This window comes from Streptomyces sp. GbtcB6, assembly GCF_019091475.1.
In the GTDB taxonomy this organism is placed as follows: Bacteria; Actinomycetota; Actinomycetes; order Streptomycetales; family Streptomycetaceae; genus Streptomyces; species Streptomyces hyaluromycini.
In genome coordinates, this window is record NZ_JAGXJL010000055.1 from 1 (window position 1) to 53,359 (window position 53,359).

Annotated in this window: 46 protein-coding genes and 1 pseudogene; 22 read left to right on the top strand and 25 right to left on the bottom strand. The window is 71.5% G+C overall.

Annotated features, from left to right (window positions below):
• The coding region (locus KVT45_RS45800; RefSeq protein WP_217555797.1) for an MFS transporter at positions 1-1,267 on the top strand (1,267 nt) is incomplete at its 5' end.
• Between the two features lie 62 nt (positions 1,268-1,329).
• Here the strand turns inward: KVT45_RS45800 and KVT45_RS45805 are convergent.
• Positions 1,330-2,943 (bottom strand): metallophosphoesterase family protein, encoded by a 1,614-nt coding sequence (locus tag KVT45_RS45805; RefSeq protein WP_217555799.1) that lies wholly within the window; start codon positions 2,941-2,943, stop codon positions 1,330-1,332.
• A 253-nt stretch (positions 2,944-3,196) separates the two neighbouring features.
• Between KVT45_RS45805 and KVT45_RS45810 the strand changes: the two genes are divergently transcribed.
• On the top strand, positions 3,197-4,093 hold the full coding sequence (locus KVT45_RS45810; protein ID WP_217555801.1) for an RNA polymerase sigma-70 factor: 897 nt from the start codon (positions 3,197-3,199) through the stop codon (positions 4,091-4,093).
• Between the two features lie 102 nt (positions 4,094-4,195).
• The gene (locus tag KVT45_RS45815) at positions 4,196-4,942 is read left to right on the top strand and encodes an SDR family oxidoreductase (protein ID WP_217555803.1); all 747 of its coding nucleotides are present in this window, start codon (positions 4,196-4,198) and stop codon (positions 4,940-4,942) included.
• A 54-nt stretch (positions 4,943-4,996) separates the two neighbouring features.
• Here the strand turns inward: KVT45_RS45815 and KVT45_RS45820 are convergent, their stop codons facing one another.
• On the bottom strand, positions 4,997-5,338 hold the full coding sequence (locus KVT45_RS45820; protein WP_217555805.1) for a hypothetical protein: 342 nt from the start codon (positions 5,336-5,338) through the stop codon (positions 4,997-4,999).
• Positions 5,339-5,818: 480 nt separating this feature from the next.
• On the opposite strand from KVT45_RS45820, the gene KVT45_RS45825 reads away from it, so the two are divergent.
• The 3 genes from KVT45_RS45825 (at position 5,819) to KVT45_RS45835 (ending at position 9,374) form a co-directional block, all read left to right on the top strand.
• Positions 5,819-7,609: a CocE/NonD family hydrolase gene (locus KVT45_RS45825; protein ID WP_217555807.1), complete on the top strand. Its 1,791-nt coding sequence runs from the start codon at positions 5,819-5,821 to the stop codon at positions 7,607-7,609.
• A gap of 157 nt (positions 7,610-7,766) precedes the next feature.
• The gene (locus KVT45_RS45830) at positions 7,767-8,591 is read left to right on the top strand and encodes a DUF1684 domain-containing protein (protein WP_217555809.1); all 825 of its coding nucleotides are present in this window, start codon (positions 7,767-7,769) and stop codon (positions 8,589-8,591) included.
• Positions 8,592-8,687: 96 nt separating this feature from the next.
• Entirely contained in the window at positions 8,688-9,374 is a 687-nt protein-coding gene (locus KVT45_RS45835) for a TetR/AcrR family transcriptional regulator (protein WP_217555811.1), read from the top strand.
• 114 nt (positions 9,375-9,488) lie between these two features.
• Here KVT45_RS45835 and paaE read toward each other — a convergent pair whose 3' ends face one another.
• The 8 genes from paaE to KVT45_RS45875 form a co-directional block, all read right to left on the bottom strand.
• Complete coding sequence (gene paaE / locus KVT45_RS45840; RefSeq protein ID WP_217555813.1) at positions 9,489-10,601, bottom strand: 1,2-phenylacetyl-CoA epoxidase subunit PaaE; 1,113 nt, start codon at positions 10,599-10,601, stop codon at positions 9,489-9,491.
• Entirely contained in the window at positions 10,601-11,116 is a 516-nt protein-coding gene (paaD, locus tag KVT45_RS45845; RefSeq protein ID WP_217555815.1) for a 1,2-phenylacetyl-CoA epoxidase subunit PaaD, read from the bottom strand. The genes paaE and paaD overlap by 1 nt, the downstream gene beginning before the upstream one ends.
• Positions 11,110-11,940, bottom strand: coding sequence for a 1,2-phenylacetyl-CoA epoxidase subunit PaaC (paaC, locus tag KVT45_RS45850; RefSeq protein WP_217555817.1), 831 nt, complete (start codon positions 11,938-11,940; stop codon positions 11,110-11,112). Before paaC ends, paaD begins: the two co-directional genes overlap by 7 nt.
• 9 nt (positions 11,941-11,949) lie before the next feature.
• Positions 11,950-12,240: a 1,2-phenylacetyl-CoA epoxidase subunit PaaB gene (gene paaB, locus KVT45_RS45855; RefSeq protein ID WP_089105013.1), complete on the bottom strand. Its 291-nt coding sequence runs from the start codon at positions 12,238-12,240 to the stop codon at positions 11,950-11,952.
• Positions 12,237-13,208 carry a 1,2-phenylacetyl-CoA epoxidase subunit PaaA gene (paaA, locus tag KVT45_RS45860; protein ID WP_217555819.1) on the bottom strand — a complete coding sequence of 324 codons (972 nt, stop codon included), beginning with the start codon at positions 13,206-13,208 and terminating at the stop codon, positions 12,237-12,239. Before paaA ends, paaB begins: the two co-directional genes overlap by 4 nt.
• A gap of 160 nt (positions 13,209-13,368) precedes the next feature.
• Positions 13,369-14,220 (bottom strand): 3-hydroxyacyl-CoA dehydrogenase family protein, encoded by an 852-nt coding sequence (locus KVT45_RS45865; protein WP_217555821.1) that lies wholly within the window; start codon positions 14,218-14,220, stop codon positions 13,369-13,371.
• Entirely contained in the window at positions 14,217-15,026 is an 810-nt protein-coding gene (locus KVT45_RS45870) for an enoyl-CoA hydratase/isomerase family protein (RefSeq protein ID WP_217555822.1), read from the bottom strand. Before KVT45_RS45870 ends, KVT45_RS45865 begins: the two co-directional genes overlap by 4 nt.
• A 2-nt stretch (positions 15,027-15,028) precedes the next feature.
• Positions 15,029-16,249 carry a thiolase family protein gene (locus tag KVT45_RS45875; protein ID WP_217555824.1) on the bottom strand — a complete coding sequence of 407 codons (1,221 nt, stop codon included), beginning with the start codon at positions 16,247-16,249 and terminating at the stop codon, positions 15,029-15,031.
• Between the two features lie 205 nt (positions 16,250-16,454).
• On the opposite strand from KVT45_RS45875, the gene paaI reads away from it, so the two are divergent.
• From paaI to KVT45_RS45890, 3 genes are read left to right on the top strand one after another with little or no spacing between them, the layout of a single operon-like run.
• Positions 16,455-16,886 (top strand): hydroxyphenylacetyl-CoA thioesterase PaaI, encoded by a 432-nt coding sequence (gene paaI / locus KVT45_RS45880; protein WP_217555826.1) that lies wholly within the window; start codon positions 16,455-16,457, stop codon positions 16,884-16,886.
• Positions 16,883-18,229, top strand: a complete 1,347-nt coding sequence (paaK, locus tag KVT45_RS45885; protein WP_217555827.1) for a phenylacetate--CoA ligase PaaK — start codon at positions 16,883-16,885, stop codon at positions 18,227-18,229. Before paaI ends, paaK begins: the two co-directional genes overlap by 4 nt.
• Before the next feature lie 42 nt (positions 18,230-18,271).
• The gene (locus KVT45_RS45890) at positions 18,272-18,757 is read left to right on the top strand and encodes a GNAT family N-acetyltransferase (protein ID WP_217555829.1); all 486 of its coding nucleotides are present in this window, start codon (positions 18,272-18,274) and stop codon (positions 18,755-18,757) included.
• Positions 18,758-19,011: 254 nt separating this feature from the next.
• On the opposite strand, the gene KVT45_RS45895 is transcribed toward KVT45_RS45890, so the two are convergent.
• Entirely contained in the window at positions 19,012-20,076 is a 1,065-nt protein-coding gene (locus KVT45_RS45895; RefSeq protein WP_217555831.1) for a glycoside hydrolase family 5 protein, read from the bottom strand.
• Positions 20,077-20,436: 360 nt separating this feature from the next.
• Here KVT45_RS45895 and KVT45_RS45900 point away from each other — a divergent pair, with 360 nt between their 5' ends.
• Positions 20,437-21,429: a LacI family DNA-binding transcriptional regulator gene (locus KVT45_RS45900; RefSeq protein WP_217555882.1), complete on the top strand. Its 993-nt coding sequence runs from the start codon at positions 20,437-20,439 to the stop codon at positions 21,427-21,429.
• On the opposite strand, the gene KVT45_RS45905 is transcribed toward KVT45_RS45900, so the two are convergent.
• The gene (locus tag KVT45_RS45905) at positions 21,395-22,963 is read right to left on the bottom strand and encodes an FAD-dependent monooxygenase (protein ID WP_217555833.1); all 1,569 of its coding nucleotides are present in this window, start codon (positions 22,961-22,963) and stop codon (positions 21,395-21,397) included. The genes KVT45_RS45900 and KVT45_RS45905 overlap by 35 nt on opposite strands.
• A gap of 124 nt (positions 22,964-23,087) precedes the next feature.
• Between KVT45_RS45905 and KVT45_RS45910 the strand changes: the two genes are divergently transcribed.
• The gene (locus KVT45_RS45910; protein WP_217555835.1) at positions 23,088-24,044 is read left to right on the top strand and encodes a GlxA family transcriptional regulator; all 957 of its coding nucleotides are present in this window, start codon (positions 23,088-23,090) and stop codon (positions 24,042-24,044) included.
• 120 nt (positions 24,045-24,164) lie between these two features.
• On the top strand, positions 24,165-25,160 hold the full coding sequence (gap, locus tag KVT45_RS45915; protein ID WP_217555836.1) for a type I glyceraldehyde-3-phosphate dehydrogenase: 996 nt from the start codon (positions 24,165-24,167) through the stop codon (positions 25,158-25,160).
• Positions 25,161-25,254: 94 nt separating this feature from the next.
• Here gap and KVT45_RS45920 read toward each other — a convergent pair whose 3' ends face one another.
• The 3 genes from KVT45_RS45920 to KVT45_RS45930 form a co-directional block, all read right to left on the bottom strand.
• Positions 25,255-26,859 carry an MFS transporter gene (locus tag KVT45_RS45920; RefSeq protein ID WP_217555838.1) on the bottom strand — a complete coding sequence of 535 codons (1,605 nt, stop codon included), beginning with the start codon at positions 26,857-26,859 and terminating at the stop codon, positions 25,255-25,257.
• Between the two features lie 401 nt (positions 26,860-27,260).
• Positions 27,261-28,505, bottom strand: coding sequence for a ThuA domain-containing protein (locus KVT45_RS45925; protein WP_217555840.1), 1,245 nt, complete (start codon positions 28,503-28,505; stop codon positions 27,261-27,263).
• Positions 28,506-28,642: 137 nt separating this feature from the next.
• The gene (locus KVT45_RS45930) at positions 28,643-29,203 is read right to left on the bottom strand and encodes a helix-turn-helix domain-containing protein (RefSeq protein WP_308311066.1); all 561 of its coding nucleotides are present in this window, start codon (positions 29,201-29,203) and stop codon (positions 28,643-28,645) included.
• A 429-nt stretch (positions 29,204-29,632) separates the two neighbouring features.
• Here KVT45_RS45930 and KVT45_RS45935 point away from each other — a divergent pair, with 429 nt between their 5' ends.
• The 4 genes from KVT45_RS45935 (at position 29,633) to KVT45_RS45950 (ending at position 33,208) form a co-directional block, all read left to right on the top strand.
• On the top strand, positions 29,633-30,607 hold the full coding sequence (locus KVT45_RS45935) for a zinc-dependent alcohol dehydrogenase family protein (RefSeq protein WP_217555844.1): 975 nt from the start codon (positions 29,633-29,635) through the stop codon (positions 30,605-30,607).
• 18 nt (positions 30,608-30,625) lie between these two features.
• Complete coding sequence (locus tag KVT45_RS45940; RefSeq protein ID WP_308311067.1) at positions 30,626-31,243, top strand: NAD(P)-binding domain-containing protein; 618 nt, start codon at positions 30,626-30,628, stop codon at positions 31,241-31,243.
• A 204-nt stretch (positions 31,244-31,447) separates the two neighbouring features.
• Positions 31,448-32,389, top strand: coding sequence for a D-2-hydroxyacid dehydrogenase family protein (locus KVT45_RS45945; RefSeq protein ID WP_217555846.1), 942 nt, complete (start codon positions 31,448-31,450; stop codon positions 32,387-32,389).
• A 93-nt stretch (positions 32,390-32,482) separates the two neighbouring features.
• Positions 32,483-33,208 (top strand): flavin reductase family protein, encoded by a 726-nt coding sequence (locus KVT45_RS45950; protein ID WP_217555847.1) that lies wholly within the window; start codon positions 32,483-32,485, stop codon positions 33,206-33,208.
• Between the two features lie 6 nt (positions 33,209-33,214).
• Here KVT45_RS45950 and KVT45_RS45955 read toward each other — a convergent pair whose 3' ends face one another.
• The 3 genes from KVT45_RS45955 to KVT45_RS45965 all read right to left on the bottom strand — a co-directional run bounded on the left by KVT45_RS45955 (position 33,215) and on the right by KVT45_RS45965 (position 39,159).
• Positions 33,215-34,870, bottom strand: a complete 1,656-nt coding sequence (locus KVT45_RS45955) for a serine/threonine-protein kinase (protein ID WP_217555849.1) — start codon at positions 34,868-34,870, stop codon at positions 33,215-33,217.
• Between the two features lie 43 nt (positions 34,871-34,913).
• On the bottom strand, positions 34,914-36,431 hold the full coding sequence (locus KVT45_RS45960) for a DUF308 domain-containing protein (RefSeq protein ID WP_217555886.1): 1,518 nt from the start codon (positions 36,429-36,431) through the stop codon (positions 34,914-34,916).
• Positions 36,432-36,681: 250 nt separating this feature from the next.
• Positions 36,682-39,159: a SpoIIE family protein phosphatase gene (locus KVT45_RS45965; RefSeq protein ID WP_217555851.1), complete on the bottom strand. Its 2,478-nt coding sequence runs from the start codon at positions 39,157-39,159 to the stop codon at positions 36,682-36,684.
• Between the two features lie 212 nt (positions 39,160-39,371).
• Between KVT45_RS45965 and KVT45_RS45970 the strand changes: the two genes are divergently transcribed.
• Positions 39,372-41,435, top strand: coding sequence for a SpoIIE family protein phosphatase (locus tag KVT45_RS45970; protein ID WP_217555853.1), 2,064 nt, complete (start codon positions 39,372-39,374; stop codon positions 41,433-41,435).
• A gap of 94 nt (positions 41,436-41,529) precedes the next feature.
• On the opposite strand, the gene KVT45_RS45975 is transcribed toward KVT45_RS45970, so the two are convergent.
• The 3 genes and pseudogenes from KVT45_RS45975 to KVT45_RS45985 all read right to left on the bottom strand — a co-directional run bounded on the left by KVT45_RS45975 (position 41,530) and on the right by KVT45_RS45985 (position 44,678).
• Positions 41,530-43,191 carry a hypothetical protein gene (locus tag KVT45_RS45975; RefSeq protein WP_217555855.1) on the bottom strand — a complete coding sequence of 554 codons (1,662 nt, stop codon included), beginning with the start codon at positions 43,189-43,191 and terminating at the stop codon, positions 41,530-41,532.
• 132 nt (positions 43,192-43,323) lie between these two features.
• Positions 43,324-44,010: pseudogene (locus KVT45_RS45980) on the bottom strand (polysaccharide deacetylase family protein); the annotation flags it as partial.
• Positions 44,010-44,678: a glycoside hydrolase family 11 protein gene (locus KVT45_RS45985; RefSeq protein WP_217555863.1), complete on the bottom strand. Its 669-nt coding sequence runs from the start codon at positions 44,676-44,678 to the stop codon at positions 44,010-44,012. The pseudogene KVT45_RS45980 and the gene KVT45_RS45985, both read right to left, overlap by 1 nt.
• Positions 44,679-45,080: 402 nt before the next feature.
• Between KVT45_RS45985 and KVT45_RS45990 the strand changes: the two genes are divergently transcribed.
• Complete coding sequence (locus KVT45_RS45990; protein ID WP_217555864.1) at positions 45,081-46,217, top strand: PP2C family protein-serine/threonine phosphatase; 1,137 nt, start codon at positions 45,081-45,083, stop codon at positions 46,215-46,217.
• Between the two features lie 9 nt (positions 46,218-46,226).
• Here the strand turns inward: KVT45_RS45990 and catC are convergent, their stop codons facing one another.
• Genes catC through KVT45_RS46010 form a run of 4 tightly spaced genes read right to left on the bottom strand, consistent with a single transcriptional unit; the run spans position 46,227 to position 49,501 of the window.
• Positions 46,227-46,511 (bottom strand): muconolactone Delta-isomerase, encoded by a 285-nt coding sequence (gene catC, locus KVT45_RS45995; protein WP_308311068.1) that lies wholly within the window; start codon positions 46,509-46,511, stop codon positions 46,227-46,229.
• Between the two features lie 6 nt (positions 46,512-46,517).
• Positions 46,518-47,375 (bottom strand): catechol 1,2-dioxygenase, encoded by an 858-nt coding sequence (gene catA, locus KVT45_RS46000; RefSeq protein ID WP_217555865.1) that lies wholly within the window; start codon positions 47,373-47,375, stop codon positions 46,518-46,520.
• A 27-nt stretch (positions 47,376-47,402) separates the two neighbouring features.
• Positions 47,403-48,506, bottom strand: a complete 1,104-nt coding sequence (locus KVT45_RS46005; protein ID WP_217555867.1) for a mandelate racemase/muconate lactonizing enzyme family protein — start codon at positions 48,504-48,506, stop codon at positions 47,403-47,405.
• Positions 48,503-49,501 (bottom strand): LysR substrate-binding domain-containing protein, encoded by a 999-nt coding sequence (locus KVT45_RS46010; protein WP_217555869.1) that lies wholly within the window; start codon positions 49,499-49,501, stop codon positions 48,503-48,505. The genes KVT45_RS46005 and KVT45_RS46010 overlap by 4 nt, the downstream gene beginning before the upstream one ends.
• Before the next feature lie 238 nt (positions 49,502-49,739).
• Here KVT45_RS46010 and benA point away from each other — a divergent pair, with 238 nt between their 5' ends.
• The 4 genes from benA to KVT45_RS46030 all read left to right on the top strand — a co-directional run.
• A complete protein-coding gene (benA, locus tag KVT45_RS46015) occupies positions 49,740-51,086 on the top strand; it encodes a benzoate 1,2-dioxygenase large subunit (protein WP_217555871.1) in 1,347 nt (448 codons plus the stop codon).
• Positions 51,083-51,589, top strand: a complete 507-nt coding sequence (gene benB, locus KVT45_RS46020; RefSeq protein WP_217555879.1) for a benzoate 1,2-dioxygenase small subunit — start codon at positions 51,083-51,085, stop codon at positions 51,587-51,589. Before benA ends, benB begins: the two co-directional genes overlap by 4 nt.
• A gap of 10 nt (positions 51,590-51,599) precedes the next feature.
• The gene (gene benC, locus KVT45_RS46025) at positions 51,600-52,643 is read left to right on the top strand and encodes a benzoate 1,2-dioxygenase electron transfer component BenC (protein ID WP_308311069.1); all 1,044 of its coding nucleotides are present in this window, start codon (positions 51,600-51,602) and stop codon (positions 52,641-52,643) included.
• Positions 52,640-53,359, top strand: a 720-nt coding sequence (locus KVT45_RS46030) for a 1,6-dihydroxycyclohexa-2,4-diene-1-carboxylate dehydrogenase (RefSeq protein WP_217555881.1), incomplete at its 3' end; no start/stop codon positions are given. The genes benC and KVT45_RS46030, both read left to right, overlap by 4 nt.

The following is a 53,359-nucleotide window of genomic DNA, read 5'->3' on the forward strand; positions in this document are numbered from 1 at the left end:
GTTCGGGGTGGCGCTGCCGCTGCTCGGCGAGGCCTTCCCGCAGGCGCGGCAACGGGCCGGTGCGATCGGGGCGTTCGGCGCGACCATGGCCGCCGCCACCGCGGTGGGCCCGCTGGTCGGCGGCTACCTCGTCCAGGGACCGGGCTGGCGCCGGGTCTTCCTCGTCAACGTGCCCATCGGGCTGGCGATGCTGGCCGCGGGACGGCTGCGGCTGCGCGAGTCCCGCTCCGCCACCGTCCGCGGCACCGACGCGCCGGGCGCCGTGCTGCTCACCGTGGGCCTGTTCGCGCTGCTGCTGGCCGTCATCCGCGGGAACGACGAGGGGTGGGCCTCGGCGCCGATCCTCGCGCTCTTCGCGGCGGCGGCGATCCTGCTGACGGCACTGCTCGTCCGGGAGTCCCGGGCGGCCGAACCCATGCTGGACCTGCGGCTGTTCACGCGTCCGTCCTTCCTGGGGGTCGCGGTCGCCGTGTTCGCCATGATGGCCACGCTGGTCGCGGCCATGAACTACGCGGCCCTCTACGTCGCCAACACGCTGGGCTACGGCCCCTCGGCCACGGGTCTGCGTTTCCTGCCGCTCACCGTCGCCTCCTTCGTCGCCGCGCCGGTGACCGCCGCCCTCGCCGACCGGATCCCGCCGCGGCTGACCATCAGCGGGAGTCTCGCGCTGACGGCGGCCGGGCTGGCGCTGACCGCCCGGCTGGACGGCGACTCCGGGTGGACCGCGCTGGTCGCCGGGTTCGTCGTCGCCGGCGTCGGCCTCGGCGCGGGGAGCGCCGCCACCTCCAACGCGGCGCTGTCCCTGGCCGAGCCCTCGCGCACCGGCATGGCGACCGCAACGGTGAACACCATGCGCCAGATCGGCCTGGCCACCGGCGTCGCGGTGCTCGGTTCCGTCTTCCAGCGGCGGGTCACCGACGCCATGAGCGACCGGCTCGCCGCCACCGGGCTGCCGCACGACACGGTCGCCACGCTGTCCGAGGCGGTCGGCTCCGGTGCGGGTACCCGTGCCGCGGCCGGGGTCCCCGGGCCGCTGCGGCCGGCCGTCGCCGAGGCGGCCCGGGTGGCCACCGCCTCCGGGCTCGACGACATCCTGCGCATCGGGGCGGTCGCCGCGGGCGTCTGCGCGATGGTCGCGCTTCTGACGATCCGGCGGGAGACGCCGGTGCCGGAGGCCGTCGTCGTGACGGCGCCGGCACGGCCCGGCGGTGCGGCGGACGTGGCAGTCGCCACGGACGGGGTCGAGGGCGTCGTACGCGAGCCCTGAACCGGAACGCGGCGCGGGCCGGGCGGTTGCCGCCCGGCCCGCGTTTCGCGCTGGTCTCGTGATCAGCCGGCGTGGCCGTCGGAGCGCTTGCGGTGCAGGCTGAAGGTCTCGAAGACCGACAGTTCACCGTTGGGCTTGTTCACGTTGTAGTACGTGACGTGCATCCGGGTGGTGTCGCCGGCGTGCCGGCCGGGGTCGACGGTGAAGGCGGCGAAGCCGTAGGGGTGTTCGACGTCCCGGACGCCCACCCACACCGCCTTCTCCTGCACGTAGGTGGAGGTGCGCTTGCCGTTCGACCCGGCGGTGGACGACACGGCGGTGATCACCTTGCCGGTGCCGTCGTTGAAGAACTTCTGGTTCGTGGTGCCCGAGACACCGCCGCCGCCGAGGATCATGTGCACGGTGCCCAGGTTGGCGTCGATGTCGTCGGTGGCCTGCGAGACCGGGTTGGGCGTCAGCGTCTCGCTGCCGTTCACGACGCCGCGCACGGCCAGCGAACGCTCGTAGTTGTGCTCATGGCCGCAGAGCACCAGGTCGACGCCGTACCGGTCGAACAGCGGGCCGTACTTCTCGCGCAGGCCCAGGTCCGCGCCGTTGGCGTCCGAGGAGCTGACCATGACCTGGTGCATGGCGACGACCACCCAGTCGACGTCCTTCGAGGAGCGCGCCGCCTTCAGTTCCTTCTCCAGGAAGGCGAGCTGGCGGCCGCCCGAGTAGCCGCTGATGTAGACGTCGCCGCCGTCCTGGAGGCAGTTGTCGTCGTTCTGCAGCACGATGACCCGCACCGACCCGGCCGTGAACGCGTACCACAGGTTGGCGAGTTCGGCGTCGGTCTCGGTGGAGGGCAGCGAGAAGTACGTCTGGAAGGCGCCGAGGCCGAGCGGGCCGTTGGCCTTCTCGATCTCGTGGTTGCCGGCCGCCGGCATCCAGGGACGGAAGCGCGCCGAACGGGTGTTGTTGGTGAAGAAGTTGTTCCAGGTGCGCACCCGGTCGACGTCGAGGTTGGCGTAGCAGAGGTCGCCGTTGAGCAGGTGGAACAGCGGGGCGACCTGCTCGATGCCGGTGACGATGTCCTTCGTCGCGGGCGTGGAGTTGGCGTCCAGGCCGACGGATCCGTCGGCCGCCCAGGTGACCTGCGGGGCGGACTGGTCGCCGAAGCTGGTGAAGGTGACCGGCCGGCGTCCCTGCGGAGCCGTGCGGAACGTGCCGCTGTCGGGGGTCGCCCCCTCGTGCGTGGCGAGGTACAGGTAGTCCGTGTCCGGGGTGAGCCCCTTGAGCAGGGCGTGGTGGACGTAGACGGTGCGGTTCGAGGTGCCGTCGACGTAGGTGACGGTCTGGGCCTTCTTGCTGGAGCCGAAGCCGTGCTCCAGGGTGCCGTAGCGCACGACGGGCTTGGTCACCGGGCGGTCCGTGATCCAGGACACCGTCATCTGGGTGCGGGGGTCCGCCCCGAAGGTCAGGTGCAGGCCCTGGACGGGGGGCGCGCCGGAGGAGTCCGCGGTGAGGTGGAAGGCCGGAGCGGCGAGCGGTGCGGCCTGTGCCGTACCCGCCCCCAGCAGGCCGGTGGCGGCGGCGCCCGCCCCCGCGGTCCCGAGCAGCCCCAGCGCGTGACGACGGCTGAGTCCCTCCTGGCCCCCCGCCGATCTGTCCTCTGTCGACTCTGTGTGTGTGGTCATGACGCCCTCCCGACGTGCAGCTGAGCAGACAACGACCGCACCCTGACCCAGCCCAACTGCTGCCACATGAACGCCACATGACCACACGGCCGTCACATGTCAGGCATCAGGCCGACAAGACCAACACCTGCCCGTGCCTTTACCGGAATCCGCCCTGCCCTTGGCCTCCGGGGGCCGGCGACACCCCGGCGGCCGTGCGCCGGTCGGGGCAGGGCCGACTTGTAGCATGCTGGTCCGACCCTGGAGGACATCGATGCACGCCGGTGACCACGCCGACTCCCTTGACCGGGCGACGAAGGAGTTCATCGCGGCGCGTCCGCAGCTCTTCGGCATCGCCTACCGCGTGATCGGCAGCGCCGCGGAGGCCGAGGACATCGTCCAGGAGGCGTGGGTGCGGTGGCAGAACACCGACCGTGCCGGTGTCCGGGAGCCGGCCGCCTTCCTGGCCACGGTGACCGCCCGGCTGGCGATCAACTTCACGCAGTCGGCCCGGGTGCGCCGGGAGTCGTACGTCGGCCCCTGGCTGCCCGAGCCCGTCGACACGAGCGCGGATCCGCAGCTGGGCGCGGAGCGCTCGGAGGCGCTCGACATGGCGGTCCTCTTCCTGCTGGAGAAGCTGAACCCGGTGGAGCGGGCCGCGTACGTGCTGCGGGAGGCGTTCGACTACACGTACCGGCGGATCGCGGACATCGTGGAGACGAGTGAGGCCAATGCCCGCCAGCTGGTGAGCCGGGCCCGCAAGCGGCTGGCGGCGGAGCGCCGGGAGCCGGTCGGCTCGGCCGAGCACCGGCGCTTTCTCGAGGTGTTTCTCGCCGCGGCGCAGAACGGCGATCTGCCGGTGCTGGAGGAGGTCCTCACCGAGGACGTGGTCAGCTACGCCGACGGTGGCGGAATCCGCGGGGCGTCGAAGATCCCGGTGTTCGGGCGGCCGCACGTCTCCAAGTACCTTGTCGCCTTCGCCCCGCGCTTCTGGCCGCAGGCTCAGGTGCGCTGGGTCGAGGCCAACGGCAGGCCGGCCGTCCTGGTCTCGGCCTCGGGGACCGCGGTGGCCCTGCTGTCCGCCGACGTGTCGGCGCGCGGCATCGAACGCCTCATGTGGGTGATGAACCCCGCCAAGCTGGCTCCCTACGTGGCGTCGCTGGACGGGTGAGGCTCCCGTTCTCACCTCTTCTCGGGCCGCGTGTCACACGCGAGGAGGCTGCCCGGTCTCTTCGAGTGGAAGCACCAGAGAGATCCCGAGAGGAATTCCGTCATGAAGGTCGTAGTGATCGGTGGCACCGGGCTCATCGGCTCGAAACTGGTTCGCAGGCTCGGCGAGCAGGGGCACGAGGCGGTGGTCGCCTCGCCGAGCACCGGCGTCGACACCCTCACCGGCGAGGGCCTCGCCGAGGTCCTGGAGGGCGCCCCGGTCGTGGTCGACGTGTCCAACTCCCCGTCGTTCGACGACCAGGCCGTCATGGACTTCTTCCGCGCCTCCACGGCGAACCTCCTCAAGGCGGAGGCCGAGGCGGGTGTGCGGCACCATGTGGCGCTGTCCGTGGTGGGTACCGACCGGCTCCAGGGGAGCGGGTACTTCCGGGCCAAGCAGGTCCAGGAAGAGCTGATCAAGGAGTCCGGCATCCCCTACTCCATCGTCCACGCGACGCAGTTCTTCGAGTTCGCGAAGGGGCTCGCCGACGGGGTCACCGAGGGCGACACCGTGCGCCTGCCCGCCGGCCGGATCCAGCCCATCGTCTCCGACGACGTGGCCGCGGCCGTGGGACGCGCCGCGGTCGGCGCCCCGGTGAACGGCGTGGTGGAGGCGGCCGGCCCGGAGGCGTTCGAGCTGGAGGAGTTCATCCGCATGGGACTCGCCGCCCAGAACGACTCCCGCAAGATCGTCACGGACCCGCGGGCGACGTACTGGGGTGCCGAGCTCCAGGAGGACACACTCCTGCCGGGCCCGGACGCACACCTCGGCGAGGTCCGGTTCGCCGACTGGCTCGCCCGGCAGCAGTAGGCCGCGCAGGGGCCCGGCGCGCACGCCGGGCCCCTTCCCTCCGTGCTCCCCTGCCTACGACGCGCCGACCAGCACCACGGTGACGCAGATCGCCATCGCCGCGGTGATCAGGAGCATGGCGGTCAGCGTTCCGCGCAGCCAGTGCCCGAAGCGGGCCTGATGCCGCCGTTCCACCGCGCTGACGCTGGCGGCGATGTGCTCGGTCACCATGTGGGCCACGTAGGTCTGTTCCTGGAGATACCAGCGCTCGATGTCCGACTTCTGCTCCCGCGTCAGCCCCGGTTCGCGTGCGACGAAGTCCGAGACGCGTCGGCGTGCCGCTCGTAGATGGGCCTGCTGGTACAGGAAGTCCTGGATGTCGGTCAGGCCGCGGGCGGCCTCCTCGCTCGTGTCCATGGTGTGCTCCACAGGTGAGGCGGCGGCTGTCCGGCCGGTCGCTGTGGTGCTCGGGCGCGGTGTACGCGCGTCAGCGCCGAAAGGGAGAGCAGCGCGCACGAACGTATCGAGCCGGGACTGGTCGGGGCCGGCGGTCTCGCGAACGCCGTGGCTGGAGCTGGAACTGGAGCTGGAGCTGGAGCTGGAGCAAACGGTGCGAAAGACCAGCGTGGCAAGTTCCGCACGCGGCCGCAAGGGTGTCGGCATGGCGTGATCCCGCGCGCTGCCGCCAGTCGCCTCCACCGGCTGGGCAGGGCCACCTCAAGACGGAGAGATTATCTCCACTTAGGCCTCTGCGGAAGCCTCCGGAGGGCCGCACTTCTCCCCGCTCTGCGGACCTTGACAGCCCCGCGCGCACTTCTCAGACTACCGACCATTCGGTCGATTACTCATGGCCATGGTGCAGCTCAGACGGAGATCCCCCCATCGCAAGGAACCCGTATGACGAAGAGCAAGGCCCGTTGCAGGTTAGGCTCGTCCCGCACCGTCTCGGTGCTGACGGGCAGTTCGGCCGCGCTGCTGCTGGTGGCGGCAGGACAGACGGCGACCGCGACCGCACAGCCCCTCGCGTGGCAGCCGCCCGCGGCCTCGTACGCGGTGAGCCAACCCGTGCACACCACGGTGACCATGGACGACGGTGTGCGGATCGCCGTCGAGATCGTCTACCCGACGGACCCGGACACCGGAGAGCGCGCATCCGGCACGTTCCCGGTGCTGCTGACCCAGAACCCGTACGGCACACAGCGCTCCGACCCGGCGGACAACGGCGCCTACTTCGTCCGGCGGGGCTACGTCTACGTGGCCTCGGCGGTCCGGGGCACGGGGGACTCCGGCGGACAGGTCGACTGGTTCGGTGACCGGCAGGGCGAGGACGGCGCCGCGCTGGTCGACTGGGCGGCCCACACCCTGCCGGGGTCCGACGGCAAGGTGGGTCTGGAGGGCTGCTCCTATCTCGGGGTGAACCAGTGGTTCACGGCGGCGGCCGTGGGCAAGGACTCCCCGCTCAAGGCCATCGCGCCGTTCTGCACCGACTCCGACTTCTACAACGACCTGACGGCCAACGGCGGCATCCCCACCTCCTTCGTGGCCGGCATCGGCCGGGCCGAGCCCCGCGGTCCCGAGGACGATCCGGCCACCGACCCGCAGTCCGTGACCGTCGCCCAGCAGGCCGACGGCGGCTCACGCGCGTACGACGACGCGTACTGGCAGGAACGGAACGTCCAGAAGCTCATGCCGCGGATCGTGCGCAACGGCATTCCGGCGCTCAGCGAGGCCGGGTGGCAGGACCTGTTCCCCGGCGGGAATCTCGGCGCCTACGTGGCCGCCCAGAGCGCCTACTTCGGCCGGCCGTCGACCGCTCCGGTCAGGGCGGGCGAACCCGTCACCGGCCGGTACCAGGCGATCGTCGGCCCCTGGACCCACGGCGAGCACGTCGACGAGGCCGCACTGGAGGCCATCCGGCTGGAGTGGTTCGAGACCTGGCTCAAGGACGCACCGACCGGCATGGCCGACACGTCGACGCCCCTGCACCTCTTCGAGAACGGTGCCGGCTCCTGGACCGACAGCGCCGCCTGGCCGCTGTCACCGCGGGCCCGGACCTACTACCTCGGCAACGGGTCCCTCACGGCGGCCAGGCCGGCCGGGCAGGGGGACGACCGGCTGTCCTGGGCCGCGTCCAGCACCTCGGACGACACGCTGACCTACACCACCGCCCCGCTCACCGAGGCGGCACTGCTCGACGGTCCGGCCGATGTCACCGTCTACGCCGAGGCGACCACGACCGAGACCGAACTGTCGGCGACGCTGAGCATCGTCGCGCCGGACGGAACGGTGACCAAGCAGGCCGACGGCGTGCTGCTGGGCAGCCAGCGGGCCGTGGACACCGAGCAGAGCTGGTACGGCGCGAACGGGACGCTGCTCAAGCCCGGCCACCCCTTCACCCGGGCCTCGCAACGGCCCGTGACCCCCGGCAGGACGACCCGGTACGACATCTCCCTCCTGCCCGGCCTCACGAGGATCCAGGCCGGCTACCGCATCCGCGTCTCCCTCACCAGCGGGCCGCCGGCCGGCTTCCACTACCCGGTCTCCCCCACCCCACGGCAACTGGCCGACCTCGCCGGCGGCGTCTACACGGTCGAGCGTTCGGCGGACGCCGCGTCGTTCGTGAACCTGCCCCTGACGTCCCCCGGCACGGCACACCCGAGCGACAGCTCCTGGGGACCGGCGTCCTGAACGACCGGGCCGCCGCCCTGGTCCCGGTGCCGGGACCAGGGCCGCCGTGTCACATGACTGACAAGAAGCTGTCACACGTGGACCGGAATGCGGGTTCGCCCACCCCCGTTCTGACTGGCACGGCAGTTGAAGAGCCTCGCCCGACGAAAGAGGACGCATGACGACTGAGGCCACCACGACGGATCTCCAGGTCTTCACCGAGAGCTGGCAGGACTGGCACCGCGCCCAGGAGGCCCGGATCTCCGACCCGCACGGGTTCCTGGCCATCACCGGTCTGCACTGGCTCGACGACCGGCCGCAGCGCTTCCCCGACGCTCCCGGCGCCTGGCGCACCGGATCCGAGGGAGTCGTCGTCACCCTGGACGACGGGGAGGAACTGGTCGTCGACGGAACGCCGGTGCGGGGTGAACACCGCTTCGGCGTGCTGCCCGAGCGAGGCGGCGTCGACGCGGTCTGGGGCGACGCCGTCATCGAGGTCGCCAAGCGCGGCGGCAACGACATCGTGCGCCCCCGGCACCCGGACGCCCCGCTGCGCACCGCCTTCACCGGAACACCCGCCTACGCTCCCGACCCGCGCTGGGCCGTGACGGGCCGGTACGTCCCCTTCGACGACCCGCGGCCGACCACCGTGGGCGCCGCGGTGGAGGGCCTCGAGCACGTGTACGACGCCCCGGGCCGGGTCGAGTTCGAGCTGGAGGGGCGGCAGCTGGCCCTGACCGCGTTCCCGGGACGCGGTCCCGGCGGGCTGACGGTGCTGTTCACCGACGCGACCTCCGGGGTCACCACCTACGCCGCCAACCGGGTCCTGACCGTCGGGCCGCCCGCCGCCGACGGCACGGTGGTCCTGGACTTCAACCGGGCCGCGAACCTGCCGTGCGCCTACACGGACCTGGCCACCTGCCCGCTGCCGCCGGCCGAGAACCGGCTGCCGGTGGCCGTCGAGGCCGGTCAGAAGATCCCGCGCGAGCGCGGCGGTTCCTGACCCGGGCGGCCGTACCGATGGGGCGGCGGGCCCCGCTCCCCGCCGCCCGGGCGGCAGCGGCTCGGCACGCATGATCCACGGAGCTACGATGTGCCCATGGCCGAGCGTTCCCCGGAGAGCACGTCGAAGGACGGCGAGCGCCCGCTGCGGCGCGACGCCGCCCGCAACCGGGAACGGATCCTGCTGGCGGCGCGGGAGGTCTTCGGCCGGCGCGGGCTGGGGGTGACCCTGGACGACGTGGCCAAGCACGCCGGAGTCGGCGTCGGCACGATGTATCGCCGCTTCCCCACCAAGGAGGCCCTGGTACGGGCCGTGTTCGAGCAGGACCTCGCGATGCGGCAGGAGTCCGCGGAGCAGGCCCTCGCCCATCCCGATCCCTGGCAGGGGCTCGTCGACTTCCTCATGACGATGGCGGCGGACCTCGCCGAGAACCGCGGTCTGCACGAGGTCATCATGCTGGGGAGCCACAGTTCCGAGCCCATGGAGACGACCCGCGGGGGCATGCTCCCCTACTTGGAGGCGCTGATCCACCGGGCCCAGGACAGCGGGCAGCTGCGGCCGGAGGTGACCGCCTCCGACATCCCCGTCATCCAGCAGATGCTCAGCGCCGCCGCCCAGTTCACCCAGGGCCGCCGGCCCGACATCTGGCGCCGTTACATCGAGATCCTCCTGAACGGCCTGCGACAGCGTCCCGACGACCCTCCGCTGACGACACCCAGCCTGAGCAACGAGCTGGTGGAACAGGTGATGGGCCTGGTGCGGCCCGCACCGGCGCGGGACTAGCCACAGGACGGGGGGCGGGCCTGCCACAGGTCCCGGTGGCTACGCCGGCGCGCGGGCGGTCCAGGGCCGCGACGGGCGTGGCCGGGTTCCGGCGGGGCGGTACGCCGTGGTCGGTCAGCTGTCGTAGTCGACCGTCAACGACTCGGAGACCGGGTAGGACTGACAGGTCAGGACGTAGCCGGCGTCCACCTCGGCGGGTTCCAGGGCGTAGTTGCGGCGCATGTCGGCCTCGCCGTCCGTGATGCGGGCCCGGCAGGTCCCGCACACGCCGCCCTTGCAGGCGAAGGGCAGGTCCGGGCGGATGCGGGCGGCGGAGTCGAGGATGGTGCGCCCGCGCGGGAGCCGTGCGGTGGTGGAGCGGCCGTCCAGGGTGACGGTGACCTCGCTGGCCGGGCCGGTCGCCGCCGCCTCCTCGTGCCGGACGGGCTCGATCGGTTCGTCGGCGAAGAAGAGTTCCTGGTGGATCCGGTGGGCGGGGACGCCCAGTTCGGCGAGCACCTTCTGCGCGTCGAGGACCATGCCGTGCGGGCCGCACAGCCACCAGTGGTCGGCGCCCTCGATGTCGACCAGGCCGTCGATGAGCGCGCCCAGGCGGTCGCCGTCGAGGCGGCCGGAGAGGAGCTCGGCCTCGCGGGGTTCGCGCGAGAGGACGTGGGCGAGGTGGAAGCGGGTGCGGTACTCGTCCTTCAGATCGGCCAGTTCGTCGGCGAACATCACGGTGTCGGTACGGCGGTTGCCGTAGAACAGCGTCACCTTCGAGCGGTCGTCGGCGGCCAGGACCGACTCGGCGATGGACATCATGGGGGTGATGCCCGAGCCGGCCGCGATGAGCACATGGTGGCCGGGCACCGTGAGGTCGGGGGTGAAGGCTCCGGTCGGGGCCATGACCTCGATGGTGTGGCCCGGCCTTACCTCGTGGACCAGCCAGGAGGAGAAGAGTCCGCCGGGCACCTCGCGGACGCCGATGCGGGGCGCGGTGCCGGCCGGCGAGCAGATCGAGTAGGAGCGCCGCTCGTCGCGCCCGTCGACCTCGCGGCGAAGGGTGAGCGACTGGCCGGGGCCGAAGGCGAACTCCTCCGCCAGGGCGGCGGGGATGTCGAAGGTCACCGCCACCGCGTCCTCGCACAGCGGCTGGACGGCGGCGACGCGCAGGGGATGGAAGGCAGGGCGGCGCCGGCGGGCTGTCGTCGCGGGGGCACCGGCGGTCGGTGCCGTCAGCTCTGCCATCAGATCTCCTTGACGTACTCGAACGGCTCCTGGCAGCTGAGGCACCGCCACAGCGCCTTGCAGGAGGTGGCCGCGAACCGGGAGGTCTCCTCGGTGGCGGCCGATCCGCAGCGGGGACACGGAACCGTGCGCCGGGTCGGCGACAGATCCAGCGGAACGGGACCCGCGGAGCGCCGCGGTGCCCTGTTGGGCGGTGCGATGCCGTGTTCGGCGAGTTTGCGGCGTCCTTCGGGGGTGATCCAGTCACTGGTCCACGGCGGGTCGAGGACCGTGCGGATCGCCACTCGGCCGAAGCCGGCGTCCCGCAGGCGGGCGGCGACCCCGGCGCGCATCTCGGCCATGGCGGGGCAGCCCGAGTAGGTCGGGGTGAGGTCGGCGACCACCGTCCCGTCCGGCTCGACGGTGACGTCCCGCAGCACACCGAGGTCGGCCAGGGTGAGCATGGGAAGTTCCGGGTCGGGCACCTGTTCGGCGATGTGCCGGGCCCGCCGGACGTCGGTCAGGACGGTCACCATGTCGCCTCCGGGTGGGCGCGGGCCACGCTCTGCAACTCGGCAAGGAGCGGGGTGAGATGCCCGGTGTGCCCGCCGTCGCGGCCCTGGCCGGGCAGCGGCGTGACCACCGGCATGGGGAGTCCGGCGGCGTCGAGTACCTGGTGGAGATCCGCCAGCACCGCGTCGCGCACGTCGTGGGCGGCGAACAGTTCCTCCCAGTACGGGGCCTGCGCCTCCAGGGCCGTCAGCATCCGCGCATGCGACTCCTCCGTGCCGTCTCCCAGGCGTACGACCCACTCGGCGGCGTACTGCCGGTGGTAGGTCAGCTCCTTGACGCCCTTGGCCGCGATCGCCGCGAGCACCGGGTCGGGCGCGGAGGCCAGTTCGGTGAAGTGGGCGAGCCGCCAGCTGGCGAACACCAGGAGCCGCAGCACGGAGAAGGCGAAGTCGCCGTTGGGGAGTTCGACGAGGCGTACGTTGCGGAAGTCGGCGGCGTCCCGGAAGTAGGCGTAGGCGTCCTCCGTGCGGCCGGTGCCGTCGGTCTGGCCGGCGCGGGAGTAGAGCAGGCGGGCCTGACCGAGCAGGTCGAGGCCGATGTTGGCCAGCGCCACCTCCTCCTCCAGCTCGGGGGCGCGGGTGACCCATTCGGCGAGCCGCTGGGCCAGGACCAGGGCGTCGTCGCCGAGCGCCAGGCAGTCCGCGGCCAGTGCGGCGGTGTCGAGGCCCTCGGGTACGGCGGTGTCGACGCCGTACAACGGGTCCTCGAAGCCGGTGCCGAACGCCCAGCGCGCGTCGCTGTCGTCGTGGCCCTCGGCCAGGCTCAGGTAGACGTGGTCGTCGCTCATCACCGGCTCCTAGATGTGCGGGACATCGTCGGGGATGTCGTAGAAGGTCGGGTGCCGGTAGACCTTGTCGGCGCTGGGGGCGAAGAAGGGGTCCTTCTCGTCCCGGGTGGAGGCGGCGATGTACTCGGAGCGCACGGCCCAGATGCTGACGCCCTCGTTGCGCCGGGTGTACAGGTCGCGGGCGTGAGTGAGGGCCATCTGGTCGTCCGCCGCGTGCAGCGATCCGACGTGGACGTGGTTCAGGCCGCGCTTGCCGCGGATGAAGATCTCGTACAGGGGCCAGTTCTCGGAGTCGCTCATGCCACTGCCTCCTCGCGGGCTCGGGCGGCCTGCTTGGCGGCGTGGGCGCTGGCGGCCGCACGCACCCAGGCACCTTCCTCGTGGGCGGCCCGCCGGCGCTCGATCCGCTCCGTGTTGCACGGGCCGTTGCCGCTGATGACTTCCTTCAGCTCGCTGAAGTCGGGGGTGCCGAAGTCGTGATGGCCGCGCTCCTCGTTCCAGCGCAGCTCGGGGTCGGGCAGGGTCACGCCGAGCTTGGCGGCCTGCGGCACGGTCATGTCGACGAAGCGCCGGCGCAGTTCGTCGTTGCTGTGCCGCTTGATCTTCCAGGCCATCGACTGGGCGGAGTTGGGCGAGTCGTCGTCGGGCGGGCCGAACATCATCAGGGAGGGCCACCACCAGCGGTCCACCGCGTCCTGCACCATCTCCCGCTGGGCGTCGGTGCCGCGCATCATGGTCATCAGCAGTTCGTAGCCCTGCCGCTGGTGGAAGGACTCCTCCTTGCAGATCCGCACCATCGCGCGGGCGTAGGGGCCGTACGAGCTGCGGCACAGCGGCACCTGGTTGCAGATGGCCGCGCCGTCGACGAACCAGCCGATGACACCGACGTCCGCGTAGCTGAGCGTCGGGTAGTTGAAGATCGACGAGTACTTCTGGCGGCCTTCGAGGAGGCGCTCGGTGAGGTCCGCGCGGTCGGCGCCCAGGGTCTCGGCGGCCGAGTACAGGTACAGGCCGTGGCCGGCCTCGTCCTGGACCTTGGCGAACAGGATCGCCTTGCGGCGCAGCGAGGGCGCCCGGGTGATCCACTCGCCCTCCGGCTGCATGCCGATGATCTCCGAGTGCGCGTGCTGGGCGATCTGCCGGATCAGCGTCCTGCGGTAGCCCTCCGGCATCCAGTCGCGCGGCTCGATCCGCTGGTCACGCGAGATCGTCGCCTCGAAACGGGACTCCAGATCGTGCTCGGCGTCCCTTCCGGCCGCTTCAGTCATCTCCACCAACTCCCAACCGACCATTCGTTCGGTTCATCATAAGGTGCGCCCTCCCCGGTCTGGCAAGGGTCTGCGCCGATCAGTGCGGTGAGCAGCACGGCTGCCGTGTACCGAAGGGGAACACCGCAGAGGGGCACCGCACCGCACCGGCCCACCGCGGTCACCATGTGTAGAAACCCTGCCCCGTCTTGTGTCCGAGTTCGCCGCGGGCCACCTTGTCGCGCAGCAGCTGCGGCGGTGCGAAGCGGTCGCCGAGGGTCGTGTGCAGGTACTCGGCGATGGCGAGCCGTACGTCGAGTCCGACCAGGTCGGTCAGGCGCAGCGGGCCCATGGGGTGCTTGTAGCCGAGCCGCATGGCGTCGTCGATGGCCTCGGGCCCGGCGACCCCCTCCTCGACCATGCGGATCGCCTCCAGCCCCAGGGCCAGGCCGAGGCGGCTGCTGGCGAAGCCGGGCGAGTCCTTGACGACCACGTCCTGCTTGCCCAGCGCCCTGGTCCATTCCAGGGCGGCCGCGACGGTGCGCGGGGCGGTGCCGGGGGCGACGACGATCTCGACGAGCGCGGAGGCGGGCACCGGGTTGAAGAAGTGCATCCCGAGGAAGCGGTCCGGGCGCCGGAGGACGGCGGCCAGGTCGGTCACCGACAGGGAACTGGTGTTGGTGGCCAGCACGGTGGTGTCGCCCACGGCCTCCTCGGCGGCCTTCAGGAGCCGGGCCTTGAGCGCAGCGTCCTCGGGTACGGCCTCCACGACCAGCTCGGCCTCCGGCGGCAGGGCCGCCACCGTGGGTACGACGGTCACCCGGCCGGCCACCTGCTCCGCGGCCTCTGCCAGATGTCCCCGCTCCGCAGCCCGCCGCAGGCTGCCGCCGATCCGCTCCAGCGCCGCGGCGGCGGCCTCCGCCCCGCTCTCCACCACGGTGACGGCCGAGCCGGCGGTGGCGAAGGACTGGGCGATCCCCGCGCCCATGCGGCCGCCGCCGATGACCGCGACGGTCCTGGGTGCCGACGTCATGCGCGGCTCCTCTCCTGCTCCGGGTTCTCCGACGTGTTCTTGTTCTTCGACGCGCTCTCGAACGTGTTCTTCGACGCGTTCTTCTCCAGGAAACGCGTCATGCGGTCCCTCTTGTCCTGGCCCTCGAAGAGCACGGCCTGTGCCAGGTCGTCGGCGACGGGGTGGGCGCCGGGCGAGTCGACGACGAGCTTCGTCAGCCGCAGGGCCGTGGCCGAGGACCGAGCCATCCGGTCGAGCAGCGCGTGGGCCGCCGCCGGCAGCTCCTCGGCGGGAACGACGTCGATGACCAGGCCCGCGGCGAGCGCGGCCGGCGCGTCGAGATTGCGGCCGGCGAGCAGGATCTGCTTGGCGACCGACTCCCCGACCAGTTCCGGCAGCCGCCAGCAGGCGCCGGCCGCCGCGAGGATGCCGAGACCGGGCTCGGGATTGCCGAAGACCGCACCGGGGCCGGCGATCCGCAGGTCACAGGCGTAGGCCAGCTCGGCCCCGCCGCCCAGGGCCCAGCCCTCGACGGCGGCCAGGGTGGGCATGGGCAGCCGCCGGACGCGTTCGAACAACCGGCTGTTGATGCCCTGCAGCGCCTGCTCCCGGCCGCGCTCCAGCAGTTCGGCGATGTCGGCGCCGCCCGCGAAGACCCCGCCGTGGCCGGTCAGGAGCAGCAGCTTGGGATCCCGCTCCAGCCGCTCGCAGACCTGGTGCAGTTCGCTGATCATCCGGCCGCTGATGGCGTTGCGGGCCTCGGGCCGGTGCAGGGTGACGACGACCCGGTCGGCGCGCTCCTCGACCAGCAGGGTGTCGTACGACATGCTCACACCCGCTCCACGAGCAGCGCGACGCCTTGGCCCACGCCGACGCAGAGCGTGGCCAGGCCGCGGCGGCCGTTCTCTCTTTCGAGGCGGCCGAGCAGGGTGAGCAGGATGCGGGCGCCGGAGCAGCCGAGCGGATGACCGAGGGCGATGGCCCCGCCATCGGCGTTGACCCTGTCCTCGTCGAGCTTGAGGCGGCGGATCACCGCCAGCGCCTGGACGGCGAAGGCCTCGTTGAGCTCCACGGCGTCCAGGTCGCCGGTCTGCCAGCCGGCGCGGGCCAGGGCCTTCTCGGTGGCGGGGACCGGGCCCAGACCCATGAGGTCGGGCTGCACACCGGCGGAGGCCGAGGCGACGATCCGGGCCCGCGGGGTGAGGCCGTACCGCTCGACCGCCTCGGCACTCGCGACCACCAGGGCCGCCGCGCCGTCGGACAGCGGCGAGGAGGAGCCCGCCGTGACGACACCGTCCGCGCGGAAGACGGTGCGCAGGGAGCCCAGCTTCTCCAGGGTGGTCGAGGGGCGGGGACCCTCGTCCCGGGTGACCTCGCCGTCGCGCACCGGTACGGACACGATCTCGCGGTCGAAGCGGCCCGCCTCCTGGGCGGCCACGGCCCGCTGGTGGCTGCGGAGGGCGAAGGCGTCGGAGTCGGCGCGGGTGATGCCGTCGAGGGCGGCGACCTCTTCCGCGGTCTCGCCCATGGAGAGCGTGACCTTGACCGCCCCGGGTCCGGCGTCCCCGGGCACGGCGCGGTCGGCGGCGGTGAAGCGCGGGTTGGTGAACCGCCAGCCCAGGGCGGTGTCGTACACCTGCCCCGGCTTGGCCCACGGGGTGCCGGGCTTCTCCATGACCCAGGGCGCCCGGGTCATGGACTCCACTCCCCCGGCGATCACGAGGTCCGCCTCGCCGGCCCGGATCGTCTGGGCCGCGGAGGCCACGGCGGTCAGGCCCGACGCGCACAGCCGGTTGACGGTGTAGCCGGGCACGGTGTGCGGCAGTCCGGCGAGCAACACCGCCATCCGGGCCACGTCCCGGTTGTCCTCGCCGGCCTGGTTGGCCGCGCCGAGGATCACCTCGTCCACGGCCTCGCCCGGGATCCCGGCGCGCCGGACGGCCTCGCCGACGACGAGGGCGGCGAGGTCGTCGGGCCGTACGGCTGCCAGGGCGCCGCCGTGGCGGCCCTGCGGGGTGCGGGCCCCGTCGATCAGGTAGACGTCGGGCATCGGGCGGTCTCCTCGGCTTCGGGGTGGACGGGTCGCCGCGGCTTCGGGACGGCACAGCCGCCGGTGGCGAAGACGGCGTCGGGCAGGGTGGCGCGGGCGCTTCCGCGGCCTGCGGTCCACCTCTTGACATGCAGGTGTGTTGCTGGATTACCTTGGCCGAACCGCACGCTAACCGAATGTTCGGTCGGTTCACAAGGTGGTGGAAATGACGACCCAGGTACCCGGGACGACACCTGGCCCCGTCGAGACGATGTTCGCCGCGGACGAGGCGTCCCGGCGGCTGGGAATCGAGTTGCTGGAGCACGGCGAGGGGACGGCCGTGCTGCGGATGACCGTGACCGCCTCGCAGGTCAACGGACACCGGATCGCCCACGGCGGGCATGTGTTCCTGCTCGCCGACACGGCGTTCGCCTGTGCCTGCAACAGCCACGGTCCGGTGACCGTCGCCGCCGGCGCCGACATCGACTTCGTCGCGCCCGCGTACGAGGGCGACGTGCTGGTCGCCACCGCGCGGGAGCGCGTCCGGTTCGGCCGCAGCGGTGTCTACGACGTGAGTGTCGTGCGCGGCGACGAGGTGATCGCGGAGTTCCGCGGCCGCAGTCGCACCCTCCGCACGCAGAATGAGGAGCCGCAATGAGCAGCGAAGTGACCGTGTCCGGGCCCAGGGGCAGCCGCCGGGGAGAGCCGCTTCCCGAGGCACTGCTGGACGACGCCGAGCGGATGTCCCGCGAGGAGCTCCGGGCGCTCCAGCTCACCAGGCTGCGCACGACGCTGCGGCACGCGTACGACAACGTGGAGCTGTACCGCAAGAAGTTCGACGCGGCCGGGGTGCGCCCGGACGACTGCCACACCCTCGCCGACCTCGCCCGCTTCCCCTTCACGACCAAGGCGGACCTGCGGGACACCTACCCCTTCGGCATGTTCGCGGTGCCGATGTCCGAGGTGCGGCGTGTGCATGCCTCCAGCGGTACCACCGGCCGCCCCACCGTGGTCGGCTACACCGACAACGACCTGTCCATGTGGGCGGACGTCGTCGCCCGTTCCATCCGGGCCGCGGGCGGCCGCCCGGGCCACAAGGTCCATGTCTCCTACGGCTACGGCCTGTTCACCGGCGGTCTGGGCGCCCACTACGGCGCCGAACGCGCCGGCTGCACCGTGATCCCCGCCTCCGGCGGCATGACCGCCCGCCAGGTCCAGATCATCCAGGACTTCAAGCCCGAGATCATCATGGTCACGCCCTCCTACATGCTCACCCTCCTCGACGAGTTCGAGAAGCAGGGCATCGATCCCCGCTCCACCTCCCTGAAGGTCGGCATCTTCGGCGCGGAGCCGTGGACGGAGGAGATGCGCCGCGAGATCGAGGAGCGCCTGGACATCCACGCGGTCGACATCTACGGGCTGTCCGAGGTCATCGGCCCCGGGGTCGCGCAGGAGTGCGTGGAGACCAAGGACGGGCTGCACGTCTGGGAGGACCACTTCTACCCGGAGGTCGTGGACCCGCTGGGCGACGAGGTGCAGGCCGAGGGCGAGAGCGGCGAGCTGGTCTTCACCTCGCTCACGAAAGAGGCGCTGCCGATCATCCGCTACCGCACCCGGGACCTGACCCGGCTGCTGCCCGGTACGGCGCGTCCCGGGTTCCGCCGCATCGAGAAGATCACCGGCCGGTGCGACGACATGATCATCCTTCGGGGGGTCAACGTCTTCCCCAGCCAGGTGGAGGAGATCGTGCTGCGAACGCCGGGAGTGGCCCCGCACTTCCAGATCCAGATCAGCCGGCGCGGACGGATGGACCACATGACGGTCCGGGTGGAGGCACGGCCGGACGCCGGCCCCGCCGACCGTGAGGCCGCCACCAGGACCATCGCCCAGGGCATCAAGGACGGCGTCGGGGTCACCGTGGAGGTCGCCGTCGTCGAACCGGAGACCCTGGAGCGCTCGGTCGGCAAGCTCCGCCGGGTGAAGGACCTGCGCAAGCCCTAATGCGCTGGCGGGCGGACGGCCGGGGTGCCTACCGTCCTCCCCATGAGCGAACTCCAGTTGCTCCGCCCGGAACACCTTCCGGCACTGCTCGCCTTCGAGCAGGAGAACCGCGCCTATTTCGCGGCGACCATCCCTGATCGCGGCGACGACTACTTCGCCCGGTTCGACGAGCGGCTCCGGGCGCTGCTGGCTGAGCAGGAGGCCGGGATCTGCTACTTCCATGTGCTGGTCGACGCCGCGGGCGAGGTGCTGGGGCGGGTCAATCTGGTGGACGTCGAGGACGGCGGCGCCGACCTGGGCTACCGGATCGCGGAGCGGGCCGCCGGGCAGGGCCTCGCCACCGCGGCCGTGCGCGAGGTGAGCCGGCGTGCCGTCGACCCTTACGGCCTGACCACCCTGCGGGCCGCCACCACCCTCGACAACACGGCGTCCCGAGCCGTCCTGGCCCGGACCGGATTCACGGTGACCGGTGAGACACGGCTGTCCGGCCGGCCGGGGCTGACGTATGTGCGCCGTCTCCAGCCGTAGGCCTCCACGGGAGCCCTGAGTGCTTCGCTGGCCTTGCCGCGATGCGCCGACCTTCGTCCGCGCCGCCGTCGTGGCTGGTCGCGCGCACGCGGCGGTAGCCGCACATGCAATACAGCCCCGCGCCCCTTCGGGGCGCTGCCGAGCGGCCGCCGAGTTCACCCAACCTGCTCAGGCATGTCCCAGCAGAGTACGACAGGCCGCCTGCTTCACGGCGGCCGCGGCGCTCGTGGACACCGCGGCCGCCGTGGAGTCGGTCAGCCGGTCACCGGCCTGCCGCGGCCCCAGGCCCAGGCGAGGCGGTCGGCGCCGGACTGGTTGGTGGTGGCCAGCCAGGGCCGTGACGCGTCGCCGATCAGTTTCTGGATGGAGTACGTGTCGTCGGTGCGCAGGCCCGGCCAGTACACCGAGCCCATGCCGAGCTTGCGGAAGGTGTCCGTGTCGGCCTGGATGAAGTTGACGGAGTTGTCGTCGGGAGCGGGCTTGTCGTAGTCGAGGCCCGTGGTCATCGGGGCGCCGAACTCGTCGGCGACCGTGCGGTTCGCGCAGTCGCCGAGCCGCTCCTTCAGGTCGGCCACCCACTGGTCGTAGGTGGCGTAGCTCTTCCAGAAGCCGTAGTGGTGGAGGGAGAGGTAGGTGCCCTTCAGGCGCGGGTCGGCGCAGACGGTGGTGACGTGGTCGTTGTAGCCGGCGCCGCTGACGAAGACGCGGTCGTGCGGCACGGACGGGTAGGTCGCCAGCCACTTCGCCGCCAGGTCGGCCCACTCGGCGTCGGTGTAGCCGTGCGGCTCGTTCATCGGCTCGAAGTAGACGTGCGGGTCGTGCCGGTAGGCCTTCACCACGGTGTCCCACATGGGCCAGTAGGTGGCCTCGTCGTCGATGAAGCCGTCCTTGTTGGCGCCGGTGCCCTCCCAGTAGGAGACGATCACCTTGAAGCCCTGTGCCGAGGCCGCGTCGATGACCCCGCGGTACGACTTCCAGTACGCGCCGTTGACCGTGTACGGGTTGATGGGCAGCCGTACGGTGTTGGCGCCGAGGTTGGCGCGGAAGGCCGCGATCACCCGTGTCGCCTTGGCGTAGGTCTGGGCGTAGCTGTCGGAGAGCGACAGGCCGGACAGGACCACGGGGTCGTCGGCGTAGTTGTCGCGCGGGTCGGCCCAGTTGACGCCCTTGAACTGGCTGGTGCCGTGGCCTGGTGCGGCGGCGGAGGCCGCGGCGGGGCTGCCGGTGAGGGTCGTGGCGCCGACCGCGGCGATCGCGACCGCCGCGAGGGCGGCACGGGTGCGGGGGGCGATACGGGTTCTGGCGGGGGTCTTGCGCATCAACGTGCCCTTTCGGAAGACGGCGGCTCGACGCACGGGCTCGCGGGCCCGACCGCGTGTTTACGTAAACATCGACGCGGCATGTTCACGTGAACATCTCCTCTGCGACCGCGCCGACGGGATCTCCGTCCGGGCTGGTCACGCGGCGATGTTTACGTAAACTCGAAAGCGTCGGAATCGTGGCATCCGCTCCTGCGGCCGTCAAGGTTTCCCGCTCCGTAACATCCGGTGTGCGAAGGAGACTTGAGGGGTGAGGCGATGGACCTGAACGGGCCGGAGCAGCAGGTCACGCCGGCCGCGGGCGGTGCGCGACGGGGCGGGTCGGGGGTGCCCGGCGGGCGCCGCAAGCAGGGTGTCTCCATGGCGGACGTCGCCAAGCTCGCCGGTGTCTCCTCGCAGACGGTGTCTCGGGTCTCCAACGGGCATCCCGGGGTGATCAGCTCCACCCGGGAGCAGGTGCTGGCCGCGATGCGGGAGCTCGGCTACCGGCCCAACAGCGCGGCCCGCGCCCTGCGTTACGGCAGGTTCAACACCATCGGCGTGATCCTGTTCAGCCTGTCCTCCACGGGCAACAGCCGCACTGTGGAGGCGATCGCCACGCATGCCGCGGCCGAGGGCTACGCGATCACGCTCATCCCCATCGACGTGGCCACGCAGGACAACGTGCTGGGCGCCTTCACGCGGATGGGCGAGCTGGCGGTGGACGCCGTCATCGTCATCATGGAGATCCACCTGCTCGACACGGCCACCGTGCAACTGCCGCCCGGTGTCCAAGTGGTGGTCGTGGACTCGGACGCCGGGGACCGCTACAGCGTGGTCGACACCGACCAGGCCGACGGCGCGCGCAGGGCCGTACGGCACCTGCTGGAGCTGGGCCACCGGACGGTGTGGCATGTGGCGGGTCCCGAGTCCTCGTACGCGGCACAGCGCCGTACCCAGGCCTGGCGGGCGGTGCTGGAGGCGGCGGGGTGTCCGGTTCCGGCGCCCCGGCGCGGCGACTGGTCGGCCGAGTCCGGTTATGCGGCCGGGCTGGCGCTCGCCGAAGAGCCGGACTGTACCGCCGTGTTCGCGTCCAACGACCAGATGGCCCTTGGCCTGCTGCGCGCCTTCCACGAACGGGGCCGGTCCGTTCCGGCGGAGATCAGCGTGGTGGGCTTCGACGACACCCCGGACGCGGCCTTCTTCATCCCGCCCCTCACCACCGTGCACCAGGACTTCGCCGAGGTCGGCCGCCGCTGTGTGGAGGGCGTCCTGCGCCAGATCCGCACCCGCGACGACTCCCGCCCCGGCACCGACCTCGTCCCGGCCCGCCTGGTGATCAGGGACAGCACCGCCCCGCCGCGCACGACGTGACGGCGGCCAGGGCGTCGTGGAGGGCCGAGCCGGCCGCCGGGGGGTCGGCCCAGCGGGCGGCGATGTGGCCGTCGGGGCGGACGAGGACCGCGCCGCCGTGCGGACTCAGGCCGTAGGCCTCGGCGTGTTCCCGGGGCAGCGGTTCGACACGCAGCGGCCATCGCCCGGTGGCATGCTGCCGCCAGCGGCCGGGGTCCGGGGTGAGCACGGTGAACCACTCGCCGAACGCGTCGAGTGTGGAACGGTCGGGGCTGAGCCAGTGGTGGGGCATGCGGTGGCCCGGCTCCGCGGTGGGCACGTACTCGGTACCGGACTCGGCCGGGCCGCCGTCATGGCCGAGGACGGCGGCGGAGTCGTACACCGTGCCGAGCACCAGGCCCAGCTGTGCGAAGTACCTTTCCGACCAGGGTAGTTCGACCTTCGCCGACGAGCCGCTGCGGAGCTGTTCCTTGCGCAGGTTCTGCACCTGGAGCAGGAGGTGGGTGTTGGCGACCGCCTGGCGGAGGGTCTCGCGGGCCACCGGCCGCCGCTCTGTCTCGTAAGTCTCCAACAGGGCGGGGGCGGCCCAGCCCTGCAGCACGCCGGCCAGTTTCCAGGACAGGTTGTGCGCGTCCGCGACGCCGGCGTTCATACCGAGGCCGCCGATCGGCGGGACGGCGTGCGCGGCGTCGCCGGCCAGCAGCACCCGGCCCCGCCCGAAGCGCTCAGCGACGTACGCGGTCATCGACCAGTGCTGGACCCGCACCACGTCGGCCCGTACCGCGGCACCGGGGCCGAGCGCGTGCGAGACGCGGCCGGACCAGTCTGCCCGCCCGGTGCCCTCGGGAGTGGCGCCGAACCAGGCCCAGCCGCCCTCCGGGTAGAGCGGGGTGAAGGTGCCGAACGCGGTGAAGTAGACCCCGGCGGGCTGGTGCGCGCACCAGCGGGCCAGGTCGGCGTCGAACACGACGGTGGTGTAGTCGCCGAGCGCTCCGGGGCCGGCGGTGGCGATGCCCAGCCGCTCGCGGACGGTGGAGTTCGCGCCGTCGGCGGCGACCACGTACCGGGCCCGGACGCGGGTCTCCGCGCCGTCCTCGGCGTCGACGAGCACGGCGCGGACGCCCTCCGCGTCCTCCTCCAGATCCAGGAGCCCGGTCCCGAACCGCACCTCTCCCCCGGCGGCGGCGAGCAGGGTGGGCTCCAGCCGGTCCTGCGAGGTGACCACGCCGACGACCGGGCTCTCGGCGACCGGGGCCCGCACCCCGACCATCGCGGCGCTGGCGAAGTCCGGGTCGTACAGGGTGTCCCGGAAGCGCACCCGTCCGTACTCGGGTGCGAACGCGTCCGCCGTCACCCCGGCGGCGATCCCGAGCTGCCGGAAGATCTCCATGGACCGCACGTTGACCAGGCGGGACCGGGGAAACGGGGACAGCTCCCGGTGCTTCTCGACCAGCAGGGCCGGCACACCCCAGCGCGCCAGCAGCGCCCGCGCGGTGAGCCCGACCGGCCCCCCGCCGACGATCAGCACCGGCACCTCTGCGTCCGCTCCAGACATGGCTCCATCATCCGGCGCCGGCGGCCGGCCGCAGTCGTCACCCGCGGGCCGCCACCCGAACTAGTACCGAGGCCGGTGGACGGAGTGCGCCGGGCGTGCGGCGGGTCCTCGTACCCTGTTCGATGTGCCTCCTGTCCGCCTGCATCGCGTCGCCGTCCTTGTGCTGGAGGGGGCGAAGCCCCTCGACGTCGGTATCCCGGCGCAGGTGTTCACGACCCGGGCGAGCATGCCGTACGAGGTGCGGGTGTGCGGTGCGGCGCCCGGTCTGGTCACCGGGGGTGACGGGCTGTCGTACCACGTGGCGCATGGCCTCGAAGCGCTGGAGTGGGCGGAGATCGTGTTCGTGCCCGGGTACCGGTTCCCGGACCGGGAGGATCCGCCGCCGGCGGTCGTGGACGCGCTGCTCGCCGCGCACGAGCGAGGGGCCCGGCTGGCCGCCATCTCGACCGGGGCCTTCGCGCTCGCCGCGACCGGGCTGCTCGACGGCAGGCGCGTCACCACGCACTGGCACTACACGCGGGCCCTCGCCGAGAGGCATCCACTGGTCAAGGTCGACGAGAACGTGCTGTTCGTCGACGAGGGCAGCGTGCTGACGTCGGCCGGCGCGGCCTCGGGGATCGACCTGTGCCTGCACATCCTGCGCGGCGACCTCGGCGTGGCCGCCTCCAACCACGCGGCCCGCCGGCTGGTGGCCGCCCCCTACCGCAGCGGCGGTCAGGCGCAGTACGTGCCGCGCAGTGTGCCCGAGCCGCTCGGTGAGCGGTTCGCCGCGACCCGCGAGTGGGCGCTGCACCGGCTCGGCGAGGCGCTCACCCTGGACGCGCTCGCCCGGCATGCGGGGGTGTCGGCGCGTACCTTCTCGCGGCGGTTCGTGGAGGACACCGGGTACACGCCCATGCAGTGGGTGATGCGCGCCCGGATCGACACGGCCCGGGAACTCCTGGAACGGTCGGAGCGGAGCGTGGAGCAGATCGCCGACGACGTCGGTCTCGGCACCGGGGCGAACCTGCGGCTGCACTTCCAGCGGATTCTCGGCACGACGCCGAGCGACTACCGGCGCACCTTCACCAAGGGCGAGTAGCCGAAGGCTCTGCGGGGTTGTGGCGGCTGTGGCGGGATCCTTTCGAACCATGGCGATCTCGCCGCTGTCACGGACAGGCGGGGGCCGCGAACCTGGAGGCGTAGCGAAGGGACACCACTTATGACTCGTATCGCCGTCAACGGATTCGGCCGCATCGGACGCAATGTGCTGCGGGCCCTGCTGGAGCGGGACAGCAGCCTGGAGATCGTCGCCGTCAACGACCTCACGGAACCGGCCGCCCTCGCGCGGCTGCTCGCCTTCGACTCCACGGCCGGCCGCCTCGGGCGCCCGGTGAGCGTCGACGGGGACGTCCTCGTCGTCGACGGCCGGCGCATCAAGGTGCTCGCCGAGCGCGAGCCGGCGCAGCTGCCGTGGGCCGAGCTCGGCGTGGACATCGTGCTGGAGTCGACCGGCCGCTTCACCTCGGCGAAGGCCGCCCGTGCCCACCTCGACGCGGGCGCACGCAAGGTGCTGGTCAGCGCGCCGTCGGACGGTGCCGACGTGACGCTGGCGTACGGCGTGAACACCGACGCGTACGACGCGGAGCTGCACACGATCGTCTCCAACGCCTCGTGCACGACCAACGCGCTCGCGCCGCTCGCCGCCGTCCTCGACGAACTCGCCGGTATCGAGCACGGGTTCATGACCACGGTGCACGCCTACACGCAGGAGCAGAACCTCCAGGACGGCCCGCACCGCGACCCGCGGCGCGCCCGTGCCGCCGGGGTCAACATCGTGCCGACCACGACGGGTGCCGCCAAGGCGATCGGTCTGGTGCTGCCGAACCTCGAAGGCAAGCTGTCGGGCGACTCGATCCGGGTACCGGTGCCGGTGGGCTCGATCGTGGAGCTCAACACGACCGTGTCCCGTGACGTGACGCGCGACGACGTGCTGGCCGCGTACCGCGCGGCGGCGGAGGGGCCGCTCGCGGGCGTCCTCGAGTACTCCGACGACCCGCTGGTGTCGTCGGACATCACCGGCAACCCGGCCTCGTCGATCTTCGACTCGGCCCTCACCCGCGTCGACGGCCGCCACGTCAAGGTGGTCGCCTGGTACGACAACGAGTGGGGTTTCTCGAACCGCGTGATCGACACGCTGGAACTCCTCGCGCGTTAAGGGGTGCTGACCGGCACAGAGCGGTCGGCCGCCGTCCGGCGGCCGACCGCTCTGTGCTGTCGTCAGTACTTCAGTACTTCAGTACTTCAGTACGTCAGCTCGCGGCCCCGGCGGGGTGCGTCGCCGCCTCCGGCGCCGTCTGCGGGGCCCGCGCCGGGCGGATCCCGATGAACGCCACGGCGATCACCGCGGCCACCAGCATCCCGATGCCGCCGACGAGGGCGCAGGTGTGCAGGGCGTCGGTGAAGCTCGCGCCGTAGGCGGCCTGCGCCTGTCCGGTGCTCGCCGGGGTCTTCAGGTGCAGGAAGGCGCCCGCCTGGATGCCGACGTTCGACACCAGTCCGCTCACCTGGCCCTGGTCGGCGGGGCTCAGCCCGGACGCGGCGAGGTGTCCGGGCAGGGTGGCCAGGGTGCGGTGGGTGAGGATGACGCCGAAGACCGCGGGGCCGAGGGCGCTGCCGATCTGGCGGAGCGCGCTGTTGGCCGCGGCGGCGGTGCCCCCGAACCGGTGCGGCAGGGCGTCCATGGCGATGGTGGTGATCGGTGCCATGGCGAGCGCGATGCCGATGCCGAGGACGCCGATGACCAGGGCGGCCTCGCCCGTGCCGGTGTCGGCCTGGAAGGCGTTCATGAGGAGCGCCCCGATCCCGCCGATCACCAGACCGGTGACCAGCAGCAGGCCGGGCGTGGCCCGGTTCATCAGCCGTCCGACCAGCGGGCCGAGCACCACGGTGAAGCCGTTGATGGCGATGAGGCGGATGCCGATGTCCAGCGTCGAGGCGTGGTGGACGAGCCCGAAGTACTCGCTGAGCGCGAAGACCAGGCCGACCTGGGCGAACAGGGTGACGGCCATGACGAGCGCCGCGCCGGAGAACGCCGACGACTTGAAGAGGCGCATGTCCAGCATCGGGCAGGCGGAGCGGAGTTCCACGAGGACGAAGCCGACGGCGCCGAGTGCGGCGGCCACGAAGGCGATCACGACCTGCGCGGACGACCAGCCGGCGCTGCCGCCCTCGATGACGCCGTAGACCAGTCCGGTGATGGCGACGACGGCCAGCAGCTGGCCGGGGATGTCCAGGTGGCGTTCGCGGTCCGAGCGGGAGTCGGTCAGGACGACGGCGCCGATCACGGCCGTGACCACGGCGAGGACGAGCGAGGGCAGGAAGATCCAGCGCCAGCTCGCGTGCGCCACGATCACGCCGTTGACCACCGGGCCGAGGGTCAGTCCGAGGCCGAGGGCGGCCGTCCACAGGGCTATCGCGCGGGCGCGTTTGCGGGGGTCCGGGATGACATGGCCGATCAGGGCGAGTGTGGACGGAAGCAGCGCGGCGGTGCCGACGCCGGTGAGGGCCTGGCCCACACAGACCTGTACGACGCTGCCGGCGGTCAGGCAGACCAGGCAGCCGAGGCAGAACAGCGCGAGCCCGGCGAGATACGTCTTCTTGCGGCCGTACAGGTCACCCACCATGCCGCAGGTCAGCAGCAGGGCCGCGGTCGGCAGGATGAAGGCGTCGGTGATCCACTGCAGGCCCTCGGTGGAGGCGTCGAGTGCCTGTTGCATGACGGGGAGCGCGACGGAGACACCGACGACCGGCAGGTAGGAGACGAAGACCCCGAGGCAGGCCAGCACGATGGTGGCCGTGATGTGCCGGTTGCCGGTGTCGGGCGGCGCGGACGGGGACGAGGCAGGAGAAGGCATGGCCACAGGGCACCTCGGAGCAGTGGAGTGACAGGGCGACGTACGGGGGCGGCGCTGGGGTGACCTGTCGACTCCCGATCGAAGGTTCACCGCGGCTCTGCCGCCGGGCCGACAGCGGGAGCCGCGTCATGTCGGTCCCGGCTGCCGTCCGCGCGGCGCCTGCGCGGCGGGTTCGGCCGGAATCTCCATTGACGGTGAGCCACTTCTGTCGGGGCAAGCGCTACGGACCGTATACCGACGTGCCGCCTGCGGAGATGCCCTTGGGCCTGCAACCTAAGGTGAACGGCGCTGACGCCTGCCCCTTTGCTCGCGGAGGTGCCCTTCTCGGGGACTGCGTGAGACGCGGGCATGCCGTGTGCTGCGTGGTGGCATGCCCGCGTCTCGTGGAAGTACCGGGTGGTTCAGGAAGGGAGGGTCCAGTTCTGGTTGGCGGCTCCCGAGCAGGACCAGATCTGGAGCCGGGTGCCGTTGGCCGAGCTCGGTCCGGTGGCGTCGAGGCACTTGCCCGACTGCGGATTGACCAGGGAGCCGTTCGTGCCGGCCTGCCAGACCTGTGATCCCGTGCCGTTGCAGTCGTACAGCTGCACCTTGGTGCCGTCGGCGGTGCCCGCCCCGGTGACGTCCATGCACTTGCCGAGCGCGGCGAGCGTGCCGGAGCTGCCTACCGTCCAGTTCTGCGCGGTGGTGCCGTTGCAGTCGTAGAGCTGTACGGCGGTGCCGTTGGTGCTGCTCGCGCCCGCCACGTCCACGCACTTGCCGCCGTACCCGTGGATCGGGCCGGTGACGCTCGTGGGCGGGGTGACCGGACCGGACTGGCCGGACGCCCACTTGATCTCCTGGAGCAGGAGCTGGTTCTGCTGGGCGCTCGCGAACGTCGACGACAGTGCGGTGTTGGTCGTGTAGTCCATCGCGTTGTGGCCGAAGTTGTTGTAGACCATCTTGTAGTTGCGGTTGGACCAGACGATCGGGTAATAGCCGCTGTACCAGGTCTGGTTGGGGTCGGTGCCGATCGGGAAGGTGGACGGGGCCATCGAGGCGAGGATGTCGATGGCCGGGTTCTGCCGCAGGTCGTTCTGCCAGCTGTACCACTCGCTCACCGAGGACGTGATGGTGGACGGGAGGTTCGCGGTCGCCGGGTGCGAGGGGTCGTCGATCTGCAGGGTTTCCTGCGTCGGCCCCCAGGTGTTGCTCTTGAAGGTGCCGGTGCCGAGGAACGTGTTGTGGTACCAGGGCCAGTCGCTGGTGTTGTCGTTGTACGCGGAGACGTGGAAGCCGATGAAGCCGCCGCCGCCCGCCACGTAGGTCTGGAAGGCGGACTGCTGCGAGGCGGTGTGGGGATAGTCGTCGAGGAACATGACGACCTGGTAGTTGGCCAGGGTCGAGGCGTTGAGCCGGCTCCAGTCCGTGGTCGCGGTGTACGTGAAGCCGTTCTGCGCGCCGGCCTGCGGGAACCAGGTGTTGGCCTCGTGGTCGAAGCTGATGTGTGCGGCGTCGTACGTGCCGTCGTAGAAGGCGATCACGTTGACGGTGGTGGCGGCGTGCGCGTTGTGGGCGGGGCCGGCCTGGATGCCGAGTACGACCGCGACCAGGGCGAACAGTCTTAACAGGGTGCGGGGCCAGGCGAGGTGCGGGTGGGGGGTGAGCATGCGGGGGCCTTCCTCATACGTGACCGTCGGATACATATGCGGGTGAGCCGCATTGAAGGCCCCGGCGCGCGTACATGTCAATGGTGCAGACCAAGTGCGCACCGGCGGCGGCACCCACCTTGCGCCCTGTGCCACGGTCAGCGGGCCTGCGGCCGCCTTCCCGGCCGGGCGTCCGTGCCCGGAAGGGGATCGAGCAGGCGATGGGGCTCGCGCAGCCCGAGCTCGACCGGATCCGTGTACGCGCCCTCGCCCGGGGTCTCCAGGGAGCTCACCATGACGTCCTGCGGCTCCGGGACCACGTCGCACGCGGCACAGCGTGCGGTGGGGTCGAGCGGCTCGCCGCAGTGTGCATGCGTGAACGTCCGGCGGGGCTCGCGGTCACCGGCCGCATACGCCTCGCCCCAGGCGCGCAGGGCGTACAGCGGCGGCCACAGCGTCTTCCCCTTGTCCGTCACCTCGTACAGCCGGCGCCCGCCGTGCTCCGGGTCGGGCCGGCGTTCGAGCAGGCCTGCGTCGACCAGGGCGGCCAGCCGGGCGCTCAGCACGGACCGGGGCGCGCCGAGGTGCGCGGAGAAGTCGTTGAAGCGGCGGACACCGTAGAAGGCGTCGCGCATCACCAGCAGCGTCCAGCGCTCACCGACCACCTCGAGTGCGCGCGCCAGCGGGCAGTCCTGATTCGTGTAAGTGCTGGGCAACACTCCGCCATGGAACCACAGCGGGCACCTCGGGTCCATTGACTGGATCCAGTGGGGCGCACGGGATCAGGGCGGCCGCGGACTACGGACCGCACGGGATGCCGTGGGACAGCCCGTGCCGGACCGTGGTTCCGACGGTGTTCTCCCCTGTCGAAGAAGCGACCGGAGAGGGCGGCGAGACATGCAGGACCTGCTCGCTCGGGCGGTTCAGGCCCACGGCGGGGCCGGGCAGCGCACGTTCTCCGGTTGCCGCGCTCAGACGCCATGACCGCGTCGGCCGGTGTCCGGTGGTCACGTAGTTGTGCGCCGCGTACCACCACGCACCGCACGTGATGCGGGGCCGGGCCGCATACGGCAGTGTGGGTGAGCGGCGAGGTGTCGGCGGCGACGGGTGGCCCGGGCGCAGGCATCCGGTGCGAGGAGACGAGTCACATGCTCGCGATTCAGCTCACGCAGTACGGGGAGCCCGAGCAGAGCCTGAAGGTCGTCGACCTGCCCGAGCCACAGGCTCCGGCCACCGGCCAGGCGCTGGTCCAGGTCGAGTACGCCCCGCTCGACCACCACGACCTGCTGCTCGCACGGGGCGTCTATCCGGTCCGCCCGGAGCTGCCCAGTGTGATCGGCAACGAGGGAGCGGGCACGGTCCTGGCCGTCGGGCCGGACGTGACGCAGGTCCGCCCCGGCGACACGGTTCTGCTTCCCTTCGGCACCTTCTCCTGGTCCGAGCAGGTCCTGACGGAGGCGGCGAAGCTGACGGCCGTCGACAGATCCATCGGCCTCGAACAGGCCGCGATGCTCTCCGTCAACCCCACCACCGCGGGCCTGCTGGTGGAGTCGCGTGATCTGCCGGCCGGATCCTGGGTGGTGCAGAACGCGGCGAACAGCGGGGTCGGCCGGTCCGTCATCGCGTTCGCCCGGGAGCGCGGACTTCGCACGATCAACATCGTCCGGCGCGAGAACCTGGTCACCGAGCTCCAGGACCTGGGCGCCGACCTCGTATTCGTCGACCACCCGGACGTGGCCACCCGCGTGCGGGCGGCCGTCGGCGGCGAACCGGTGCTGCTGGGACTCGACGGCGTCAGCGGGAAAGCCACCTCGCTGCTTCTGGACGTGCTGACCGAGGGCGCCCTGCTGGTGCTCTACGGCTACATGAGCGGCGAGCCCTTCGCCCCCGACCGCAACGTACTGCGGGCGAAGAACATCACCACGACCGAGTTCTGGATGTACGAGGACAAGTACCTGCCCCGCCATCCGGCCCTCGGCGCGGAGTCCGCGCGCCTGGTCGCCGAGGGCAGGCTGACCCTGCCCCCGGCTCCCGTCTACAGGGCCGCGGACTTCCCCGAGGCCCTCGCCCGCCTGCAGCAGGACGGCAAGGTCCTCCTGGACTTCAACCCCCGCCGCGGGTAACGACGGAGGAAGAGCATCATGGCCATGAACAGCATCATCGGTGTACTCGGCGCGGGCGAGGTGGGCCAGGCGGTCGCCGGCCAGGCCGTCCGGCACGGCCATGAGGTGGTCATCGGCAACAGCCGCGGCCCGGCGTCCCTCCAGGCCCTCGTGAGCCGGCTGGGGCCGACGGCCCGCGCGGGGACGGCCGAGGAGGCCGCGCAACCGGAGCTCGTGTTTCTCGCGGTGCCGTTCTTCGCCGTGCCGGAGCTGACCGGCCTCATCGCCTGGGCCGGGAAGATCGTCGTCGACACGACCAACCAGTTCGCCGCGGCCGGCCCCTGGCGTGGCCGGTACGACGTCGGTGACCTGACGGGCAGCGAGTGGGTCGCCCGGCATCTTCCCGGCGCCCGGGTCGTGAAGGCGCTCAACACCCTGTTCGCTCCGTTCATCGCCGCGGACCCCCGGCACGCCGAGGGCCGGCAGGTCGTCTTCTACGCGGGTGACGATGCCGATGCGAAGGCAGCCGTGGCCGATGTGCTGGGCTCGTTCGGGTTCGCGGCCCTGGACCTCGGCGGTCTGCGGGACGGTGGGCGGCTGATGCAGCTTGACGGCCCGCTCAGCGGGAGGCATCTGCTGCTGCAGGACGTCGGCTGACGCATCGTTCGAGGTGATCGTTCCAGGCCATAGGCTGGACGACGCAACCATGGACAGTTCGGCCATGTCATCCGGCCTGACCGTCTCCGGCATGACCGGCATCGGCGCGGCCTGACCCGCGGACCACGTGCCGCACGGGATGCTCCGGGCACGGCCCAGGTGCCAGCCTGAGCACCGGAGCCGAGAGCGAGAGGAATGCGCACCATGAGGATCGCGATCCTGGACGACTATCAGGGCGTGGCACTGAGCCTGGCGGACTGGGATTCGCTCGGCGCCGACGTGCATGTCTTCAGGGATGCCTTCGAGAGCGAAGGCGAGGTCGTCGCCGCGCTCGCCGACCACGAGGTGGTCGTGGCCATGCGCGAGCGCACTCCCTTTCCGTCGTCGACCCTGGGCAAGCTGCCGCGCCTGAAGCTGCTGGTCACGACCGGGCCGGTCAACGCGGCGATCGACGTGGACGCCGCACGCCGGCTGGGGATCACGGTCTGCGGTACCGGGTATTTCTCGTACCCGACGGCCGAGCTCACCTGGGGGCTCATCCTCTCCGCGGCGCGCCTGATCCCGCAGCAGGTGGACTCGGTGCGCAGGGGCGGCTGGCAGGAGGGCCTGGGAACGAGCCTGCGGGGCGCCACGCTGGGGGTGCTGGGCCTCGGCCGGCTGGGGACCGCGGTGACGGAAGTGGGGCACGCCTTCGGCATGCGGTGCATCGCCTGGAGCCAGCACCTGACGCGTGCGGATGCGCGGGCGAAGGGAGTGACCTACGTTGCACGGGACGAGTTGTTCGAGCGCTCCGACGTGCTGAGCATTCACGTCGTGCTCAGCGAGCGCACCCGGGGCCTGGTCGGTGCCCGCGAACTGGGCCTCATGAAGCCGACGGCGATCCTGGTGAACACCTCACGCGGGCCCGTGGTGGAGGAGGCGGCGCTGATCAGGGCATTGACCGAGGGGAGTATCGCCTCGGCGGCACTGGACGTCTTCGATCGCGAGCCCCTGCCGTCCGACCACCCGCTGCGTTCCCTGCCGAACGCCGTGGTGACCCCTCACATCGGCTATGTCAGCCGCGATCTGTACGAGGTGTTCTACCGGGACGCGGTCGAGGACATCGCGGCGTGGAAGGCCGGAACGCCGGTCCGGACCATTTCCTGATCACCCCATTTCGGCATAAGCAAAATGCTTACGCATATTTCACAGAAGGGACTGGCATCCGCGGTACGGCGGCGCAACCGAGGGAGGTCTCCGATGATCATCGATGCGGCAGAACTGGACGCCACGCACGCCTACAAACTGCTGATCGGCAGCATCATTCCGCGCGCCGTCGCCTGGGTGAGCACGGTGTCCCGCGAGGGCATCGCCAACCTCGCGCCCGTCTCCTTCTTCACGGTCGTCGGCCGCAGGCCGCCCATGGTCTCGCTCACGCTGCAGCCGCTCGCGGACGGGACGACCCTGAAGGACACCTACCTCAACATCCGTGACACCGGGCAGTTCGTCACCAACATGGCGACCCTGCCGCAGGCCGACGCCCTGCACGCGTCCGCGTTCGAGTACGAGCCGGGAGTCGACGAGTTCGAGACGCTCGGTCTGGCGAAGGAAGCGTCCGTCGTGGTGAGCGCGCCCCGGGTCAAGGAGGCGCCGATCTCCTTCGAGTGCGTGGTCGACCGCATCATTCCGGTCGGCGACGACGGGGTCGACCACGTGGTGTGGGGCAGGGTCGTACGGTTCCACGTCCGGGACGACCTGTACCTGGAGCGCGGACGCATCGACACCGCCGCGCTGCCGGCCGTCGGGCGGCTCGCCGGCGAGTACACCCTGGTCGACAACGTCTTCACCACGCCTCTCGACCCGGAGGTGCTGGAGGCCCGGCGCGGGCGCCGGATGGAGCGGCTGGACGCGAAGCCGAGCGGCTGGTCCCCGATCGACACCGCGGAGTGGTCCCCGTCGGGTTCGACGACCGCTCCGGGCGGGTGAGTCCGCTCAGCCGTCGTACGGCATCACCCTGACGACCTTGCCCTTCGTGTCCGTCTGGAGGTACCCGCCCTGGCTGTATTCGTTGCTGAGGTAGACGGACATCCCCGCGGGGTCGCCGAAGGCGTTGCCCGGCAGGTCCACCAGCAGGTAACGGCTGGTCGGGTGGGGCACCTTGAGCTGCTTCCGGGCCTGGGCCAGCAGCGATGGGACCTTGTCCCAGTCGAAGCCGTCGAGGCGGACGGGCGTCCCGGTGCTGGGCAGGGTGCCCTTGATGGCGTCCTTCTGCACGCCCTGGCCGGGGCGGTAGGTGTACATGTCGTAGGCGGTGTCGCTGCCCTTCACCATCAACCAGGCGATGACGTAGTCGGGGTACACCGCGAACTTGCCGAACCGGTCCCGGCCGGTCCCTTTCTCGAAGGCCGCGGCGGCGGTGCGGATGCCCTGCGGGGTCAGCAGGTCGGTGCCGGCGGCCGTCCGCGAGGCGGTGGGCGAGGCGGTGCTCCCGGCCGAGGGCGATATCGTCGCGGGCGCGGTGCCGGAGTCCGTGGAACCGGAGGTGTGGCTGCCGGTGTCCGGCAGGTGCGTCCACACCAGCGCGCCGGCGACGGCCACCGCGGCCGTGGGCAGCAGGAGGAGCAGGGGCCGGCGGCGGCGCGGGGCGAGGCCGGGGGACGTGGGCGCGGTGTCCTGCGGTACGGCGGCCTGGGGCGGCGCGTCCTGCGGCGAGGTGTCCGGGGGCAGGACGTCCTGTGATGGGGCGTCCTGCGGTGGTACGGACGGGGGTTGCAGGGGGAAGGACGTCGGGGAGTCGGTCTGGCGGGCGGCTCGGGCCAGCATCCGCTCCAGTTCGGCGGCGTCGGGGCGGGCCGCCGGGTCGCGGACGAGGACGCGGGTGAGGACGTCCGTCAGGACCCCGGCCCGGACCGGTGGCGGAACGTCCTCGCCGAGGACCGCGGCGAGCGTGGCGAGGGTCGTGCCACGGCGCAGCGGATGGTGGCCTTCGACGGCGACGTACAGCATCATCGCGAGGGACCACAGGTCCGCGGCCGGCCCGCCGTCCTTGCCGGAGACGCGCTCCGGCGCCATGTAGTCGGGTGTGCCGATGACCGACCCGGTGGCGGTGAGGGCGGTGGCCTCGCGGACGGCGGCGATGCCGAAGTCGGTGAGCACGGGGCGGCCGTCGGGGCGCAGCAGGACGTTGGCCGGTTTCACGTCGCGGTGTTCGATCCCCGCCTCGTGGGCGGCGCGGAGCGCGGCCAGCACCTCGCGGCCGATGCGCGCGGCCTCGACCGGGTTCATCGGGCCGGCGGCGAGGCGGTCGGCCAGCGAGCCGCCGGTCACGAGTTCCATGACGATCCACGGGTAGGTCCCGGGGCCGCCGTCGACGATGTGATGGATCGTCACCACGTTCGGGTGGTCGAGCCGGGCCAGAGCGCGGGCCTCCCGCAGCACCCGTTCCCGCAGCAGCCGAGCGGCCTCCGGGTCCCACTCGGCGAGCCCGGGGTCGGACGGCCTGACCTCCTTCACGGCCACGCTGCGGTGCAGCACCAGGTCGGTGGCCCGCCACACCATGCCCATGCCGCCGCCACCGAGCCGTGCCGCCAGCTCGAACCGCCCGTCGACAACCCGTCTCGCGGGGTTGTCTCTGCCCTCGTCGTTCATGCGCGGGAGCTTAGTTGGCCCCGCCGACAGCCTCCCACCGCGCTCAGTAACTGGACCCCAGCGACTGCGTCGTGTAGGCGCACTCCGTGTAGATGTAGCCGTAGCGCAGTTTGGCGGTGTCGGAGCCCGGGGTGGCGGTGCTGTCGTTCTTCGGCTTGTGCACGAAGTACGTGGTGCCGGGCGGCAGGCTGATCGTGCGCTGCGGGTAGTTCTTGCCGCTGTCGCTGCACGGCTCCCAGCCGCTGATGAGCGAGCTGGCGAACGAGTACGCCTTGCAACTGCCGCACGCCTTCAGGGTGAAGCTGCCGGTGACCGGGCCCGTGTACAGGACGGTGATGTCGTCGGGACTGTCGTTCTTGACGGTCACGGGGATGCCGCCGCCGGAGGCGGTGGTGGGCAGCTTCTTGCCGGCGGCCGGGAGGGTCTGGGCGACCTCGGCGCCGATGGCTATCTTCCGGGCCCGGGCGAGGTTCCTGTGGTGCGGGTTGTCGGTGGCGAACTGCTGCATGGTCTGCTGCGCCTGCTCGAAGTCACCGTCCTTGTACTGCTTGACGCCGCACTCGAACTCCCCCGAGTCACCGCTGCGGTCGGCCCGGCCGGCGACCGCGGTCAGCTTGTCGGCCTGTGCGGCCGTCCCGTTCGACAGCTGGATGATCTGGGTGTTCAGCGTGTGCAACCGCGTGACGGCGGTGCAGGGGGCCTTGCCGGAGACGGCCTTGGCGGCCTTCTTCTCGGCCGCGTCCACGGCGGGTACCACCTTGGCGGCCTGGCTGGAGTCGGGGAAGGTGCTCAGCAGGTCGCCGAACTGGGTGACCCAGCCGGTCCCGCCTTCGGCGAGGCCGCCCGCACCGCACTCGTACAGCGAGGTGGCCAGCCGGTCGTCGGGCCAGTGGGCGAGCGTGCCGAGCTGGTCCTTCGGCATGGAGTCGGGCACCGTCCGCAGGAACTGGAGCGGTTCGACGGCCGAGCAGTAGTCGCGGTGGCTGTAGGCCGCCGCGACCGTCGTGTAGTAGGTCTTCAGGCGGTCGGGGACCTGGGCGGCGGCGCGGGAGCCCGAGTGGTGGACGGCGAGGTCGCGGTAGACGGCCAGGGCGTCCCGGTAGCCGGACTTGGCGGTGGCGAAGTCCTGCCGGCCGGCCGCGCTGACCTGTTGGTCGGCGCGGTCGAGGCGGGCGAGGAGGGCGCGTTCGACGGCTTCGTTCTGTGCGCTGTCGTACCAGAGCGCACCGCCGACAGGGACCGCGAGCAGGGCGATGCCCAGCACGAGCGCGACGGGCCGCTGTCCCGGCCACACCAGGCGGGTGCGCAGGCCGGCGAACCAGCCGTGGACGGCGGCCAGCAGGAGGAACACGGCGTACAGGGCGAGCGCGGCTCCGGACACGCCGTCGGCGTCCGCGGGCAGGGCCACGAGCAGCAGGACGACAGTGGCCGCCAGACACGCGGCCGCCGGGATCCATCTTCGCAGGAGCAGGTAGCCGAGGCCGAGGCCGCTCAGGTTGAGCAGGGCCACGGCGGTGGCGCGCAGGGCGTCCGGCGGTGCGGGCGGCGGACCCGACGGCATGGGCGGCACGAAGGAACCCGGATCCGGGTAACCCGGGCCCGCGAAACCCTGGTTCGGAAAGCCCTGATTCGGGAAGCCCTGGTTCGGAAGGCCGTGGCTCGGCGGCCCCTGATTGGGCGGTTCCTGGTGCGGACCGTACACGTCCCCGGACATGGCGGCTCCCCCAATTGCTGCCGAATCCTTATGAATTGACAGTGTACGGCCATACGTGCGAATTCGACAGGGCACGCGGGCGGTCCGGACGCACCGGTCACACCCCGGGGATCTCCTGCTCGGCCCAGATGATCTTGCCTTCTCCGGTGTAGCGGGCGCCCCAGCGATGGGCGAGCTGGGCGACCAGGAAGAGGCCGCGGCCGCCCTCGTCGGTGCTGCGGGCGTGCCGCAGCCGGGGTGCGGTGCTGCTGGCGTCGGCGACCTCGCAGGTCAGCCGGGAGTCGCGCAACAGCCGTAGCCGGATGGGGGGTTCGGCGTAGCGGATGGCGTTGGTGACCAGTTCGCTGACGATGAGTTCGGTGGTCGTCGCCAGCTCGTCGTAGCCCCACGCGGTCACCTGGCGTACCGCCTCGGCCCGGACGTCGGCGACGGCGGCCGGGTCGACGGGCACGTCCCAGGAGACGACGTGGCCGGCGCCCAGGGCGTGGGTGCGGGCCAGCAGCAGGGCGATGTCGTCGGGCTGGGGAACGGGGAGCAGCTGGTGCACGGCCGACGTGCACAGCGTGTCGAGGTCGGCACCGGGGCTGGCCAGCGCGCCCCGGAGGCGGGCCATGCCCAGCTCGACGTCCTGGTCGGCGCCTTCGATGAGGCCGTCGGTGTAGAGGCCGAACAGACTGCCCTCGGCGAGTTCGATCTCGGTGGCCTCGAAGGCCATGCCGCCGAGCCCGAGCGGCGGTCCGGCGGGGATCTCGGGAAAGTGGACGTGCCCGTCGGGTGAGACGACGACCGGCGGTGGGTGTCCGGCCCGGGCCATCGCGCACCGCCGGGTCACCGGATCGTAGACGGCGTACAGGCAGGTCGCCCCGACGAACGTGTCCGCGCTGCCCTCCGCCACCGCGCCCGCGTTCTCCTCCTCGCCCAGCCGCAGCACGAGGTCGTCCAGGTGGGCGAGGAGTTCGTCGGGGGGCATATCCATGTCGGCGAGGGTCTGCACGGCGGTGCGCAGCCGGCCCATGCTCGCCGCCGCGGTGAGACCGTGGCCGACCACGTCGCCGACGACCAGGCCGACCCGGGCACCGGACAGCGGGATCACGTCGAACCAGTCGCCCCCGACGCCGTCCGTCGCGTCCGCCGGCAGGTAGTAGGAGGCCACGTCCAGGGCCGTGCCGCCGGTCAGAACCTGCGGCAGCAGGCTGCGCTGGAGGGTGACGGCCGCCGTGTGCTCCCTGGTGTAGCGACGGGCGTTGTCGACGCAGAGCGCGGCGCGGGCGACCAGTTCCTGGGCGAGCAGGACGTCGTCGGGGCCGAAGGAGACCGGGTTGAGCGAGCGGGCGAACGTGGTGAGACCCAGGACGGTGTTGCGCGCCCGCATCGGAACCGAGATGAGGGTGTGCAGTCCGAACTCCCGGATGCGGGCCGTCCGCGCGGGCTGGTGGGTGACCCACTGGTGGTCCTCGGCGTCGAGTTCGGGGATGAGGACCGGCTCGCCGTTGATGAGCAGGCCGACGCCGTGCGGCGGGGGCAGGAAGTCGACCTGGTCACCGATCCGCGCCACGGCCTCGGGGCTGCCCTCGCGGACGGTCCGCAGCGCGGCGCGCCGCATCACCGGCCGGGCGGGCGCCGGGCCCGCGCCGTTCGGCCGGCTGCCGTGTCCCTCGGCGCTGAGAACGGGTTCCAGGAGGTCGACGATGACGAAGTCGGCGAAGCGGGGAACGGCGAAGTCGGCCAGCTCCTGGGCGGTGCGCAGCACGTCGAGGGTGGTGCCGATGCGGGTGCCGGCCTCGTTGACCAGTGACAGCAACTGGCGGGCGTTCCAGCGTTCGGTGACGTCCGAGACCATGTAGCAGACGCCGGTGACGGAGTCGTCGGGGTCGACGAGGGGGAAGAACGACGTCGAGTAGGCACGCTGGCGGTGCGGGTCGGACCAGCTCCAGCCGAGGTACTCGTAGTCGGTGACCGGCTCCCGGGTCGTCAGCACCTTGCGCATCAGGCCCTCAATGGTGGTCCCCTGCAGCCCGGGCAGCAGTTCGCTCAGCCGACGGCCCAGGCGCTGCTCGCGCGGGACGCCGCCGAACTGCTCCAGGGTGTCGTTCAGCCAGACGTACCGCAGCTCCAGGTCCATCACGGCCATGCCGATCGGTGAGCGGGTGAGGAACCCGTCGAGGACGGACTGGCCCACCGTCCACTGCGGGCGCTGTTCCCGCGCCGACAGCAGGAAGCACTCCTCGCCGGCGATCCGGAAGGACGCGGAGACCCGCAGGTCGACGACGACACTGCGGCCGTCGTGGTGCCGTACCGGGACGAGCCCGCTCCATCCCATGCCGGAGCGGCAGCGCTCGGCGACACCGGCGGCACGGGCCGGGTCGACGCGCATGGCGAGCAGCCGCGCCGCGGGGCGGCCCAGCACCGCGGCGGCCCGATGGCCGAGCAGGGTCTCGGCGCCACGGGTCCAGCCGATCACGTCGCCCTCGGCCGACAGCACCGCCGCAGCGTCGCTGGAGGCGTCCAGAAGGTCGTGCGGCCCCGCGGTGGTCGGCACGTCGAAGTCTTCTCGGTCTTCTTGCGGAGAATCCATTGGCTACATCCTGTACGTACCCCTATGTTCCTGCTTGTCCACCCGTTGCGCATGGCCCCGCGCGGTACCGGGAGGGGCAGGTGGACGCGCCGGGTGAGGTCCTGCGCGGTCCGGGGTACCCGGTCTGGAGTTGGGGCGAGGCGCGGGCGGGGGCAGCATGGAAGGGCCGTGACATCGGCATCGGTCCGGCGGCCGGTGGAGGTGGTTGAGGGATGGCAATGGATTCCCTGCGGTCCGGTGACGCCGACGGTCCCGGCAGACCGCGTACGACCAGTCTGCTGGACGTGCTGAGCGTGGCCGCGGTGGCGCTGGACTCGCAGGGCCGGATCGTGTTCTGGACCCCCCAGGCCGAGGAGCTCTTCGGCTACACGTCCGAGGAGGCCCTCTGCAAGAACGCGGCGCGACTGCTCGTTCACCCGGAGCATCTGAAGGCCGCGGTGAAAGTCTTCACGGAGGTGCTGGAGACCGGGCACAGCTGGGCCGGCGCCTTCCCGGTCCGGCACAAGGACGGCAGCAGCCGGCTGATGGAGTTCCGCACCATGCGGCTGCTGGACGATCTCGGCGACGTCTATGCCCTGGGCATCGTCGCCGACCACACCCTGCTGCAGCGGGTGGAGACCGACCTGGCGCTGTGCGAGCGGCTGATCAGCCAGTCCCCGATCGGCCTGGCCCTGCTCGACCCGGAGCTGCGCTATCTCCTTGTGAACCCGGCGCTGGAGCGGATCGACGGCGTTCCCGCCGAGGAACACATCGGGCGTCACCTGCGGGAGACGCTGCCGCTGCCGGACATAGACACCGTGGAGTCGGCGCTGCGCCAGGTGCTCACCACGGGCACGCCGCTGCTCGACCAGTACCACGTGGGCCGTCCGCCGGCCGATCCGGAGCACGAGCATGCCTGGTCGCTGTCGTTCTACCGGCTGGAGGATCCCGGCGGCCGGGTCCTGGGCGCCGCGATCTCGGTCGTCGACGTGACGGAACGGCATCGCGCGGCCGCCGAGGCCGACCGGGCCCGGCGCCGCCTCGCCCTGATCGCCGACGCCTCGGCGCGGGTGGGCACCTCGCTGGAGGTGGAGCGCACGGCGCACGAGCTGGCCGAGATCGCCACCCCGGTGCTCGCGGACGTGGTCGCGGTGGACGTGCTGGACGCGGCACTCGCCCTGCGCCGTTCGCGCCGCCCGGACAACGGCCCGGAGCTCTTCCGCGCCCTCGCCCTCGAGGCGGCCCATCCCACGGTCGCCCTGCGGGCCGCCGACCCGCCCGGTGACCTCGCCGCCTATGACGGCGACCGGCTGGTCACGCTGTGCGTGCACACCGCCCGCCCGGTGCTGGTGCCGCGAGTGGGCAAGCACGATCTGCCGCGCATCGCGCGCAGCCCGGAGGCCGGCGCCCTGCTGGAGCAGGCGGGCGTCCACTCGTATCTCGTGGTGCCGCTGATCGCGCACGGCGAGGTGCTGGGCGCCCTCGACCTCAAACGGACCAGCAATCCGCTCCCCTTCGACGAGGACGACGTCGTCCTCGCCACCGAGCTGGCGGGCCGGGCGGCGGTGGCCATCGACAACGCCCGCTGGTTCCAGAGCGTCCGCAACACCGCCCTCACCCTCCAGCGCAGCCTGCTGCCCGACCATCCGCCCGTGCACACCGGTCTGGAACTGGCCTCCCGCTACGAGCCGGCCCAGGCGACCAGCGAGGTGGGCGGCGACTGGTACGACGTGATCCCGCTGTCGCAGGACAGGACCGCGCTGGTCGTCGGCGACGTGATGGGCAACGGCATCGACGCGGCCGCCACCATGGGCCGGCTGCGCACCGCCACCTGCGCCTACGCGGACCTGGAGCTGCCCCCGGCCGCGGTGCTCCGGCATCTGGACCGGATCACCTGCGATCTGGAGCACTACATCGTCACCTGCCTGTACGCGGTGTACGACCCGCACACCAGGAGCTGCGAGATCGCCAACGCGGGCCACATGCCGCCCGCACTGGTGCACTCCGGCCGGCCGCCGGCCCTGCTGGAGCTGCCGACGGCCGCCCCGCTCGGCGTCGGCGGCATTCCCTTCGAGACCACGACCGTCGGCCTCGACGCGGGTGACCTGCTGGTGCTGTACACCGACGGCCTGGTCGAGACCCGCCGCCACCCCATCGACGACCGCCTCGACGTCCTCCTCGGCTTCCTCGACGAGCCCCACCGCCCCCTGGAGGAGACCTGCGACCTCCTCCTTCACGGCCTGCGCCACCCCGACGACCACGACGACGTGGCACTACTGGTGGCACGGGCACTCTGACAGCGCCCCGAAGATCACCGCCCCGCAAGGGGCGCGGGGAACTGCGCGACCAGCCACAACGGCGCCGCGGACGAACGACGGCAGACCGCGGCGTTCAGTACGTTCCGCAGCACTCCGCACGGCAGAAGCAGGAGGCCCTGATCGGCACGTCCGCGTTAGCGACGGCAAGCTTCAGCTGCTGGCCCACGATCCGCGCCTCGCCGTCCCTGCCGAGCCGCCGGAGGCACTCGTGGAAGCCGTGCAGGGCCCAGACGTTGCCGGGGTGCTGCAACGGCCGGGGCAGGGTGTCGTCCAGGCCGAGGTCGGCGCGGTAGACCGCCTCGGCCTCGGCGATCCGGCCGCGCTCGAGAAGCAGGGCGCCGTAGGCGTGCCGGGTGGGCTGCATCCAGCCCCAGGGTTCGTCGTACGGGAGGTTGTCGTCCAGGTCGACGGAGCGGCGCAGGGCGGTGAAGGCCGTGTCGAAGTCGCCTTTGCGGTAGGCGAGTTCGCCGTCGAGCATGGCGGAGGCGATCTCCAGGATGTCCGTGCAGGTGTTGTTGAACAGCATGCGGGTCTCCGGGACCGCGGCGACCGCGTCCCGGAAGCGGGCCCGGTCGGTCTCGGCTTCCGGGATCCGGCCCGTGGCCGCGTGGGCGACACCGCGCGCGTAGTGCAGCATCGCGGTGGTCACGCAGTACAGCCGGGGGTCGGCGGGCAGTGGCAGGCGCAGGATGTCGTCCCAGCGGCCGAAGCGGACCAGGACGTGCACCCGCATGGCCAGGAAGCCCTCCAGCCAGTCGGCCATCGGCGGGCTCTGCACACGCAGCAGTTCTTCCGGTACGGCCGCTTCGAGCTGTTCGGCCGTGGCGAGGGCGTCCTGGAGGCGGCCCATGAACATCGCGCCGTAGATCCTGAAGTGCAGGTTGTGGCAGCGGTAGAGGGTGTAGAAGTTCATCGCGCCGGCGCGGGCGTGGTACTTCTCGTCGGCGGCGACGGCCGCGGCGTTGTCCGAGACGACGCGCCGGTAGTCGCCGCAGAGGACTTCCAGGTGCGAGGGCATGTGCTGGAGGTGCCCGGCGTCGGGCACGAGGTCGCGCAGCAGGTCGGCGACCGGCAGGGCGGTCTCGGGCGTGGGCGACATCTCCATCAGGTGGATGTAGAGGTGCAGCACCCCTGGGTGCCGGGTGCCCGCCTCGGCCCCGAGGCCCCGCTCCAGGACGGCCCGCGCCTCCTCGGTGCGGGCGCCTTCGGCCGGACGGCCGCTGCGGATGTCCCAGAGCTGCCAGGGGGTGAGGTTCATCAGGGCGTCGGCGTGGAGGGTCGCGACGTCGAGGTCGTCGGGCGCCAGTTCGTACGCGGTGCGCATGCTGTCGGCGTAGGCGGTGTTCCACACCGAGCAGGCCGCCGCGTCGGGGGCCGCGGCCTGCGGGTAGCGGGCGCGCAGCGCCTCGATCAGGGCGCGTTCGACGGGGGTCGCGTGCGCGGCCTTGGCGTGGGCGCGTTCCACGGCGGCGTGCGTCCGCTCCACCGTGTGCGCCAGGTCCTCCTGGTCGAAGAACTCCCAGGGTTTGTTGTAGTTGGGGCCGAGGGCGTAGGCCACGCCCCAGTCGGCCATGGCGCAGTCCGGGTCCGCCGCGCCGGCCGCCTCGAAACAGCGGACGGCTTCCTCGTGGTTGAAGGCATAGGTCCAGTTCAGCCCCCGGTCGAACCAGGTCTGCGCCTCGGGGGACGACGTCGTCACGCGACGGCTGTGACTGCCCAGGTCGTAGTAGTCCACGGCGACGAACCTACCGACGCGGACCGGACGGAAGATTCCCGTTCATCCGAAGTCATGAGAGGGGCGCGGCGGTTGACGGACACCGCCGCGCCGCTCGTGGCCGATCATGGCCACTCGTGCCGTCGGCTCTCAGGGCGCGACCGCCCGGCCGGTCTGCGGGGAGATCCGCCCGGAGCACAGCCCCTTGGCCGCGAGGGTCTGTGCGATGCGCGGGATCGCGGCCAGGGTGTTGGCCGGCCACTCGTGCATGAGGATGATCTGGCCGCCGGTGAGCCGGGAGACGGCCTGCACGATCGCGTCGGTGCTCGCGCCGTTCCAGTCCTGCGAGTCGACGTCCCAGATGATCTCGGTGAGCCCGTACTTGGCCTCGACCGCCCGCACGGTCGCGTTGGTCTCGCCGTACGGCGGCCGGAACAGGACCGGTGTCCCGCCGCCGGCAGCGGCGATCGCCGACTGGGTGCGGGAGATCTCCGAGTCGATCTGCGCCTGCGTCTCCTGGGTCAGGTGCGGATGGGTGTAGCTGTGGTTCCCGACCCACATGCCCGCGCTGACCTGGGCCCTGACCTGGGCCGGGTAGGCGGCCGCGTACTGGCCCTCGTTGAACATGGTGGCCCGCAGTCCGTTCGCCCCGAGGGCGCCGAGCAGGCCCGGGGTGTGGGCGGTGGACGGCCCGTCGTCGAAGGTGAGGCCGACGTAGCCGGTACAGGTGGCGGCGTCGGCGGGGACGGCGCCGACGGCGAGGGTGCCCGCGGCGGCCAGCGCGACCGCGGCGGCGGTAGCGATCAGGGGACGTGACGAGGGCTCCGCTGCCGCGCTCATCAGGCGACCGTGATGTTGGAGCTGCCGCTGCTCTGGTAGCCCTCGGTCGCGAGGATCTGGTAGTAGCTGAAGCTGCCGAGGGACATGCCGGCCCTGGCCCAGGCGTCGAAGTGGTTGCCGGTGGTGATGGTGCCACCGGTCCGCTTGGCCTGGCGGACGCTCCAGTACTGGTTGAAGGTCTTGGTGCCTTCGACGGACGGGGCGTTGTACCGCGTCGTCAGGTAGATGTCGTAGGTGCCGCCGTCGCTGGTGACGCTGCCCTTGTACGTGCCGGTGGGCCGGTAGGTACCCCAGTTGTCGACGATGTAGTACTCGACGAGCGGGTTCGAGGTCCAGCCGTAGAGGGACAGGTAGCCGTTGCCGGAGGGGCTGAAGCCGCCCGAGTAGGTGACGTTCCGGCGGGCGCCGGTGCTCCAGCCCTTGCCGCAGACGAAGTTGCCGGTGTTGCTCCAGCTGGTGCTGTAGTTGCCGCCGGAGCCGAGGGTCATGGAGACCGTGCCCTGCGCGTCGGTCCAGAACGAGTAGTAGTAGCCGTTGTTGGTGCCGGTCTGGTTCGTGGTGACGACCGTGGCGGCCCGGGCGGTGCCGGGCAGGGCCAGCCCGGCGGCTGCGCCCAGCAGCAGGGCGCCGGCGCTCCTTCGGCTCAGGGTGTGGTCGAGCGGGTTCATGGGATGCCTCCTTGTGTGGCCTGTGCGGGTGTGGCCTGGTGGGGAGTTTTGGTCTGCCCATGTCACCTGTCAACAGTTTCGGTGATTATTTCGAAACCTTCGAATCGCTGGATCAGCCATCTCCCCAGCTCGGGCACTCAACAGACGAATCAGTGATCGAATCGACCGAAGGAGAGCAGAGATAAGATCCATTAACCGGCAGGAAAATCCCGAATGTTTCGACACTTGGCGCGAATGCTGCTGCGGGCGCCGGAACATGCCGCTGAGTGGAGCAATCACCGGTGTTCGGGGCAACGGCCCGGGAGGCTTGGTGTCTTGTCGAGATTCGTATGCCAGGAGTCCCGGGTGAGGCACGACGGTCACAACCCATCACTGCCCGCACCCCCCGCTCCCCCCGCGTGGATGCGTTGGCTTCCCGTCCTGTACGTCGCCGGCGTGCTGCTGCTCGAACCGATCACTCCCGTGGAGTGGCCGGTGAGCTTCGCACTGATCGCGCTGCCCCTGGTGACCGCCTTCGCGCACCCGCCGGTCGTCGTCGCCTGCGCCGCCGTCTTCGCCATCGGCCTCGAACTTTTACTGGCCGGAACCCCGTGCTGTGCGGGACGCTCGGTCGGCTACCTCTGGGAACGCCACTACGTGGCAGCCTATGCGTGTACGGCCCTGGTGGGCGCTCTGGGTACGATCCTGGCGGCTCACCGGACCCGCCGGGAACGCACCCTGGCCGACGTCCGGTTCGTCGCCGAGATCGCGCAACGCGTCCTGCTCAGACCGGTCCCGCACCGGATCGGGAACCTGCTGCTGGAGAGCTTCTACCTGTCCGCCGCCGCGGAGGCACGCATCGGCGGCGACCTCTTCGAGGCCGTCCCCACCGCGTACGGGGTACGGCTGCTCATCGGTGACGTGCGCGGCAAGGGGCTGCTCGCGGTGGAGACCGCGGCGGCGATGCTGGGCGCGTTCCGGGAGGCCGCGCACGACGAACCGGACCTGCGTGCCCTGGTGGAGCGGGTGGACATCAGCATGACGCGGCGGGCCGACCGGCTGGGCGGGACCGAGCTCGGCGAGCGGTTCGTCACGGCCGTCTTCGCCGAGGTCCCCGAGGCCGAGAGGGTCGTCCACATCGTCAACTGCGGCCACCCGCCGCCGCTGCTCATCCGCCCGGGTGAGGTGCGCGAACTGGACCGGGGGCAGTCCGGACCACCGCTGAACCTCGGCATGCTCGTCGGGGATCCCTACCGAGTCGAGGTCTACCCCTTCGGCCCCGGCGACCAGCTGCTGCTGTACACGGACGGCGTCACGGAGACCCGGGACCCGGCCGGCTCCTTCTACCCCCTGCTCCAGCGGCTGCGTTCATGGGGTCCCATGCCGCCCCCGGAGCTGCTGGAACGGCTCCACCAGGACCTGCTGGCCTACAGCCACGACCAGCTGCAGGACGACACGGCCGCCCTCACCGCCTTCCTGCTGCCCGAGGGAGCGGCCGAGACGACGGTGAGCGGCCAGGACGACGAGAACGCCGGGGATCTCGACGAACCACTGCCGTGACACAGGCCCTCAGCCGGCCGCCAGGTCCGAGGGGTGCTGGGCCAGGGGCGTGACTTCGATGGTCAGGTACGGGAAGAGCGGCAGGTTCCAGAGAAGTCGGTGGAGGGCCTCGTTGTCGGCGACGTCGAAGACGCTGATGTTGGCGTACTGTCCCACGCACCGCCAGATGTGCCGCCACTCCCCCGACTTCTGCAGATCCTGGCAGTAGGCCTGCTCACGGGCCACCAGGTCCGCGCGGACCTCGGGGTCGAGGTCGCGCGGGATCGAGACGTCCATCCGTACCGCGAAGAGCACCGCGCGTCACCCCTTGTCGAGCACGAAGTCGTAGGTCACCTCGCGGCCGGTGCCGCTCACCGCCGGGCCCGGGTCGAGGATCAGTTCGGGCTTGACCGCGGAGGCGATGTCGTCGGCCACGTGTTCGTCGCCCTGGAAGTACAGCTGGGTGGTGATCAGTCGGTGGCCGGGCGCGGAGACCTTCAGGTGCAGGTGGGCGGGGCGCCAGGCGTGCCAGCCCGCGGCGGCGATGAGGCGCCCGCAGGAGCCGTCGGTGGGGATCTGGTAGGGCGCCGGCTGGACCGTGTGGATCCGGAAGCGGCCGGTGTCGTCGGCGGTGACCGTGCCGCGCAGGTTCCATTCGGGCAGGCTCGGGGCGAACTGCGAGTAGTAGCCGTCGTCGTCCGCGTGCCAGATCTCCACGGCCGCGCCGGCCAGCGGGGTCCCGTCCACGCTCGTCACCCGGCCCTGGAAGAGGAGCGGGGTGCCGGCCTCGTCCGCGCGCATGGGCAGCGTGGCGTCAGCGGGCAGGGCCGGGGCGTCGGGGACGTAGTAGGGGCCCTCGATCGTGCCCTTGCTGCCCTCGCGGTCCTCGTTGGCGACCTCCTCGACGACGTGTTCCAGCCACACGTCGAGGAAGAGCGGCCACTCGCCGTCCTCGCCGACCTTGATGAGCCAGGACTTCAGGGCGTCGTACTCGGCGTAGCTGAGGTGGTGGCGGCGGATGATGTCGTGGGCGGCGCTGAGGAGTTCGGTCACCAGCGTGTCGACGCGCCGGGTGTCGGCGTCGGCCGCGCCGGCGCGCTGCTTGCTGCGGAACTGCTCGGTGGCGGCGGCTCCGGACGCGGCCGCGGTGGCGCTCTGCTCGGTGACTGTGTCGGTCATGGTCTTCCCGTCCCTGGAATTCAAGAGTCAGCGGTCCTGGCGGTAGCGCGCCAGCTTCTCGGGGTCGATGTCGATGCCGAGTCCGGCGCCCTCGCGGCTGCGCAGGGTGCCGTTCTCGATGGTCAGCGGCTCGGTGAGGAGGTCGTCGGTCATGTCGAGGAAGTTGGAGAGCTCGCCGGGGTGGCGTGCGGAGGAGCGGTGCGCGGCGCCGAAGGCGACCGTGCACAAGGTGCCGATCTGGCCGTCGATCTGATTGCCCATCACCACCTCCACGCCGAGGCCCTCGCACTCGTGCAGCACGCGCTGGGAGGCGGTGAAGCCGGTGCGGGCGGTCTTGACGCTGATCGCGGTGGCGGAGCCGCCGAGGAGTTCACGCGTCACCTCGGCGGCCCGGGTGGCGCTCTCGTCGGCGATGAAGGGGATCGGGCTCTGTGCGACGAGCCAGCGGCGGCCCAGTACGTCGTCGGCGGGGCAGAGTTCCTCGGCGAAGGCGAGGTCCAGGCCGGCCATCTCGCGCAGGGCGCGCGCCGACTGGGAGGCGGTCCAGCCGCGGTTGCCGTCGATGTACAGGTCGACGTCCGGACCGAGGGCCTCGCGCAGGGCGCGGCAGGCGGCGACGTCGTCGGTGTAGGGCTGGCGTCCCACCTTCACCTTGAAAGTGGTGATGCCGTAGGTGTCCCGGATGCGCTCCGCCTCCGCGACCATCTCCGCCGCCGGGGCGAAGCCGACCATGTGGCTGACCCGCATCCGGTCGGTGTAGCCGCCGAGGAGACCCGAGACCGGCATGCCGGCGGCCTGGCCGAGGACGTCCCACAGGGCCATGTCGAGGGCGGCCTTCGCGGTGGGGTTGCCGACGGTCCGGTCCAGGCGGGCGTGGACGACCTCCCGTTCCAGGGCGGTGAGGCCCAGGATCTGCGGGGCGAAGATCTTGTCGATGACGGCGACGATCGACTCCTGGGTCTCGCCGTAGGTGTAGGGCCTCGGAGGTGCCTCGGCGGTGCCGGTCAGGCCGTCGTCGGTGTGCACCCGGACCAGGACGTGGTCGGCGGTGTGCACCTCGCCGCTGGCGAACCTCATCGGTTTCGCGTAGGGGATGGCGAAGGGGATGGCCTCCACCCGGACGATCTTCATGCCACTCCTTCGCGACCTGCGCGACGTTCAGGTCCTTGGCGTCCTTCTTGTCCGTCGGGTCCGTCGGGTCCGTCGGGTCCGTCGGGTCCGTCGGGTCCGTCGGGTCCGTCGAGGAACATGTCGTTCCGCTCCAGCACCGTGAGGAGGTTGTGCAGCAGCGGGGATTCGTCGTCCTCCCGCCAGGCGAGGACCAGCGGTACGGAGAGTGCGTCCTCGATGTCCTTGCACAGGACGCCCTCGCGGGGTGCCGAGCGGACCGAGTCGGGCAGGACGGCGATGCCCAGCCCGGCGGCGACCAGGGCGAGGGCGGCGGAGGTCTCGGTGACCTCGTAGGCGCAGTGCGGGTAGTACCCGGAGGCGAGGCAGCTGCGGACGACGGCGTCGTTGACGACGGAGCCGAGCGTGGCGCCGTACATGATGAAGTCCTCGTGGCGGAGCTGCTCGATGCGTACGAGGTCGGCCTCGGCGAGCCAGTGCTCGGCGGGTACGGCGACCAGGAGCGGTTCGTCGGCGAGGGCGCGGTGGACGATGCCCTCCTGCCGGACGGGCGGGCGCAGCACGCCGACGTCGAGGCGGCGCTCGATCAGCCCGGCCTCCTGGGCGGGGGTCAGCATCTCGGTGTGCACCTCCATTCTCACGTGCGGCAACTCCCTTTTCAGCAGCCGTGCCAGGGCGGGCAGCTGGCGGTACGAGGCGGAGCCGGTCAGGCCGACCCGGAGCACCCCCTCGACGCCCGCGGAGAAGCGGCCCACCCGTGCCACGGCCTCGTCGACGGCCTTGAGGATGTGCTCCGCGTCCCTGCGGAACACCTCGCCGGCGCCGGTCAGGGCGACCTGCCGGGTGGTGCGGGTGAGCAGCTCCACGCCCAGTTCCGACTCCAGGCGGCGGATCGCCTGGGAGAGCGGCGGCTGGGCCATGTGCAGGCGTTCCGCGGCCTTTCCGAAATGCCGGGTCTCGGCGACGACCGTGAAATACCGGAGGTGCCTGAGTTCCATCGGGCTGCCCCTCTCCTCTTCGGGGCCCTCGAATGCGTTCAGCGTAGAGAGCCATTCCCATACTGCACAAATACTTGATTCGACCTTATTAAGACGTGCGCGATATCAGTACCCCCCTGGGTCAACCCTGGGGGAATGTCCGGGGCCGACTCTTCACCGCGCTGACATGGTGCTGAAAAGGGACGGCAGCAGGCACCTGAACGCGGGGCGGCCTGTGCGGAGGGAAAGGGGCGGGATCATGGCCGAGGACTTCAGCCGGGCGCGGAACATCCTCGACGACGCTCTCGTGGAGGACCCGGACAGCGGCGTGTACCGCGTCCGGCGCAGTGTCTTCACCGACGAGGAGCTCTTCGAGCTGGAGATGCGGCACATCTTCGAGGGGAATTGGGTCTATCTCGCGCACGAGAGCCAGATCCCGGAGACCGGGGACTATTTCACGACGTACATCGGCCGCCAGCCCGTCGTCGTCTCCCGCGACAAGCAGGGGGAGCTGCACTGCCTGATCAACGCGTGCAGCCATCGCGGGGCCATGCTGTGCCGCCGGAAGACCGACAACCGCACCACCTTCACCTGCCCGTTCCACGGCTGGACGTTCAGCAACGCGGGCAGGCTCCTGAAGGTGAAGGACCCGCGCGAGGCGGGCTATCCGGAGCAGTTCGACACCGACGGGTCGCACGATCTGAAGAAGGTCGCCCGCTTCGAGAGCTACCGCGGATTCCTGTTCGGTTCGCTCAGCCCGGACGTCAAGCCGCTGCGCGAGCACCTCGGGGACGCGGCGGTCGTCATCGACATGGTCGTCGACCAGTCGCCGGAGGGCCTGGAGGTGCTGCGCGGCTCGTCGACGTACCACTACGACGGCAACTGGAAGCTGCAGGCGGAGAACGGCGCCGACGGCTACCACGTCTCCGCCACCCACTGGAACTACGCGGCCACCCAGGCCCGCCGCACCTCGGGCGAGTCGAGGAACGACACCAGGACGATGGACGCGGGCGGCTGGTCCAGGCAGAAGGGCGGCTTCTACTCCTTCGACCACGGGCATCTGCTGCTGTGGACGAAGTGGCTGGACCCCACGAACCGGCCGCTCTACGGCAGGCGCGACGAACTGGCGGCCGAGTTCGGCGCGGACAAGGCCGACTGGATGATCGGCGTGTCCAGGAACCTGTGCCTGTACCCGAACGTGTATCTGATGGACCAGTTCAGCTCGCAGATACGGCACTTCCGGCCACTCTCCGTCGACCGGACCGAGGTGACGATCTACTGCATCGCGCCCAAGGGCGAGCCGGCCGAGGACCGGGCGCGCCGGATCCGCCAGTACGAGGACTTCTTCAACGCCACCGGCATGGCCACCCCGGACGACCTGGAGGAGTTCCGCTCCTGCCAGAAGACGTACCTGGCCGGGTCGATGCCCTGGAACGACCTGAGCCGGGGTGCCGTGCACCGGATCGACGGCCCCGACGAGGACGCCAGGAAGATCGGCATCAACCCGGTCGCCAGCGGCGTGCGCACCGAGGACGAGGGGCTCTACCCGATCCAGCACGGCTACTGGCTGAACACCCTCCGCGAGGCCCTGGAGGCGGCGAAGTGACGACCGCTCTCGACGAGTTGACACTGGAGACCATCCGGCAGTTCCTCTATCGCGAGGCCCGCTACCTGGACGACCGCGAGTTCGAGAAGTGGCTGGAGTGCTACCGCCCGGACGCCGAGTTCTGGATGCCGGCCTGGGCGGACGACGACGAGCTCACGGCCGACCCGCAGCGCGAGATCTCCCTCGTCTACTACCCCAGCCGGGCGGGCCTGGAGGACCGCGTCTTCCGGATCCGCACCGACCGCTCCAGCGCCACGAGCCTGCCCGAGCCGCGCACCGGCCACAACATCACCAACGTCGAAGTCACCGGCGGGAACGGTGACTCGGTGGACGTCCGCTTCAACTGGTTCACCCTCTACTACCGCTACCACACCGTCGACACGTACTTCGGCACGTCGTTCTACACGCTGGACCTCTCGGGGCCCGACCCGCTGATCGCCCGCAAGAAGGTCGTCCTGAAGAACGACTACGTGCACCACGTCGTCGACATCTACCACGTCTGAACTCCCGGAAGTGAGCTCCCGCATGTCCTTCCAGGTCGCCCTGAACTTCGAGGACGGCATCACCCGGTTCGTCGAGTGCCGTCCGGACGAGACCGTCGCGGAGGCGTCGTACAAGGCCCGGATCAACATTCCGCTGGACTGCCGGGACGGCGCCTGCGGCACCTGCAAGTCCCTGTGCGAGTCGGGCCGTTACGACGGCGGCGACTACATCGACGAGGCGCTCACCGACGACGAGGCCGCGCGGGGCTACTGCCTGCCCTGCCAGATGACCCCGCGCAGTGATCTCGTCCTGCGCATCAACTCCTCCTCGGCCGCGGCGAAGACAGGCCCGGCCACGTTCGCGGCCACGCTCGCCGGGATCCGCCGCCACTCCCCCAGCACCGTCGAGTTCACGCTCGACGCCGACGACCGGGAGAACCTGGAGTTCCTGCCCGGCCAGTACGTCAACATCGCGGTGCCGGGGACCGGCCACACCCGCTCGTACTCCATGAGTTCGGGACCGGGCCGGCGCCTGCTGTCCTTCCTGGTGCGCATCGTGCCGGGCGGCGCCATTTCCGGGTATCTCACCGAGCGCGCCCGGATCGGCGACCGGCTGGAGCTGACCGGCCCGATGGGCTGTTTCTACCTTCGCGAACTCACCCGTCCCGCGCTGCTGCTGGCGGGCGGCACCGGCCTGGCTCCGCTGCTGTCGATGCTGGAGCAGCTGGCCCGGCGGCCGGCCGGACAGCCGGTCCGGCTGCTGTACGGCGTGACGAGCGACCAGGACCTCGTGCACCTGGACACGCTGGAGGCGTTCGCGGACACCGTCGGGGGCTTCACCTTCGACCACTGCGTGGCCGATCCTGCGAGCACCGCGCGCAACACGGGTTTCGTGACCGGTCTGCTGGACAGGCCGGCCCTGTACGACGGTGACGCGGACGTCTATCTGTGCGGGCCGCCGCCCATGGTCGAGGCGGTCCGCGCGCACATCGGTTCCCTGGGCGTGACCCCTGCGGGCTTCCACTACGAGAAGTTCACCCCGGCCGTCCCGCACGACACGGCGGAGGCGGCGTGAGCGTGCACCCGGAGCGGTTCGCGGGCCGGGCGGTGGTGGTCACCGGGGCGGCACAGGGCATCGGGCTCGCGGTCGCCGGGCGGCTGGCCGCGGAGGGCGCGGCGCTGACGCTGGTGGACCGGTCGGAGCTGGTGCGCGAGGCGGCCGCGGAGCTGGCCGCGCACGCCGTCACCGCCGACCTGGAGACGTACGCGGGCGCGGAAGCCGCGGCCGCGGCCGCGCTGGAGCGGCACGGCCGGATCGATGTGCTGGTGAACAACGTGGGCGGCGCGATCAACTTCAAGCCGTTCACCGAGTTCTCGGCCGCCGAGATCGAGGCGGAACTCACCCGTTCGCTGCTGACGACGCTGTGGTGCTGCCGTGCGGTGCTGCCCGCGATGGCCGGGCGGGGCCGGGGCGTGATCGTCAATGTCTCCTCCGCGGCCACCCGGGGCATCCACCGCGTCCCGTACTCGGCGGCCAAGGGCGGCATCAACGCGCTGACCGCCTCGCTCGCCTTCGAGTACGCCGGGGTGGGCGTCCGGGTCGTGGCCACCGCGCCGGGCGGCACCGTGGCGCCGCCGCGCCGGATCTCCCGGGGCACCCCGCCGCGGCGGACGGGGCGGGAGGAGGCCTGGTTCCAGGCGCACATCGACCCGGCGCTCGGCCCCTCCCCGCTCAAGCGGGACGGGGCGGTCGGCGAGCAGGCGGCGGGCATCTGTCTCCTGGCCTCCCAC

Coding starts and splice junctions, on each gene's coding strand:
- KVT45_RS45965 (WP_217555851.1), bottom strand. CDS start 39,159: ATGGATTCTCCGCAAGAAGACCGAGAAGACTTCGACGTGCCGACCACC.
- KVT45_RS45985 (WP_217555863.1), bottom strand. CDS start 44,678: ATGAACCCGCTCGACCACACCCTGAGCCGAAGGAGCGCCGGCGCCCTG.
- KVT45_RS45940 (WP_308311067.1), top strand. CDS start 30,626: ATGGCCATGAACAGCATCATCGGTGTACTCGGCGCGGGCGAGGTGGGC.
- paaB (WP_089105013.1), bottom strand. CDS start 12,240: ATGAGCGACTCCGAGAACTGGCCCCTGTACGAGATCTTCATCCGCGGC.
- KVT45_RS45805 (WP_217555799.1), bottom strand. CDS start 2,943: ATGACCACACACACAGAGTCGACAGAGGACAGATCGGCGGGGGGCCAG.
- KVT45_RS45925 (WP_217555840.1), bottom strand. CDS start 28,505: ATGCTCACCCCCCACCCGCACCTCGCCTGGCCCCGCACCCTGTTAAGA.
- benA (WP_217555871.1), top strand. CDS start 49,740: ATGGCCGAGGACTTCAGCCGGGCGCGGAACATCCTCGACGACGCTCTC.
- KVT45_RS45970 (WP_217555853.1), top strand. CDS start 39,372: ATGGCAATGGATTCCCTGCGGTCCGGTGACGCCGACGGTCCCGGCAGA.
- KVT45_RS45960 (WP_217555886.1), bottom strand. CDS start 36,431: ATGCCGTCGGGTCCGCCGCCCGCACCGCCGGACGCCCTGCGCGCCACC.
- KVT45_RS46005 (WP_217555867.1), bottom strand. CDS start 48,506: ATGAAGATCGTCCGGGTGGAGGCCATCCCCTTCGCCATCCCCTACGCG.
- KVT45_RS46010 (WP_217555869.1), bottom strand. CDS start 49,501: ATGGAACTCAGGCACCTCCGGTATTTCACGGTCGTCGCCGAGACCCGG.
- paaA (WP_217555819.1), bottom strand. CDS start 13,208: ATGACTGAAGCGGCCGGAAGGGACGCCGAGCACGATCTGGAGTCCCGT.
- KVT45_RS45825 (WP_217555807.1), top strand. CDS start 5,819: ATGACGAAGAGCAAGGCCCGTTGCAGGTTAGGCTCGTCCCGCACCGTC.
- KVT45_RS45820 (WP_217555805.1), bottom strand. CDS start 5,338: ATGGACACGAGCGAGGAGGCCGCCCGCGGCCTGACCGACATCCAGGAC.
- KVT45_RS45950 (WP_217555847.1), top strand. CDS start 32,483: ATGATCATCGATGCGGCAGAACTGGACGCCACGCACGCCTACAAACTG.
- gap (WP_217555836.1), top strand. CDS start 24,165: ATGACTCGTATCGCCGTCAACGGATTCGGCCGCATCGGACGCAATGTG.
- catA (WP_217555865.1), bottom strand. CDS start 47,375: ATGACCGACACAGTCACCGAGCAGAGCGCCACCGCGGCCGCGTCCGGA.
- KVT45_RS45990 (WP_217555864.1), top strand. CDS start 45,081: ATGCGTTGGCTTCCCGTCCTGTACGTCGCCGGCGTGCTGCTGCTCGAA.
- paaK (WP_217555827.1), top strand. CDS start 16,883: ATGAGCAGCGAAGTGACCGTGTCCGGGCCCAGGGGCAGCCGCCGGGGA.
- KVT45_RS45810 (WP_217555801.1), top strand. CDS start 3,197: ATGCACGCCGGTGACCACGCCGACTCCCTTGACCGGGCGACGAAGGAG.
- KVT45_RS45895 (WP_217555831.1), bottom strand. CDS start 20,076: ATGCGCAAGACCCCCGCCAGAACCCGTATCGCCCCCCGCACCCGTGCC.
- paaD (WP_217555815.1), bottom strand. CDS start 11,116: ATGGTGACCGTCCTGACCGACGTCCGGCGGGCCCGGCACATCGCCGAA.
- KVT45_RS45875 (WP_217555824.1), bottom strand. CDS start 16,249: ATGCCCGACGTCTACCTGATCGACGGGGCCCGCACCCCGCAGGGCCGC.
- KVT45_RS45830 (WP_217555809.1), top strand. CDS start 7,767: ATGACGACTGAGGCCACCACGACGGATCTCCAGGTCTTCACCGAGAGC.
- KVT45_RS45870 (WP_217555822.1), bottom strand. CDS start 15,026: ATGTCGTACGACACCCTGCTGGTCGAGGAGCGCGCCGACCGGGTCGTC.
- paaE (WP_217555813.1), bottom strand. CDS start 10,601: ATGGCAGAGCTGACGGCACCGACCGCCGGTGCCCCCGCGACGACAGCC.
- KVT45_RS45815 (WP_217555803.1), top strand. CDS start 4,196: ATGAAGGTCGTAGTGATCGGTGGCACCGGGCTCATCGGCTCGAAACTG.
- KVT45_RS45935 (WP_217555844.1), top strand. CDS start 29,633: ATGCTCGCGATTCAGCTCACGCAGTACGGGGAGCCCGAGCAGAGCCTG.
- KVT45_RS45835 (WP_217555811.1), top strand. CDS start 8,688: ATGGCCGAGCGTTCCCCGGAGAGCACGTCGAAGGACGGCGAGCGCCCG.
- KVT45_RS45945 (WP_217555846.1), top strand. CDS start 31,448: ATGAGGATCGCGATCCTGGACGACTATCAGGGCGTGGCACTGAGCCTG.
- KVT45_RS45890 (WP_217555829.1), top strand. CDS start 18,272: ATGAGCGAACTCCAGTTGCTCCGCCCGGAACACCTTCCGGCACTGCTC.
- KVT45_RS45900 (WP_217555882.1), top strand. CDS start 20,437: ATGGCGGACGTCGCCAAGCTCGCCGGTGTCTCCTCGCAGACGGTGTCT.
- KVT45_RS45955 (WP_217555849.1), bottom strand. CDS start 34,870: ATGAACGACGAGGGCAGAGACAACCCCGCGAGACGGGTTGTCGACGGG.
- KVT45_RS45865 (WP_217555821.1), bottom strand. CDS start 14,220: ATGACGTCGGCACCCAGGACCGTCGCGGTCATCGGCGGCGGCCGCATG.
- KVT45_RS45920 (WP_217555838.1), bottom strand. CDS start 26,859: ATGCCTTCTCCTGCCTCGTCCCCGTCCGCGCCGCCCGACACCGGCAAC.
- KVT45_RS45905 (WP_217555833.1), bottom strand. CDS start 22,963: ATGTCTGGAGCGGACGCAGAGGTGCCGGTGCTGATCGTCGGCGGGGGG.
- paaI (WP_217555826.1), top strand. CDS start 16,455: ATGACGACCCAGGTACCCGGGACGACACCTGGCCCCGTCGAGACGATG.
- paaC (WP_217555817.1), bottom strand. CDS start 11,940: ATGAGCGACGACCACGTCTACCTGAGCCTGGCCGAGGGCCACGACGAC.